This is a genomic window from Caulobacter sp. GW821-FHT10C03 (genome assembly GCF_059415485.1).
In genome coordinates this window covers 55,480-110,472 of record NZ_JBWKNI010000013.1, presented here as the reverse complement: position 1 = coordinate 110,472, position 54,993 = coordinate 55,480, and the positions used below count along the sequence as shown (strand labels likewise).

51 protein-coding genes (2 of these 51 cut by a window edge) are annotated in these 54,993 nt (G+C 69.8%); 24 read left to right on the top strand and 27 right to left on the bottom strand.

Features of this window, described 5'->3' with window-relative positions; all coding sequences use genetic code 11:
- On the bottom strand, nt 1-251 hold the 5' end (the start) of the coding sequence (locus AC07NG_RS17340) for an N-acetylmuramoyl-L-alanine amidase (protein ID WP_494595316.1). The gene continues 475 nt to the left of window position 1, outside the view; only the first 251 of its 726 coding nucleotides appear in the window; the start codon lies at nt 249-251; the stop codon falls past the left edge of the window.
- On the bottom strand, nt 248-1,141 hold the full coding sequence (locus tag AC07NG_RS17335) for a DMT family transporter (RefSeq protein ID WP_492853618.1): 894 nt from the start codon (nt 1,139-1,141) through the stop codon (nt 248-250). The genes AC07NG_RS17340 and AC07NG_RS17335 overlap by 4 nt, the downstream gene beginning before the upstream one ends.
- A 164-nt stretch (nt 1,142-1,305) precedes the next feature.
- On the opposite strand from AC07NG_RS17335, the gene AC07NG_RS17330 reads away from it, so the two are divergent.
- Complete coding sequence (locus AC07NG_RS17330; RefSeq protein ID WP_494595314.1) at nt 1,306-2,793, top strand: flavin-containing monooxygenase; 1,488 nt, start codon at nt 1,306-1,308, stop codon at nt 2,791-2,793.
- Nucleotides 2,794-2,995: 202 nt separating this feature from the next.
- The gene (locus AC07NG_RS17325; protein ID WP_492853620.1) at nt 2,996-3,571 is read left to right on the top strand and encodes a hypothetical protein; all 576 of its coding nucleotides are present in this window, start codon (nt 2,996-2,998) and stop codon (nt 3,569-3,571) included.
- Between the two features lie 167 nt (nt 3,572-3,738).
- Here AC07NG_RS17325 and AC07NG_RS17320 read toward each other — a convergent pair whose 3' ends face one another.
- The 4 genes from AC07NG_RS17320 to AC07NG_RS17305 are packed head-to-tail and all read right to left on the bottom strand — an operon-like array spanning nt 3,739 to nt 6,374.
- Complete coding sequence (locus AC07NG_RS17320; protein WP_494595312.1) at nt 3,739-4,635, bottom strand: bestrophin family protein; 897 nt, start codon at nt 4,633-4,635, stop codon at nt 3,739-3,741.
- Nucleotides 4,632-4,955, bottom strand: coding sequence for a barstar family protein (locus AC07NG_RS17315; RefSeq protein WP_494595311.1), 324 nt, complete (start codon nt 4,953-4,955; stop codon nt 4,632-4,634). Before AC07NG_RS17315 ends, AC07NG_RS17320 begins: the two co-directional genes overlap by 4 nt.
- Nucleotides 4,956-4,961: 6 nt before the next feature.
- Nucleotides 4,962-5,564 (bottom strand): DUF3052 family protein, encoded by a 603-nt coding sequence (locus AC07NG_RS17310; protein ID WP_494595309.1) that lies wholly within the window; start codon nt 5,562-5,564, stop codon nt 4,962-4,964.
- A 3-nt stretch (nt 5,565-5,567) separates the two neighbouring features.
- Complete coding sequence (locus AC07NG_RS17305) at nt 5,568-6,374, bottom strand: crotonase/enoyl-CoA hydratase family protein (RefSeq protein ID WP_494595307.1); 807 nt, start codon at nt 6,372-6,374, stop codon at nt 5,568-5,570.
- A gap of 234 nt (nt 6,375-6,608) precedes the next feature.
- On the opposite strand from AC07NG_RS17305, the gene AC07NG_RS17300 reads away from it, so the two are divergent.
- Nucleotides 6,609-6,971, top strand: a complete 363-nt coding sequence (locus AC07NG_RS17300; protein WP_233245331.1) for a response regulator — start codon at nt 6,609-6,611, stop codon at nt 6,969-6,971.
- Between the two features lie 52 nt (nt 6,972-7,023).
- Nucleotides 7,024-7,638 (top strand): pyridoxamine 5'-phosphate oxidase family protein, encoded by a 615-nt coding sequence (locus AC07NG_RS17295; RefSeq protein ID WP_494595306.1) that lies wholly within the window; start codon nt 7,024-7,026, stop codon nt 7,636-7,638.
- 175 nt (nt 7,639-7,813) lie between these two features.
- On the opposite strand, the gene AC07NG_RS17290 is transcribed toward AC07NG_RS17295, so the two are convergent.
- The 3 genes from AC07NG_RS17290 to fliX form a co-directional block, all read right to left on the bottom strand.
- Entirely contained in the window at nt 7,814-9,652 is a 1,839-nt protein-coding gene (locus AC07NG_RS17290) for a DUF885 domain-containing protein (RefSeq protein WP_494595305.1), read from the bottom strand.
- A 204-nt stretch (nt 9,653-9,856) separates the two neighbouring features.
- A complete protein-coding gene (gene dksA, locus AC07NG_RS17285) occupies nt 9,857-10,285 on the bottom strand; it encodes an RNA polymerase-binding protein DksA (protein WP_110121381.1) in 429 nt (142 codons plus the stop codon).
- Between the two features lie 214 nt (nt 10,286-10,499).
- Nucleotides 10,500-10,928 (bottom strand): flagellar assembly regulator FliX, encoded by a 429-nt coding sequence (fliX, locus tag AC07NG_RS17280; RefSeq protein ID WP_110133270.1) that lies wholly within the window; start codon nt 10,926-10,928, stop codon nt 10,500-10,502.
- 236 nt (nt 10,929-11,164) lie between these two features.
- On the opposite strand from fliX, the gene AC07NG_RS17275 reads away from it, so the two are divergent.
- From AC07NG_RS17275 to AC07NG_RS17265, 3 genes are read left to right on the top strand one after another with little or no spacing between them, the layout of a single operon-like run.
- Nucleotides 11,165-12,280, top strand: coding sequence for a flagellar basal body P-ring protein FlgI (locus AC07NG_RS17275; protein ID WP_494595303.1), 1,116 nt, complete (start codon nt 11,165-11,167; stop codon nt 12,278-12,280).
- Complete coding sequence (locus tag AC07NG_RS17270) at nt 12,280-12,615, top strand: rod-binding protein (RefSeq protein WP_487288462.1); 336 nt, start codon at nt 12,280-12,282, stop codon at nt 12,613-12,615. The genes AC07NG_RS17275 and AC07NG_RS17270 overlap by 1 nt, the downstream gene beginning before the upstream one ends.
- Nucleotides 12,615-13,064 carry a flagellar basal body protein gene (locus tag AC07NG_RS17265; protein ID WP_487288461.1) on the top strand — a complete coding sequence of 150 codons (450 nt, stop codon included), beginning with the start codon at nt 12,615-12,617 and terminating at the stop codon, nt 13,062-13,064. Before AC07NG_RS17270 ends, AC07NG_RS17265 begins: the two co-directional genes overlap by 1 nt.
- A 177-nt stretch (nt 13,065-13,241) precedes the next feature.
- Here the strand turns inward: AC07NG_RS17265 and AC07NG_RS17260 are convergent, their stop codons facing one another.
- Nucleotides 13,242-14,555 (bottom strand): M20/M25/M40 family metallo-hydrolase, encoded by a 1,314-nt coding sequence (locus tag AC07NG_RS17260; RefSeq protein WP_494595302.1) that lies wholly within the window; start codon nt 14,553-14,555, stop codon nt 13,242-13,244.
- 171 nt (nt 14,556-14,726) lie between these two features.
- Here AC07NG_RS17260 and AC07NG_RS17255 point away from each other — a divergent pair, with 171 nt between their 5' ends.
- A complete protein-coding gene (locus AC07NG_RS17255; RefSeq protein ID WP_492853627.1) occupies nt 14,727-15,236 on the top strand; it encodes a hypothetical protein in 510 nt (169 codons plus the stop codon).
- A 138-nt stretch (nt 15,237-15,374) separates the two neighbouring features.
- Here the strand turns inward: AC07NG_RS17255 and AC07NG_RS17250 are convergent, their stop codons facing one another.
- The 4 genes from AC07NG_RS17250 to AC07NG_RS17235 all read right to left on the bottom strand — a co-directional run bounded on the left by AC07NG_RS17250 (nt 15,375) and on the right by AC07NG_RS17235 (nt 22,254).
- Nucleotides 15,375-16,100, bottom strand: a complete 726-nt coding sequence (locus AC07NG_RS17250; protein ID WP_110119828.1) for a response regulator — start codon at nt 16,098-16,100, stop codon at nt 15,375-15,377.
- An 8-nt stretch (nt 16,101-16,108) separates the two neighbouring features.
- Nucleotides 16,109-19,348, bottom strand: a complete 3,240-nt coding sequence (locus AC07NG_RS17245; RefSeq protein ID WP_494595301.1) for an autotransporter domain-containing protein — start codon at nt 19,346-19,348, stop codon at nt 16,109-16,111.
- Between the two features lie 352 nt (nt 19,349-19,700).
- Entirely contained in the window at nt 19,701-21,221 is a 1,521-nt protein-coding gene (locus tag AC07NG_RS17240) for an aldehyde dehydrogenase (NADP(+)) (RefSeq protein WP_487288457.1), read from the bottom strand.
- Between the two features lie 112 nt (nt 21,222-21,333).
- A complete protein-coding gene (locus AC07NG_RS17235; protein WP_494595300.1) occupies nt 21,334-22,254 on the bottom strand; it encodes a Gfo/Idh/MocA family protein in 921 nt (306 codons plus the stop codon).
- A 1,278-nt stretch (nt 22,255-23,532) separates the two neighbouring features.
- On the opposite strand from AC07NG_RS17235, the gene AC07NG_RS17230 reads away from it, so the two are divergent.
- The 3 genes from AC07NG_RS17230 (at nt 23,533) to AC07NG_RS17220 (ending at nt 27,481) form a co-directional block, all read left to right on the top strand.
- Nucleotides 23,533-25,332, top strand: a complete 1,800-nt coding sequence (locus tag AC07NG_RS17230; RefSeq protein WP_492853631.1) for an IlvD/Edd family dehydratase — start codon at nt 23,533-23,535, stop codon at nt 25,330-25,332.
- A 262-nt stretch (nt 25,333-25,594) separates the two neighbouring features.
- Nucleotides 25,595-27,184, top strand: a complete 1,590-nt coding sequence (locus tag AC07NG_RS17225) for a methyl-accepting chemotaxis protein (RefSeq protein ID WP_494595349.1) — start codon at nt 25,595-25,597, stop codon at nt 27,182-27,184.
- 12 nt (nt 27,185-27,196) lie between these two features.
- Nucleotides 27,197-27,481 (top strand): hypothetical protein, encoded by a 285-nt coding sequence (locus AC07NG_RS17220; protein WP_494595298.1) that lies wholly within the window; start codon nt 27,197-27,199, stop codon nt 27,479-27,481.
- Nucleotides 27,482-27,623: 142 nt separating this feature from the next.
- Here the strand turns inward: AC07NG_RS17220 and AC07NG_RS17215 are convergent, their stop codons facing one another.
- On the bottom strand, nt 27,624-27,848 hold the full coding sequence (locus tag AC07NG_RS17215) for a hypothetical protein (RefSeq protein WP_494595297.1): 225 nt from the start codon (nt 27,846-27,848) through the stop codon (nt 27,624-27,626).
- A gap of 128 nt (nt 27,849-27,976) precedes the next feature.
- Between AC07NG_RS17215 and AC07NG_RS17210 the strand changes: the two genes are divergently transcribed.
- Entirely contained in the window at nt 27,977-28,348 is a 372-nt protein-coding gene (locus tag AC07NG_RS17210; RefSeq protein WP_494595296.1) for a helix-turn-helix domain-containing protein, read from the top strand.
- Here AC07NG_RS17210 and AC07NG_RS17205 read toward each other — a convergent pair.
- Nucleotides 28,320-28,781, bottom strand: a complete 462-nt coding sequence (locus tag AC07NG_RS17205; protein ID WP_110119836.1) for an Lrp/AsnC ligand binding domain-containing protein — start codon at nt 28,779-28,781, stop codon at nt 28,320-28,322. The genes AC07NG_RS17210 and AC07NG_RS17205 overlap by 29 nt on opposite strands.
- Before the next feature lie 459 nt (nt 28,782-29,240).
- On the opposite strand from AC07NG_RS17205, the gene putA reads away from it, so the two are divergent.
- The 6 genes from putA to AC07NG_RS17175 all read left to right on the top strand — a co-directional run bounded on the left by putA (nt 29,241) and on the right by AC07NG_RS17175 (nt 38,048).
- Nucleotides 29,241-32,330 (top strand): bifunctional proline dehydrogenase/L-glutamate gamma-semialdehyde dehydrogenase PutA, encoded by a 3,090-nt coding sequence (gene putA, locus AC07NG_RS17200; RefSeq protein WP_494595295.1) that lies wholly within the window; start codon nt 29,241-29,243, stop codon nt 32,328-32,330.
- Between the two features lie 37 nt (nt 32,331-32,367).
- Complete coding sequence (locus AC07NG_RS17195) at nt 32,368-32,619, top strand: antitoxin (RefSeq protein WP_492853636.1); 252 nt, start codon at nt 32,368-32,370, stop codon at nt 32,617-32,619.
- Nucleotides 32,616-32,897, top strand: coding sequence for a type II toxin-antitoxin system RelE/ParE family toxin (locus AC07NG_RS17190; protein ID WP_492853637.1), 282 nt, complete (start codon nt 32,616-32,618; stop codon nt 32,895-32,897). Before AC07NG_RS17195 ends, AC07NG_RS17190 begins: the two co-directional genes overlap by 4 nt.
- Nucleotides 32,898-32,954: 57 nt before the next feature.
- A complete protein-coding gene (locus tag AC07NG_RS17185; protein ID WP_494595294.1) occupies nt 32,955-34,346 on the top strand; it encodes an alpha/beta hydrolase family protein in 1,392 nt (463 codons plus the stop codon).
- A gap of 99 nt (nt 34,347-34,445) precedes the next feature.
- Entirely contained in the window at nt 34,446-35,786 is a 1,341-nt protein-coding gene (locus AC07NG_RS17180; RefSeq protein ID WP_494595293.1) for a glycoside hydrolase 5 family protein, read from the top strand.
- A 90-nt stretch (nt 35,787-35,876) separates the two neighbouring features.
- Nucleotides 35,877-38,048 (top strand): hybrid sensor histidine kinase/response regulator, encoded by a 2,172-nt coding sequence (locus AC07NG_RS17175; protein ID WP_494595292.1) that lies wholly within the window; start codon nt 35,877-35,879, stop codon nt 38,046-38,048.
- A gap of 149 nt (nt 38,049-38,197) precedes the next feature.
- Here AC07NG_RS17175 and cydX read toward each other — a convergent pair whose 3' ends face one another.
- The 3 genes from cydX to AC07NG_RS17160 are packed head-to-tail and all read right to left on the bottom strand — an operon-like array spanning nt 38,198 to nt 41,051.
- On the bottom strand, nt 38,198-38,317 hold the full coding sequence (gene cydX, locus AC07NG_RS17170; RefSeq protein ID WP_110119140.1) for a cytochrome bd-I oxidase subunit CydX: 120 nt from the start codon (nt 38,315-38,317) through the stop codon (nt 38,198-38,200).
- Between the two features lie 12 nt (nt 38,318-38,329).
- A complete protein-coding gene (cydB, locus tag AC07NG_RS17165; RefSeq protein WP_494595291.1) occupies nt 38,330-39,472 on the bottom strand; it encodes a cytochrome d ubiquinol oxidase subunit II in 1,143 nt (380 codons plus the stop codon).
- A gap of 13 nt (nt 39,473-39,485) precedes the next feature.
- Nucleotides 39,486-41,051, bottom strand: a complete 1,566-nt coding sequence (locus AC07NG_RS17160) for a cytochrome ubiquinol oxidase subunit I (RefSeq protein WP_494595289.1) — start codon at nt 41,049-41,051, stop codon at nt 39,486-39,488.
- A gap of 124 nt (nt 41,052-41,175) precedes the next feature.
- Here AC07NG_RS17160 and cydD point away from each other — a divergent pair, with 124 nt between their 5' ends.
- The 4 genes from cydD to fixJ are packed head-to-tail and all read left to right on the top strand — an operon-like array spanning nt 41,176 to nt 46,576.
- Nucleotides 41,176-42,819 carry a thiol reductant ABC exporter subunit CydD gene (gene cydD, locus AC07NG_RS17155; RefSeq protein ID WP_494595287.1) on the top strand — a complete coding sequence of 548 codons (1,644 nt, stop codon included), beginning with the start codon at nt 41,176-41,178 and terminating at the stop codon, nt 42,817-42,819.
- On the top strand, nt 42,816-44,465 hold the full coding sequence (locus AC07NG_RS17150) for an ATP-binding cassette domain-containing protein (protein WP_494595286.1): 1,650 nt from the start codon (nt 42,816-42,818) through the stop codon (nt 44,463-44,465). The genes cydD and AC07NG_RS17150 overlap by 4 nt, the downstream gene beginning before the upstream one ends.
- A 6-nt stretch (nt 44,466-44,471) precedes the next feature.
- On the top strand, nt 44,472-45,971 hold the full coding sequence (locus AC07NG_RS17145; RefSeq protein ID WP_494595285.1) for a PAS domain S-box protein: 1,500 nt from the start codon (nt 44,472-44,474) through the stop codon (nt 45,969-45,971).
- Nucleotides 45,968-46,576: a response regulator FixJ gene (gene fixJ / locus AC07NG_RS17140; RefSeq protein ID WP_494595283.1), complete on the top strand. Its 609-nt coding sequence runs from the start codon at nt 45,968-45,970 to the stop codon at nt 46,574-46,576. Before AC07NG_RS17145 ends, fixJ begins: the two co-directional genes overlap by 4 nt.
- A gap of 192 nt (nt 46,577-46,768) precedes the next feature.
- Here the strand turns inward: fixJ and AC07NG_RS17135 are convergent, their stop codons facing one another.
- From AC07NG_RS17135 to AC07NG_RS17120, 4 genes are all read right to left on the bottom strand, one after another.
- Nucleotides 46,769-48,484 (bottom strand): hypothetical protein, encoded by a 1,716-nt coding sequence (locus tag AC07NG_RS17135; RefSeq protein ID WP_494595281.1) that lies wholly within the window; start codon nt 48,482-48,484, stop codon nt 46,769-46,771.
- Between the two features lie 75 nt (nt 48,485-48,559).
- A complete protein-coding gene (locus tag AC07NG_RS17130) occupies nt 48,560-48,958 on the bottom strand; it encodes a VOC family protein (protein WP_494595280.1) in 399 nt (132 codons plus the stop codon).
- A gap of 2 nt (nt 48,959-48,960) precedes the next feature.
- Complete coding sequence (locus AC07NG_RS17125) at nt 48,961-49,662, bottom strand: alpha/beta fold hydrolase (protein WP_494595278.1); 702 nt, start codon at nt 49,660-49,662, stop codon at nt 48,961-48,963.
- Nucleotides 49,655-50,875 carry an MFS transporter gene (locus AC07NG_RS17120; RefSeq protein WP_494595276.1) on the bottom strand — a complete coding sequence of 407 codons (1,221 nt, stop codon included), beginning with the start codon at nt 50,873-50,875 and terminating at the stop codon, nt 49,655-49,657. The genes AC07NG_RS17125 and AC07NG_RS17120 overlap by 8 nt, the downstream gene beginning before the upstream one ends.
- A 75-nt stretch (nt 50,876-50,950) precedes the next feature.
- Here AC07NG_RS17120 and AC07NG_RS17115 point away from each other — a divergent pair, with 75 nt between their 5' ends.
- The gene (locus AC07NG_RS17115; RefSeq protein ID WP_494595275.1) at nt 50,951-51,844 is read left to right on the top strand and encodes a LysR family transcriptional regulator; all 894 of its coding nucleotides are present in this window, start codon (nt 50,951-50,953) and stop codon (nt 51,842-51,844) included.
- On the opposite strand, the gene AC07NG_RS17110 is transcribed toward AC07NG_RS17115, so the two are convergent.
- The 4 genes from AC07NG_RS17110 to AC07NG_RS17095 form a co-directional block, all read right to left on the bottom strand.
- On the bottom strand, nt 51,841-52,293 hold the full coding sequence (locus tag AC07NG_RS17110) for a hypothetical protein (RefSeq protein WP_494595274.1): 453 nt from the start codon (nt 52,291-52,293) through the stop codon (nt 51,841-51,843). The two genes, AC07NG_RS17115 and AC07NG_RS17110, sit on opposite strands and share 4 nt — an antisense overlap.
- Nucleotides 52,294-52,355: 62 nt before the next feature.
- Complete coding sequence (locus AC07NG_RS17105; RefSeq protein ID WP_110119119.1) at nt 52,356-52,775, bottom strand: response regulator transcription factor; 420 nt, start codon at nt 52,773-52,775, stop codon at nt 52,356-52,358.
- The gene (locus AC07NG_RS17100; RefSeq protein ID WP_494595272.1) at nt 52,772-53,623 is read right to left on the bottom strand and encodes an aldose 1-epimerase; all 852 of its coding nucleotides are present in this window, start codon (nt 53,621-53,623) and stop codon (nt 52,772-52,774) included. Before AC07NG_RS17100 ends, AC07NG_RS17105 begins: the two co-directional genes overlap by 4 nt.
- Nucleotides 53,624-53,735: 112 nt before the next feature.
- Entirely contained in the window at nt 53,736-54,335 is a 600-nt protein-coding gene (locus AC07NG_RS17095) for a YitT family protein (RefSeq protein WP_492853994.1), read from the bottom strand.
- Between the two features lie 249 nt (nt 54,336-54,584).
- On the opposite strand from AC07NG_RS17095, the gene infC reads away from it, so the two are divergent.
- A protein-coding gene (infC, locus tag AC07NG_RS17090; protein ID WP_110119117.1) for a translation initiation factor IF-3 crosses the window boundary here: on the top strand, nt 54,585-54,993 show its 5' portion. It continues 113 nt past the right edge of the window; only the first 409 of its 522 coding nucleotides appear in the window; it begins with the start codon at nt 54,585-54,587; its stop codon lies beyond the right edge, outside the window.

Here is a 54,993-nt window from a genome sequence, read left to right as displayed (position 1 = left end):
GACGAGTTGATGTCCTTGACGCCCTTCCAGAAGGCCGCGCCGGCGTGCCAGGCCCGCCGCTCCTCGGCCACCAGGCGAAACACCCGGCCGTCTTCTTCCACCACGTAGTGGGCGCTGACCTTGGCCTCGGGATCGCGCAGGCGCTCGATGGCCGCCTCGCCGCTCTCCATGCCGGTATAGTGCAGCACGACGGTGTCGGGCACGGCCTTGCGGGCGTCGAAATTGGGCGACGGGGCCTCGACGATGGTCATTGCGAGCGGTCCTTGAGAAGCATCAGCAGCGGCGTCACCTGGTTCCTGCGCAGGGCGACGATCAGCACGCCCGCGAGCGCCAGCGCCGCGCCGATCCCCATGCGCAGGTCGAAATGGTCGTGGGTGATGGCCACGCCCAGGCCGATGGTCATCAGCGGGGTCATCAGGGTGAGCGGAGCGATCAGGTTGGCCTCGTAGCGCTGGATCAGGCCGTAATAGCCGGTGTGGGCGATCACCGACACCACCAGGGCCGAATAGGCGACGGCGGCGACGAACGGCCAGCCGGCCTCGAAGGCCTTCGCCGAGGCGCCGGGCTCCATGGCGAAGCTGGCGGCGGCCAGGATCCACACCGAGGTGAAGCCCACCCAGGCCTGAAGCTTCAAGGGTTTGACGCCCTGGATCTGCTTCATCATCACCGCCCCCAGCGAGCCGGCCAGGGCCGAGGCCACGACCAGCCACAGCCCGACCGACAGCGAAAAGCCGTGCGGGTTCCAGATCACGATCATCGCCCCGGCCAGGGTCAGGGCGATGCCGACGCCGCGCCGCCAGTGGATCTTCTCGCCCAGCATAAGCACCGACAGCAGGGTGGTGAACGGCACGCCCGCCTGCACCACCACCGCCGCGGCCGACGGCGAGGCGGTCTTGAAGCCCATGAACAGCAGGGCGAAACCGCCCGCCCCCATCAGCACGCCCACCGCCAGCATCCGCCAGGTCGGACGCGGCGCGGGCAGCAGCCACGGCAGGGTCACCGCCGCCACCAGGCCGAACCGCACCGCCGCATAGAACAGCGGCGGCACGCCCCAGTGGGCGACCACGATCTTGGAGACGATGTTGTTGCTGGCCCAGATCAGGCAGACCAGCACCAGAAGGCCGAAGTCACGCAGGGACATGCCCTCCGCATACTTGGCGACCGGGACCATGCGCAATGAAAACCGACTCGCATTTCGACGCCCCGATTGACGCAGCGTCCAAACGGACGTTTGCTGGTGAACATCGTTCACTTGAAGACAGCGTCCGGACCAACCGGACCGCCATACGGGGACGGAGACACTAGATGACGGGCCAAAGCGTCTCGGACCATTTCGACGTCTTGATCGTGGGCGCGGGCCTGTCGGGGATCGGCGCGGCCCATCACCTGACGCGGCGCTGCCCGGGCAAGACCTACGCCATCCTCGAGGCCCGCGACGCCATCGGCGGCACCTGGGACCTGTTCCGCTATCCGGGCATCCGGTCGGACAGCGACATGTACACCCTGGGCTATTCCTTCAAGCCGTGGCGCGAGGCCAAGGCCATCGCCGACGGCCCCTCGATCCTGAACTATGTGCGCGAGACGGCGACCGAGGCGGGCGTCAACGAGCACATCCGCTTCCGCCACAAGGTGCGCCGCGCCGAGTGGAGCAGCGAGACCGCCAGCTGGACCGTCGAGGCCGAGCGGCTGGACACCGGCGAGACGGTGAAGATCACCTGCGGCTTCCTCTATATGTGCGCCGGCTACTACGCCTACGACGCCGGCTACACCCCCGACTTCGAGGGAACCGAGCGCTTCAAGGGCCGGATCGTCCACCCGCAGCACTGGCCCGAGGATCTCGACTACGCCGGCAAGCGGGTAGTGGTGATCGGCAGCGGCGCGACGGCGGTGACCATCGTGCCGGAAATGGCCAAGACGGCCGCCCAGGTGACGATGCTGCAGCGCTCGCCGACCTATGTGGTCTCGCGCCCCGCCGAGGACGGCCTCGCCAACTGGATGCGCAGGCGCCTGCCGGCCATGACCGCCTATGGGATCACGCGCTGGAAGAACGTGCTGATCACCATGCTGTTCTTCAACCTCTCGCGGAAGAAGCCAGCCAAGACCAAGGAGCGCCTGATCAACCTGGTCCGCGACCAGCTGCCCAAGGACTACGACGTCGAGACCCACTTCACGCCGCGCTACAATCCCTGGGACCAGCGGCTGTGCCTGGTGCCCGACGCCGACCTGTTCGCGGCGATCGGCAACGGTTCGGCCGAGGTGGTCACCGACCACATCGAGACCTTCACCGAAGACGGCCTGAAGCTGAAGTCGGGCAAGACCCTGCCGGCCGACATCGTCGTCACCGCCACCGGCCTGCGCATGCAGCTGATGAGCGGCATGGAGGTGGTCATCGACGGCCGCGCCGTCGATCTGGCCAAGGGCTTCAGCTACAAGGGCATGATGTTCAGCGACGTGCCGAACCTGGCCTCGGCCTTCGGCTACACCAACGCCTCCTGGACGCTGAAGGCGGATCTGACCAGCGAATATGTCTGCCGCCTGCTGGCCCACATGGATCGCGCCGGCGCCGACTGGTGCATGCCCCATCTCGACGCGCCGGACATGGAGGCCGTTCCCTGGCTCGACTTCTCGTCGGGCTACGTCCAGCGGGCCATGGACAAGTTCCCCAAGCAGGGCACCAAGACCCCCTGGAAGGTGCACCAGAACTACGCTCTGGACCTGGCCGCCCTGCGGCTGGGCAAGCTGGAGGACGGGGTGATGCGGTTTGGGCGGCGCAAGGCCAAGGCGGCGGCGTAGGCCCCCTCCGGCCCTTCGGGCCACCTCCCCCAGAGGGGGAGGATTTGGCCGGCGCGGCGACCTTTAAGATGCTTCCCCTCTGGGGGAGCTGTCGCGGAGCGACTGAGGGGGTCGCGCAGCGGTGGAACCCAAGGCCCAGCTTGCCGTTCCTGATCAGCGTTCATCGGCCTATGATGGACGATCAGCAGGATGCGGGGGTGCGATGCGCGCGACTTTGACGACGATGGCGGTCCTGGGCGCGGCGGCGTTCATGGCCACGGGCTGCGCGACGGCCCAGCCGAGCTATCCGGCCAAGGCGCCCGCGACCACGACGGCGAGCAAGCCGCCGCCTCCGCCCGCCAAGGACTCGGACGGCGACGGCCGGCCCGACGGCTGGCGCGAGAAGTCGATGGAGATCGGCACCCAGCCGGTCCGCGACGTCGGCCTGTCGAAGAAGAAGATCCCGCCGGTGCTGGAGGAGGCCCTGGCCGACCCTTACAGCCTCAAAGGGCTGAAGAGCTGCGCCAAACTGACGGTCGAGATCGAGCGCCTGAACGAGGTGCTGGGTCCCGACTACAAGACCGACAACGAGTACACGGAAAACCGCGCCGGCAAGCTGGCCGAGGCCGGCGGCAAGACGCTGATCAACTCGATCATCCCGTTCCGCAGCCTGGTGCGCGAGATCTCCGGCGCGGCTCCGGCCGACCGCCACCTCGAAGCCCTCGGCGACGCGGGCCTGGCCCGCCGCGGCTTCCTGCGCGGCGTGCACCAGAAGCAGGGCTGCAAGCAGCGGTTCTAAATCCCTCTCCCCTTGCGGGAGAGGGTGGCCTCCGAAGGAGGTCGGATGAGGGGTCTCTCAGAAATCAAACGCCGCGACAGCTGATCGGCCGTCGCGGCGTTTTCGTTCGTGCAACCCCTCATCCGTCGGTCTTCGACCGCCACCTTCTCCCGCAAGGGGAGAAGGATTTAGGTCAGCCGATAGCCCTTGGCCTCCAGCACCGGCGGCAGGTCTTCCCGCCCCAGCGAAAACAGCAGGTCCCGCTCCACCGTGCGGACCATGGCGTCCAGCGGCAGGTCGTTGTCCTCCAGGCCGAACGGATCCTCCAGCTGGTCGCCCAGGGCGTCGAGGCCGAAGAAGGTGTAGCCGGTCAGCAGCACCAGGACCGGCGTCCACCAGCCCAGGGCATGGGCCAGGGCGAACGGCAGCAGCAGGCAGAAGACGTGCGCCGTTCGGTGCAGCATGAGCGAGTAGGAGAACGGCGGCGGCGTGGTCTTTATCCGCTCGCAGCCGCCCTGCACGTGACCCAGTTCGGTCAGCTGGATCTCCAGAACCGAAAGGTGGACCGGCGTCAGCAGCCCCTCGCCTTGCAGCCGGACGCAGTCGGCGCCGACGGCGGCCAGGATCGCATCGGTCGGATTGGGGGCGGCCGCCAGGGACGGCAGGTCCCGCCAGCGCGCGATCGCCGCCCGCTCGTCCCCGTCCCTCAGGCGCGCGACCAGTCCGCCGGCGAAGGCGGCCAGACCCAGGAGCAGCGGCTCGCGCGCCGGCTCCGGCAGGCCTTGCGTCTGCCGGGCGAAGCTGCGGGCGGCGATGATCAGCTGCCCCCAGAGCTTTCGCGCCTCCCACCAGCGGTCGTAGCAGGCGTTGTTCCGGAAGCTCATGAAGATCGACAACGACAGGCCGATCAGGGTGAACGGCACGGCGCTCAACCGCTCCAGCGCGACCGGCCAACGCTGGGCGACCAGCACAGCCGCGACCGACACCGCCAGCAGAACCACCAGCCGTCCGGCGATCCTGGGCAGGATCGAGCCGCGCAGGGCGAAGGCGATTTCGAAAAGACCCGCGCGCCGGCCGACGATCATGATCCCGCTCCGTCTGACGTCGCCAGCCGCAGCCTCACCTCGGAGGCGCTTCCCTCGTGCTTGAGCCGCCATTGCTGGGCTTCGCTGAGCGCATCGGCCAGGTCCTGGACGTCCTTGCGGACCTCTTCGGAGCCCAGGTTCTCGACCACCACCTCATAGGGCGGTTCGATCGGCAGCATGCCGCCATAGACCATCGAGTCGATGAAGGCGTCGATACTTGCGCCATGCCAGGCCAGGGAAGAGCCCAGCGCGAGCAACAGGTCGCGATAGAAGTCGAGGCCGGTTTCCCAGCCTTCGCCGTCGATGGTGATGGTCTTCACGACCCTTCAGCCCTTCCGCACCACGAACCGCAGCGCCGTGTGCGTGGCCGAGAACCCGCAGACCTTGGTGTCCGACAGGCCCACGCCGCGGGCCGCGCCCAGGACGTCGGTGTCTTTCAGCGGCGCGCCCTTGCCCTTCTGGGAGACGATCCAGATCGCGCCCTTGTCGGCCAGCACGCCCTTGAGGTCCTCCAGGCGATCCAGCTCGGCCAGATCGTCGGCGGCCAGGAACAGCAGGTCGACCTCTTCGAAATCTTCCGCCGTTCCCTGCTCGACCTCGACGCGGCCGGCCAGTTCTTCGAGGAACGCCTCATCGTCGACGCCGTCGACCACCACCGTCATGCCCGGCTTGACGCCCAGCTTGTCCAGTCGCGAGGGCGGGTTGAGGATGGCGTGGACCCATTTCTCGGCCTGGCCCGGATCCAGCGTGAAGCGCGTGCCGTCGCTGAGCACGATGTCGTCGCCCTCGACGCGGATCCCGCGCAGGGCGTGGCCCTGGTAGATGCCGCGTACCGCCCCGCGGAAGATCAGCTTCGGCGGCTCCCACAGGAGCTTGCCGTCGCTTTCGCCGTCGCTGAGCTGGCCCCAGGCCTTGGCTTCCTTGCCCATGCCTCAGGCGCCCCGGAACGTGGGCTGGCGCTTTTCGAGAATGGCGTCGACGCCTTCCATGTGGTCCTCGGTGTGGTGGGCGATGGCCTGAGCGGCGGCGCTCATCTCCATCAGGGTGTCGTAGCTCGCCGTCTGGCCGTGCTTGAGCAGACTCTTGGCCATGCGCAAGGCGTGAGGCGGCTGCTGGGCGATCCGCTCGGCCAGGGCGAGAGCCTCGCCCATCAGGTCGGCCGACGGCACGGCGCGGCTGATCAGGCCCCACTCGGCCGCCTTGGCCGCGTCGATGACGTCGCCGGTGAACAGCAGTTCGGCCGCGCGGCTCATGCCCACGGTGCGCGGCATCAGCCAGGCGCCGCCGTCGCCGGGGATCAAACCGAGCTTCAGAAAGGTCACGCCGAACTTGGCCGTGTCGGCCGCGATGCGGATGTCGGTCATGCAGGCCACGTCGCAGCCCAGGCCGATGGCCGCGCCGTTCACGGCCGCGATCGACGGGACCTCCAGGCCGTAGATGGCCCGCACGATCCGGTGGATGTTCTTGCGGTAGCCGTCGCGCACGGCCACGCCGTTGCCGCCGAAGGCGCCCTCGCGGGCCTTCATCGCCTTGACGTCGCCGCCGGCCGAGAAGGCCTTGCCCGCGCCGGTCAGGATAACGCAGCGGATCTGCTGGTCGTCATTGATCGCCTCGCAGGCGGCCGCCACCTGGTCGCCGTCGCCCGGCGCGCCCAGGGCGTTCAGCGCCTCGGGGCGGTTGAGGGTGAGAATGGCGACGTGGCCGCGCTTTTCGGTGAGGACGAGGGGCTGGGACGACATGGGGTTTGGGCGCTCCTGCGGTGTTTTCTGTTTTCCGTTTGAATAGAGGCTTTCGGCTCGCGAGGGAAACCGACCCTGGCGGCTCTCGCGGGACGGGCGGCGCCATCACGCCGCCGTGAGGGTTCGTGCGTGCAGGGACACATTTCTGAAAACCCAAGCGCGAATTCGATTGGCGCAGCCTGAAAGTTCGGGTTGTAGTCTTGTAAGGGACGACAGCGGATTGGCGTAAGTGCAGTGACAAGGTCCCAAGGCCACGCGCTCATCATCGAGGACGAGATCCTCATCGCCCTCGAAGTCGAGGCGCTTCTCGCCGCCCAAGGCTATTCAAGCTTCGACATCGCCGACAGTCCACAGGAAGCGCTCAGTTGCGCCCTGGCCCGCGCGCCCGATCTGATCACCGCCGATTTCCGCATCATCGGCGGCACGGGACTGGAAGCGGTCGAGGCCATCGAGGCCAAGCTGGGCCGCATCCCCACGGTGTTCGTCACCGGCAACGCCGACCAGCTGGCCAACGCCCGCCGGGCCATCGTCGACAAGCCGATCTCCCCCCGGCGTCTCGCCGAAGCCTGCCAGCAGGCGCTCGACAGCCGGGCCTGACGCGCCGGACTACGCCTGCTAGTTTCCCTCTCGGATACGGGGAGGACGGCGGATGGCGATCATCGACACGCTCGAGGCGTTGGAGGCGATCTACAGCCCCGCCCCTGTTCCGGCCTCGACGGTCAAGGTCAGCGACCGGCTTACCCCGCACTACCGCGCGCTCGTCGAAGCCTCGCCGTTCCTGGCCCTGGCCACGGTCGGCCCCGAGGGCCTCGACTGCAGCCCGCGCGGCGACGCCCACGGCCTGGTGACCATCGCCGACGACCGCACGCTGATCCTGCCCGACCGCCGCGGCAACAACCGCATCGACAGCCTGCGCAACATCGTCCGCGACCCGCGCGTGGCCCTGCTGTTCCTGATCCCAGGTTCGGGCACCACCTTCCGCGTCAACGGCCGGGCGGTGATCAGCGTAGAGCCCGGGTTGCTCGACAGCCTGGCCGTCGAGGGCAAGGCCCCGCGCACGGCTCTGATCGTCACCATCGAGGAGTGCTACTTCCAGTGCGCCCGGGCGGTGGTTAGGGCGGGGCTGTGGAAGGCTGAAAACCAGGTCGATCCGAAGTCGCTGCCCACCGCCGGGGCCATGCTGGCGGCGGTGACCGCCGGGGAGGTCGGCGGCGCGGCCTATGACGAGGCCTGGCCGGCGCGGGCGGCCGCGACGTTGTGGTGAAAATCCTTCTCCCCTTGCGGGAGAAGGTGTCGGCGATAGCCGACGGATGAGGGGTCTCTCAAAAATCGAACGCCGCGACAGCTGATCAGCCGTCGCGGCGTTTCTGTTCGTGCAACCCCTCACCCGACCTCGCTCCGCGAGGCCACCCTCTCCCGCAAGGGGAGAGGGATCGTGATTACCCCTTCGCCGTCTTCACATAGCGATCCACCACCTCGCCCAGCACGGTCAGCGGCGTGCCGCCGGTCGAGACCACGGCGTCGTTGAAGTCGCGCAGGTCGAAGCGCGGGCCCAGGGCCGCCTTGGCCTTTTCGCGCAGGCGCAGGATCTCGGTGTGACCGATCTTGTAGGCGCAGGCCTGGCCGGGGCTGGCGCAGTAGCGGTCGACCTCGCTGACCATGGCCGGCTTGGCGCGGCCGGTGGTCGAGGTCATGAACTCCACCGCCTGGTCGCGGGTCCAGCGCTTGTGATGCAGGCCGGTGTCGACCACCAGGCGGGCGGCGCGGAACTGCTGGGCCTGCAGGTAGCCCAGCTGCCCCAGCGGATCGCCCTCGTAGTAGCCGGCCTCGTCGGCGATCTGCTCGGCATAGAGCGCCCAGCCCTCGACGAAGGCGCCGAAGCCCATCAGCGAGCTGATCGTCGGGATCTGGCTGGCCCGCTCGGCCAGGTACGCGCCCTGCCAGGCGTGACCCGGAATGGCCTCGTGGGTGGTCAGGGTCGGCAGGCTGAACTTGGGCCAATTGCCCATGTTTTTCAGGTTGATGTAGTAGATCGCCGGGCGCGAGCCGTCGAGCGAGGCGAAGTTCATATAGCCCTGCGGCGCGCCGTCCTGGATCTCCTTCGGCACGGCCTTGACCATGACGTCGGCCTTCAGGCCCAGGCGCGACAGCTTGGGCATCAGCAGGCGGATCGCGGCGATGCGGTCGTTGAGATAGGCCAGGAGCTCGGCCCGGCCCGCGTCGCTGTCGGCGTAGAGGTAGCGCGGGTCCTTGGTCAGGGCGGTGACGCGCTCGCCGACCGAGCCTTGCGTCAGGCCCTGGCCCTTCAGCAGCACGTCCATGCGGGCGGCGATCTCGTGGCCCTGCTCCAGGCCCAGGGCGTGGATCTCCTCGGCGCCCATCGTGGTGGTGGTGTTGTAGCGCAGGCCCCAGCCGTAATAGGCCTCGCCCTGCGGCAGCTTCCAGACGCCGGCCTTGTCGTCGGCCTTGGCGCGCGCGGCCTTGAGGGCGGCGATCTGGCGGTCGAGGGCCGGATAGACCTCGCCTTCGATGATCTTCGTCGCATCGCCGGCGCGGTCGGCCAGGCCCTTGGCCTTGGCGCGCTCGGCCAGCGAGCCGACCATGCGGCTCTCGACGGCCTTCTGGGCGCGCATCTCGGTCAGCTGGCCGATGGCGTTGTCGAGGATGAAGCTCGGCGGGATGACGCCGGCGCCGACGTCCTCGGCGATGCGGCCGTTCTCCTGGTCGACCACCTTGGCGAAGGCGGCCAGGCGCGAGACATAGGCGTCGACGTCGGCGGCGGTCTCGATGCTGTGCTGCGAGTTCAGGAACTCCGGCACGAACGAATAGGCCCCGCCCTGCTGGCTGACGACATAGGGGTTGGCGTAGTCGCCGCCGTAGCTGAAGGCCGCGCCCTCGGCGCCGATCTTCTGGGCCGCCAGCACCGTGTCGCGGATCGTCAGGTCGTGCGGGTTGAGGGTCTTGGGATCGATGGCGGCGATACGCTTGGCGCGGTCGGCATAGGCGGCGACCTGGGCGCGGCGGCCGGCGGCCGAGCTGTCCGACAGCTTGGCCTTCAGCCCCGCGCGGGCGCCCTTGTCGAGGCCCAGGCCCGTGGCGGCCTCGGGCTGGTCGATCAGCATCTCGTCGACGAAGGCGTCGAGCAGCTTGGCCAGCTTCGGGTCGGCGATCGGGCCCTTGGCGGGCGTCGCGGCGAAGGCTGGCAGGCCCGAGGCGGCCCCCGAAGCCGCAGTGGCGGCGGCGGCCGAGAGAAGAAGATGACGACGGGACAGGCGCATGGACGCGGCTCGCTGAAAGGGGCTTTCGAGCGGCCGTAGGCGCGGACCTCTCCCCGCTCAACGACCCTCGACGGGCGGGAGAAGATCATTCCCCCGTCGCCGTGAAAAGCAGCAAGCTTGGACTTAATTCGGGCAGAAACGCAGACGGCCTCGCCCAATGGGCGAGGCCGTCGCAAAACACATCAGGATAAGACCTGCGAGACCTCAGTCGTCGCGGTGAACCCGCTCGCGACGCTCGTGACGCTCCTGGGCCTCGAGGCTCAGGGTGGCGGTCGGACGCGCGTCCAGACGGGCCAGGCCGATGGGCTCGCCGGTCTCTTCGCAGTAGCCGTAGCTGCCGTCTTCGACCCGGCGCAACGCCTGGTCGATCTTGGAGATCAGCTTCCGCTGCCGGTCGCGGGTCCGAAGTTCCAGCGCCCGGTCGGTTTCCGACGACGCCCGGTCGGCGAGGTCGGCATGGTTCTCAGTTTCGGTCTGGAGGTGGGAGACCGTTTCGCGAGATTCGCGAAGGATTTCCTCTTTCCAGGTCAGCAGCTTCTGTTTGAAATACTCGAGCTGCCGCTCATTCATGAACGGCTCGTCCTCGGAAGGACGATACGTATTCGGTTCCTTAAGAACAGTGGCCGTCTGCATCAACGCCTCACGCCCCGATGAACTCCGCCCTCAGCGGGCGGTGTGCTTATACCAAAACGATAGCCCCGTTCAATGAACGTCGCATGAGCGGTGCATTCAGGCGCGCGCGCCTGCCTGACACGGCGGCGACGCTGCACGGGGGCGACGAGCTTCGCCGCGCCGGCCGGGGCAATAAAATCGCGGGAATGGGTTCGAGGTTCCATCCCGCCGCTCCTCACGCGCCTTGCGCCACGGAGAGCTTGGCCTCTTCGACGGCCGCGCGGGTCTCGATCTCGTTGAGCAGGCTCTGCAGCTTCGGATCGTCGACGCTCTCGCGGTGCTCGCGGACGGCGCGCTTGAGCTTGTCGATGGTGCTGGAGGAGACCTCCCCGTCCAGCACGGCGATCTTCAGACCGTCGAGGATGTCCAGAATGTCGTCGGCCCGGCGGATGGCGCGACGCTTGCGCTCCATCGGGTCCATGTTGGCCTGCAGAGCCAGAAGAGCGTCCAGCGAGCCCACCCCGGCCAGGCCGCCGGCCGCGGCCGTCCCGGCCACGCCGCTGGCGCCGCCGACGCTGGGCAGGGCGAAGTTCGATCCGCCGCCCGCCGGCCGCGCGCGTGATGCGCCAGCCGCGCCCACGCCTCCCGAGCTCGAAACCTTCATGACGACCGTCGCTCCAAAGCTGGTCTTGAACGCCTACATATAGGGAGTCGGCCTCCCCGATGAGAACTCATATTCGAGATCGGCGCTTGCGGTATGGTTAATGCCGGGCAGAATCTGCCGGACAGGATTGTCGCAGGCGTTTTTGGCCGCCCTTTTCATTGATTTTCCTCACCTTTTCCGTTGGCCCGGTTCTGGCATGGGCCGCGACGGAATTGCGTCCTTCGGTGTGGAAATCCATGCGTCGTTCATTTTTCAGCTCCGTTCTCGCCGGCCTGGCCCTCGCGGCCATGACCGTCGTCGCCGGTCCGGCCGCCGCCAAGTCGCGGATCAAGGACATCGTCTCGTTCGAGGGCGTGCGTGAGAACCACCTGATCGGCTACGGCATCGTCGTCGGCCTCAACGGCACGGGCGACAGCCTGCGCAACGCGCCGATGACCAAGCAGAGCATGGAATCGCTGCTCGAGCGCCAGGGCGTCAACGTCCGCGACGCCAACCTCAACGCCAAGAACGCGGCGGCCGTCATGGTCACCGCCAAGCTGCCCGCCTTCGCCGGCGCCGGCTCGAAGATCGACGTCTCGGTCTCGGCCATGGGCGACGCCAAGAGCCTGCAGGGCGGCACGCTGATGGTCACCGCGCTGCAAGGCGCCGACGGCCAGACCTATGCCGTGGCCCAGGGCCAGGTGCAGACCGGCGCCGTCTCGGCCGGCGGCGCTTCTGGCAGCTCGATCAGCCGCGGCGTCCCGACCGCCGGCCGCATCGCCGCCGGCGCCGACGTCGAGCGCGAGACCGGCTTCCAGATGGTGGCCATGAGCGAGCTGCGCATGACCCTGCGCAACCCCGACTTCACCACCGCCCGCCGCATCGCCGACGCCATCAACATCAAGTTCCCCAGCTGCGCCCAGGCCCAGAACCCCACCGTCGTGGCGATCCGCTCGCCCAACGGCATGGACATGATCAGCTTCATCACCGCCATCGAGAACCTGGAAGTCGAGCCCGACGGCCCGGCCAAGGTGATCATCGACGAGGTCAACGGCGTGGTGGTGATGGGCGACGACGTCCGCATCAGCCAGGTGGCGATCGCCCAGGGCAACCTGACCATCTCGGTCCAGGAGACCCCGGCCGTCAGCCAGCCGGCCCCGTTCAGCCAGGGCCAGACCAAGGTGGTCCCGCAGTCGACGATCAACATCGACGAGGAAAAGGGCAAGAAGCTGATCACCCTGGGCGGCGGCGCGTCGCTGAAGAGCCTGGTCGGCGGCCTCAACGCCCTGGGCGTCACCCCGCGCGACATGATCACCATCCTGCAGGCCGTGAAGGCCGCGGGCGCCCTGCAAGCCGACATCGAGGTGATGTGATGAGCGCCCTCTCCTCCGCAGCCAGCGCCGTCGACGCCTACTCGGCCATCTCCGGAACCGGCGCGACCTCGGCCGCCGAACTGGCCAAGCGCGGCAAGATCAAGGAAACGGCCCAGAAGTTCGAGGCCTCGTTCCTGTCGTCGATGATGCAGTCGATGTTCGAGGGCGTGAAGACCCCCGAACCGTTCGGCGGCGGCCAGGGCGAGGAGATGTTCCGCTCGCTGCTGACCGACGCCATGGCCAAGGAAGTGTCCAAGGCCGGCGGCGTCGGCATCGCCGCCTCGGTCCAGCGCGAGATGCTCAAGATGCAAGGCCTGCAGGAGGTCGCCCAATGATGAGCTCCGCCCCCCTCTCGCCCTCCGACGAGCGCGTCGAACAGCTGATCATCCTGACCGAGCGCCTGACCGACCTGATCGCCAAGCAGGCCACCGCCTTCGAGGCCCGCCGCCCGCACGAGGCCGCCCGCCACGTCGAGGAAACGGCCAAGCTCGCCAACATCTACCGCCACGAGTCGGCGCGGGTGCGCGGCAACGTCGCCGTCGTCCAGGCCGCCACGCCCGAGCGCCGCATGCGCCTGGTGCGCGCCACCGAGGCCTTCGACGCCGTGCTGGCCCGCCAGTCGCGCGCCATCGCCGCCGCCAAGACCGTCACCGAGGGCCTGGTCCGCGCCGTCGCCAACGAGATCGCCGCCCAACGCCCGCAAGCCGCCGGCTACGGCCCCAGCGCCCAGGGCTCGGCCTACCGCAACAGCGCCACGGCCATCACGCTGAACCAGCGGGCCTGATCTTGCGGGAGGCCGGAGCGGAAAGCATCCACCGCTCCCACCCGTAAAATCCCCGCGAAAGCGGGGACCCAGGCGTTTTATCGTCGAGCGCGGCGGGTTTCAGAAAAAGCCTGGGTCCCCGCTTTCGCGGGGATTTGGCGGATTTAGGAATGCGACGGCGGACGATCGCCGATCCCCCTATTCCACCCCCGCCACGGCCAGCAGGGCGGCCAGGCCCACCTGCATGCCCTTGAGGGTCTCGCCCTTCTCGACGTCGATCCATTCGTCCAGGGCGTGGGCGCGGCCGCCCTTGCCGCCGGAGCCGATGGTGACGGCCGGGATCCCCAGGCTCATCGGCAGGTTGGCGTCGGTCGAGGAGGCCTCGTGGGTGGGGGTGAAGCCCAGGGCCGAAGCCGCCGCGGCGGTGGCCGTGACGATCGCGGCCTTGGGGTCCGTGCCGCCGGCCGGACGCTCGCCGATCACCTTGGCCTCATAGGAGACCTCGCCAGGCTTGGTCGAGCGGGCCGCGTTTTCGCCGGCCACGGCCTTGTCGAGGATGGCCAACAGAGTCCTGTCCAGCTTGGCTAGTTCGTCGGCGCTCTCCGAGCGCATGTCGAACTCCATGAAGATCGAGTTGGGGATCGAGTTCACCGAGGTGCCGCCGCCGACCACGCTGGCCGAATAGGTGGTCTTGGGATCGGCCGGCGGCTTGACCGCATAGAGATCGACCACCGACTGGGCCATGGCCGTCATCGGGTTGACCACGCCGAACGCGCCGTAGCTGTGGCCGCCCGGTCCCTTGAAGGTGACGCGATAGCGCTTGGAGCCGACGCCGCGATCGACGATGCGCGAGGGGTCCGAGCCGTCCATCGAGAAGAAGGCGCCGATCCGGCCCTGGTACTTGCCCTTGGTGAAGAGGTGGCGCACGCCGCGCAGGTCGCCTGGCCCCTCTTCGCCGACATTGCCGACGAACAGGATGTCGGACTTGGTCTTGATCTTGGCCGCCTCCAGCGCCCGCACATAGGCCAGCAGGACGGCCAGCGAGCGGGTGTCGTCGCCGATGCCCGGGGCCGACAACTTCGTGCCCTCGCGCTTGACCTTCACCTCGGTGCCTTCGGGGAAGACGGTGTCGAGGTGGGCGGCGATGACCACGAACGGCCCCTTGCCCTTGGTGGCCGTCCCGGGCCGCACGCCCATGACATTGCCCTCGGCGTCCATCTCGACATCGGTCAGACCCACGGCCTTGAGCATCTCCAGATAGGCCTTGGCGCGCTTTTCCTCCTTGAAGGGGGGCGCGGGGATCTCGGTCAGGGTGACGATGTCAGCGACGGTGCGCTCGTAGTCGGCGTCGAGTTGCTGGACGGCCGCCTTGAAGCCGGCCCCGCCGACGATCTTCTGCACGGCCTTGACCGAGGTGTCGGCCTTCTCGGCGGCGTCGGCCTCGGGGCCGTAGAGCGCGCCGGCGGCGAACAGCGAGGCGGCGAACAACAGCGAACGCGACAGGCGGCGCATGGGCGGGCTCCGATTCTTGCAGTCCGCCGACCAGAGCGACCGCGCCCGCCGATTGGCAATCCACAATTGGAAGAACGGCGGCTCCCAAAAACACCGGGCTCCAAAAACGCCGGACCTCTGGACGAACCGATCGCGCCACCCGACATTGACCTATCGTCAAGGAGATCGGTCATGGCCAAAGCTAAAGTCGCATCCGCGCTCGCGGGCCTGGGCCTCCTGCTGCTCGCCGCCCCGGCCCTCGCCCAGGCGCCGGCCGCTCAGGGGACGGGTCCCTTGGGCGTCGGCGGCAAGTGGATGCTCGACCTGCCGCGCTCGCACTTCAACGAGGCCCTGACCGGCGCCGCGCCGCTGAGCGGCGAGCTCGACATCACCAAGGACGACGGCAAGTTCATCGCCTGGACCCTGGTCGAGGAGGACGACGAGGGCGTGGCCGCCATCCAGTTCGCCGACGCCGGCCTCGACGGCTCGCCGACGCGGGCCGTGGTCAACTTCAACTTCGTGACCCTGAGCGTCGATCGCACGGGCCAGTCCAGCGTGGCGGTGATGACCCACGGCGAGACCGGCCGCCGCCAGACCATGCGCGTGGCCCTCTCGGCCCCCGACACCCTGCTGGTCGAGCAGGACGTCGACGGCAAGCCCGGCCCGCCGGACCAGACGCTGATCTTCGTGCGGAAGAAGTAGGACCTCCCCCTCTGGGGGAGGCGGCCGAAGGCCGGTGGGGGGCCGCTTTCAGCTTCCGGGAAGCTGGCCGCTCAGCAGCCACTCCCCCCACCGATCGCTTCGCGATCACCTCCCCCACAGGGGGAGGTTTCTCGATCATCAGTCCGCGTGAACGCGGTCCACGCGCGGGGCGAACATGTAGCCGGCGTGGCGGACCGTCCGCACCATCTGGGCGCCGCCCTCGGCACGGCGCAGCTTGCTGCGCAGGCGGCTGATGGTGACGTTGATCTGCTGCGGCGGGGCCTTGCTGCGCGCCTCGGGCGGACCCTGCTGCAGCTGATCGCGGGTCAGAATCTGCTGGGGTTTGGAGACCAGGGTCCACAGCACCAGGAACTCGGCCGACGACAGGTTCACCGACTCGCCGCGCGGATCGAACAGCTCGTGGGTGGCGACGTTCAGGCGCCAGCCGCTGAACTGATAGACCGGCGGGGCCGCGATCGGCTCGGGAGCGCGATAGGCCTGGCGGCGACGGACCGCGGCGCGGATGCGGGCGGCCGTCTCGCGCGGGCGGAACGGCTTGGCGATGTAGTCGTCGACGCCCATCTCCAGGCCGACCACCACGTCGCTCTCGTCGTCGACCGCGCTGACCACCACCACGCCCGGAGCCGGGTTGAGGCGGCGCAGCCGGGCGCAGACCGAGAGGCCGGCCTCGTCGGGCAGCAGGATGTCCATCACGACCAGTTCGATCTGGGTGCGGCCGAGGATCTGGTCCATCTCGCGGGCCGAACCGGCCTCGAGCACTTCCAGGTCGAAGCGGCCCAGAAGGGCGGTAATGGCGGCGCGGGAGTCGATATCGGGATCGACGATGAGCAGGCGGGGTCTCACGGGCGTTCTCAGAACATCGCCCGGCCGACAAGCCGGGCAGAATAGCGGGTCTGGCGGCGGGACGCTTCGGCCCCGCCCTCCAGGGCGAAATAGGAAAGATCCGAACCGGCGCGCAGGGCGACGTTCAGGGTCACCGCGCCGTTGCGGGCGTTGTCGGCCAGGATCGTGAACGGCGTGCCGCCCGCGAACGAGGCCGTGGTGTCGGCGAACTTGCCGGCCAGGGTCTTGCGATAGCCGACGCGGACTTCCGGCTTGAACCAGACTTCCTTGCCGAACTGGCGGCCGAAGACCACGCCGATGTCGCTCGACAGGTTGCTGTACTTGCGCGAGGCGACCGTCAGGTCGAAGCCCTCGCCGCCGCCGTGCTCCTTGCGCTCGCCTTCCCACATGTAGACGTAGTCGAGGCGGGTCTCGGGACGGATGTAGTTGGCGCCGAAAGTGACCTCGTAGCCGACGCCGGCGAAGGCGTTGGCGGTGAAGCCGTTCCAGGAGGCGGTGTTGCGGAGGATCTCGTCGGCCGCGCCGTCGCTATCGGCGTCCTCGCTGATGAAGCTGCGGTCGCCGTTGAAGCGGATGTAGCCCGCGCCGCCGCCCAGGTTCAGGCGCCAGCCGCCGACCGAACGGCGCCAGTAGGTTCCGGCCTGGAACACCGAGGCGGTCGTCTCCTCGCCGACCTTGGCGGCGGTGTCCTTTTCCTCGAGGCTGACGAAGGACAGGGTCACGCCCAGCGCGCCGCCGGCGTCGCCCATGGCCTCGTAGCCCGCGACCAGGCCCACGGCCTTGGTGTCCGAGCCCTGGACCGCGCCGTCCTCGATGCGGACCAGGCTGTTGATCTCCTGCACCCAGACGCTGTCGGGACCGTAGCGGTCGGCGCCGTCGGGACGCACCGACGTGGCCGACGACAGCTGCTGCTGCACGGCCTGCAGGCTGGTGAACATCCCCTGCCCGGTGCTGGGCAGCATCTGGTCGTAGAGATTGTAGAAGCCGTCGGCGGTCGACTGGCTGAGAAAGGCGCCGGCGATGCCGTCGTCGTTGCTCAGAGCGGCGAACACCGCCTCGTAGGCCGAGGCCTGGCTGCGGGTCATGCCGGCTTCGGCGGCCGTGCGGCGACGCACGTCGATCAGCACGTCGTTGCCTTCCGTATAGGCGCTGGCGACGTAGAGGTAGGGCGCGTCGCCCAGCAGGTCCTGGTCGATATCCCCGGCGGTCAGGGTTCCGGCCGAGATCACCTTGAAGGTGCTGGCCGTGGTCAGCAGGTTGTTGAAGACCAGGCCGAGGTTTGCGCCGCTGGCGATGGTGGCGGTGTCGACCACCAGCTGGGTCGCCGTGCCCGCGGAGGGATCGACGGTGAACACCAGCTTGGCGTCGGCGCCGAGGGTCAGGCTGGTGGCGTTGATCGTGTTGGTGTTGGTCAGCATCAGGCCGCCGTCGCCGATGTTGATCGACAGCTTGCCGTCGCTGTCGCTCAGCTTGGTGACCGCGTAGGCGCCGCCGTCGATGTTGAAGACGTCGGCGCCGTCGCCGAACGAGATCTCGCCGTACAGCGTGCCGTTCAGCAGGTTGATGGTGTCGGCGCCCGAGCCCAGCAGGATCTGGCCGATGATCGTCGGCTCGTCGGCGTCGTCCACGCCGTCGCCGTCGGTATCGGTGTCGGCCACGTCGTCGTCGCCATCGTCGCCGTCGTTGACGCCGGTCTGGGTGATGGTGACGCCGGTGGTGTTGGCCTGCAGGTTGATGGCCACGGCCTTGCCGGTGACCACTTCGTCGTCGGCGTCGTCGTTGTCGTCGTCGAGGTCGTAGTCGTCGTCGGTGGCCGTCAGGTAGGCGGCGATCGTGCCGGTGTTGTTGATCGTGGTCAGCGTGCCCGAGCGATCGACGATGGCGTTGGCGGTTCCGGTCTCGCCGTAGAGGGTGGCCAGGATCGTGCCGCTGTTGTTGACCGTGGTCATGGTCGCGCCGGCGTCGATCAGCAGGGCGTAGGCGGCGGAGTCGCCCTCGGCCGTGACCGAACCGGTCAGCCCGCCGCTGTTGTCGAGGATCCGGGCGATGGCGCCCGAGGTCAGGTGCAGGCCCACGGCGTCGGCCTCGTAGGCGCTGGCCGTGATCGAGCCTTCCAGGTTGATCCCGTTGGTGACCAGGGTCTCGTAGCCGGCCGAGCCGCCGATCTGCACGCCGGTGGCGGCCACGCCCGGGTGGATGCCGTAGGCGGCGACCGAGCCGCGGATCACCAGGCCGTAGTCGTAGATGCCGTCGCCGGCCGAGCCGAGGGTGACGGTCTGAGTGTCGGAACCGATCTGGATCGCCGGCGCGCCGCCATAGACCGCGACCGAGGCGGTGCCTTCCTCGTCGTCTTCGACGCCGTCGCCGTCTTCGTCGTCTGTGGTGTCGTCGTTGGTGTCCTCGGGCGGGGCGTCGAGCACCAGGCCCTTGGTGACGTTGCTGGTCACCTGGATGGCCGAGCCGCCCTGCAGCAGGTCGTCGGCGTCGAGCAGGGCCTCGTCGTCGGGATCGGTGTAGCGGCTGGTGTAGCGATAGCCGGTGGCGGTGATCGAGCCCTGCACGATCACCGAGCCGTCGACCTCGCCGTTGACCGCCAGGCCGACGCTGTTGGCGCCCAGCACGCTGATCGAGCCGTCGCTGACGATGTCGCCGGTGACGCTGGCGGTGTTGCGGACGCCGTAGCCGTCGTCGCCGGTGACCGCGATCGAGCCGGAGTTGAGAATGTCGCCGATCACCGACGATTCCAGGATGATGCCGATCGAGTCGTTGCCCTCGATGGTGATCGAACCCGAGTTCTCGATCGTGCCGGTGAAGTCGCCCGAACCGGTCAGGTGGATGCCGTAGCGATTGGTCCCCAGCGCGAACTGGCCGTCGTAGTCGCCGTCGCTGTCGGTGTCCTCGTAGTCGTAGTCCTCGGTCAGCGAGATCGTGCCGCCGTTGGCCACCGTCGAGGTGAGGCCGCCGCTGATCAGGATCCCGGTCGAGTTCGAGAGGTCGGTGCTTTGCAGCGTGCCGTTGTTGGTCAGGGTGTTGCTGCTGTCGACGGTGGCGATCGCGCCTTCGGACGCGTAGGTGATCACGCCGTCGCTGGTGATCTTGACGTCGTCGGCCGCGCCGTCGTTGGCGGTCGAGGTCGCGACCGCCTTGGTGCGGCTGCTGCTGGTGATCTCGGTCTCGGCGACGGCGCCGCCGGCGTGCAGCAGCATCGGCAGAGCTGCGGCCGACAAGATCAGAAGCTTACGCGACATGGAGGACCCGCCTGATGGAACCTCCGAGCCTTAGGGGCCGTGCATGGCCCAGGCGTGTCTATGAAATTTCCGTCATGCTACGGCGACGCTCACGCCGATACACTTCCGTTTCAAACGGCCCGGAAGGTTGTCGCCAGGGCGCCGGCTCGCCTCCGAAGTGTTGCCGTTCGCGGCCCAAAGCCGCCGTTATTCCGACGCCCGCGCAAGAAAAGGCGACCTTGGCCCACCCGGCGATTCCAGAGCCGTTGCAGACGGTTCACGCCCTGAAACGGCAAAGAAAAAGCGCGCGGGGCCAAAGCCGTCGCGCGCTTTCACTTATTAGAGCCTTGAGGTCCGAGCGGACCCGCCGGGCTTAGAGCACGCCGTCGACGGCGCGCTTGACGCCCCAGGGGTTGGCTTCCTTCAGGGCCGCCGGCAGCAGCACGTCGGGCAGGTCCTGGTAGCAGACCGGGCGCAGGAAGCGCTCGACGGCGCGGGTGCCGACCGAGGTCGAGCGGCCGTCCGAGGTGGCCGGGAACGGGCCGCCGTGGACCATGGCCGGGGCCACTTCCACGCCGGTCGGCCAGCCGTTGGCCAGGATGCGGCCGGCCTTGCGCTCGAGGATCGGCAGCAGGCCGCGGGCGGCCTCGGCGTCTTCGGCGTCCAGGTGCAGGGTGGCGGTCAGCTGGCCTTCCAGGCCTTCCAGCAGCTTGGCGAGGGTGGCCAGGTCCGGGGCGCGGACGACGACCGACGACGAGCCGAACACTTCGTGGCTGAGGGCCGGATCGGCGGCGAAGGTCGCCGCGTCGACCACGAACAGGGCGCCCTGGCCCTGGTTGCAGCCTTCGCCGACCAGGCCGCGCGCCGCGACGGTGACGCCCGGACGCGAACCCAGCTTCTCGACGCCCTGCTCATAGGCGCCGAAGATGCCCGGGGTCAGCATGACCTGCGGGTGAGCGGCGGCCAGGGCGGCCGAGGCCGAGGCGATGAAGGTGTCGAGGTCCGGACCTTCCAGCGCCAGGACAAGGCCGGGGTTGGTGCAGAACTGGCCCGACCCCATGGTCAGCGAGCCGACGAACGCCGCGCCCAGGGCCTCGGCGCGGGCGGCCAGGGCGTGCGGGAACAGCACCACCGGGTTGACGCTGCTCATCTCGGCATAGACCGGGATCGGCTCGGGACGGGCGTTGGCGATCTTCATCAGCGCCACGCCGCCGGCGCGCGAACCGGTGAAGCCGACGGCCTTGATCCGCGAGTCGCTGACCAGGGCGCCGCCCAGCTCGTGGGTCTGACCCGTCAGCAGGGCGAACACGCCGGCCGGCAGGCCCGCCTTCTCGACGGCCTTGCTGATGGCCGCGCCGACCAGGGCGGCGGTGCCGGGGTGGGCCGGGTGGCCCTTGAAGACGACCGGGCAGCCGGCGGCCAGGGCCGCGGCGGTGTCGCCGCCGGCGGTCGAGAAGGCCAGCGGGAAGTTGCTGGCGCCGAACACGGCGACGGGGCCCAGGCCGATGAAGCGCTGGCGCAGGTCGGCGCGCGGCAGCGGCTTGCGCTCGGGCAGGGCCGGGTCGACGCGGGCGCCGAGGAAGTCGCCCTGGCGGACGGTCTTGGCGAACAGGCGCAGCTGGCCGGTGGTGCGGCCGCGTTCACCTTCCAGGCGGCCGCGCGGCAGGCCGGTTTCGGCGATGGCGCGCTCGATCAGTTCGTCGCCGATGGCCTCGATCTCGGCGGCGACGCCTTCGAGGAAGGCCGCGCGGGTCTCGAGGTCGGTCTCGCGATAGACGTCGAACGCCGCGTCGGCGGCGGCCAGGGCCGCCTCGATCTGGGCCGCGGTCGGCTCGGGGAAGACGTCACCGAAGTGCTCGCCCGTGGCGGGGTTCAGGCTGCGGAGTTCGGTCATGACGGCGCTCGCGGTTTTGGCGGACGGGAATGGGCCCGCATATAGGCCCTTCCCCCGCATTTTGTCAGGTCAATGTTAGCGCAACCATCGCTTATTCGATGGCCCGCCGAGACTATTCGATGAAGGCCGGCGCGATGACCCGTTCGCCCAGCAGGAAGGCGTCGGCCACATGGCGCAGCGGGCTGACGTCGACGTCCGAGGCGCCGGCTTCGATCAGTTCGGCGAAGGCGGCGTAGAGGCCCGGATATTCCTCGTCCGGCCCTTCGTGCTTCAGTTCGCCGTCGACCCACAGGCGCGAACCGCCGTGCGACAGCTTCAGTTCGCCGCCGTCGGTCTGGACGATGATGTCCCAGCTCTGCGGGCCCGTCTGCAGGAAGTCGAACTCGGCCCGCACCGGCGCGCCGGTCACGGTCACGAAGCTCAGTTGCGCCTCGACCGGCGACTGGCAGTTCTCCGGCACGTGCAGCACAGCCTTTTCCAGGAAGAAGGCCGGCAGGATGACGGTGGCGATCGACAGGGCGTTGATGCCGGGATCGAAGACGCCGAGGCCGCCGGCCTGCCAGATCCAGGTCTGGCCGGGGTGCCAGACGCGCACGTCCTCCTTCCAGTTGATCTGCACCGACTGGAGGGTCTTGCCCGCCAGCCAGGCCTGGGCCGGAGCGACGGCGGTGGCGTAGCGCGAATGCCAGGTGGTCTGCAGGGTGACGCCCTTGGCGGCGGCGGCGGCCTTGAGGTCCTCGACCTCGCTCAGCGTCGCCCCCGGGGGCTTTTCCAGCATCACGTGCTTGCCGGCGTCGATAGCCAGGCGTGCGATCGTGTGGCGCACCTGCGGCGGGGTGCAGAGGGCGACGGCGTCGAAGGCGACGTCCGAGGCCAGCAGCTCGGCCAGGTCGGTGAAGTGCGGCACGCCGTCGACGCCGGCGCTGCGGCTGGCCACGGCGGCCAGTTCGAAGCGCGGATCCTTGGCGATCGCGGGCAGGTGCTGGTCGCGGGCGATCTTGCCCAGGCCGACGATGGCGATGCGGATGGTCATCTGGACGAAACACCTGGCGATGGAGAGGACCGCGTCGGCGGCCCGGTCATTAGTCAGACAAATAGCGTGACGGGCGTGGGTGTCAAACGGCGAGCGGGGGACCGGTATCGAATGATCCTTCTCCCCTTGCGGGAGAAGGTGGCGGCCGAAGGCCGTCGGATGAGGGGTTTCTCAAACATGAGACGCCTCCGCCCTGCCTGACCGCCGCACGCGGTTTAGAGTTCTGAGAGACCCCTCACCCGACCTGCTTCGCAGGCCACCCTCTCCCGCAAGGGGAGAGGGAACGGGTTTTCGACCCCGCGCTTTCGCTGCGAGTGGATGAAGGAGAGCGGAGCGCCCGGGCTACGCCCGGAGGTGCTGTTGTGTGTACCGTTTCGACGAAGCCTAGACGCTCCGCGCGGTCGTTTGGCTGCCGGCTTCCCGGGCGGCGGCGCTCTTAACGCCTTACCAGGACCATCCGCCGGGTTTCCCGTTTGGACGGCGACGAGGAGAGGGTTGCTCTGTAATCCTCGCCCAAGCCGACGACGGGCGGGCCTGGCCAGCGCCAGGTCCCCGGACGCGACGGATCTTCCCAATCCGCCCCAGTCCCGCTCAATCGCATCCCGCCGCCGCATGGTCGCTGGCCTTGCGCCCCTTCGGTGCGGCGAGACCCAGTGATTATGCGGGTGGTTTGAGCGCGTCTGATCCAGAGCGGTGAGAAAGTTGTAAGGGGCTGGATTGGTTGGGGTTTGAGGCGGGCTTTCCGGGGATCCAGCTTCGTCTGTCCCCTTAAGCGGTCCTTCTCCCCTTGCGGGAGAAGGTGGCGGCCGAAGGCCGACGGATGAGGGGTCTCTCAGATGGGAGACGCCTCACCTAGCCCGACCGCTGCACGAGGTGTTCAGTTCTGAGAGACCCCTCACCCGACCCCGCTCCGCGGGGCCACCCTCTCCCGCAAGGGGAGAGGGATCAGTTGTCCCGCTTTCGCGGGGATTTTACGGAAAGGGGGATGCCCCCGATTGCTCAGACATTTGCCACGGCGTAGATTGATCGAACAGCGTCGTCAGTGACAAAATACCCGTCGGCGCTATACAATGTGACCGCTATCATCGGCGCGCCGGCGCCATTCGGGCACTTGCGAGCCGCTCGCAAGGCCTTGAAGCCACGCGACCTTCCGTCACCTTGGCCACCACCACGGCGGTCGTTGACGACCCCAGCCCGGCGGTATAGTCAGACAAATAGTATAAACCTCGCCCGGCGAGGCGATCCAGATTGGATCGACCGAGGAAAAACAGGACCGTCATGACCACCAAGTCCGCGCCCCGCACCCTTCGTTCGCGGGCCTGGTTCGACAATCCCGACAACGTGGACATGACCGCGCTCTATCTGGAGCGCTACCTGAACTACGGCCTGACCCTGGAAGAACTGCAGTCGGGCAAGCCGATCATCGGCATCGCCCAGACCGGCTCGGACCTGTCGCCGTGCAACCGCCACCACCTGGTGCTGGCCGAACGCGTGCGTGAAGGCATCCGCACCGCCGGCGGCATCGCCATCGAATTCCCGGTCCACCCGATCCAGGAAACCGGCAAGCGCCCGACCGCGGGCCTGGACCGCAACCTGGCCTATCTGGGCCTGGTCGAGACCCTGTACGGCTATCCGATCGACGGCGTCGTGCTGACCATCGGCTGCGACAAGACCACCCCGGCCTGCCTGATGGCCGCCGCCACCGTCAACATCCCGGCCATCGCCCTGTCGGTCGGCCCGATGCTGAACGGCTGGTACAAGGGCGAGCGCACCGGTTCGGGCACCATCGTCTGGAAGGCCCGCGAGATGCTGGCCGCCGGCGAGATCGACAACGCCGGCTTCATCAAGCTGGTCGCCAGCTCGGCCCCGTCGACCGGCTTCTGCAACACCATGGGCACGGCCACGACGATGAACTCGCTGACCGAGGCGCTGGGCATGTCGCTCACCGGCTCGGCCGCCATCCCGGCCCCCTATCGCGACCGCCAGGAAAACGCCTACCACACCGGCCTGCGGATCGTGGACATGGTCAACGAGGACCTCAAGCCCTCGGACATCCTGACCCGCGAAGCCTTCCTGAACGCCATCGTCGTCAACTCGGCGATCGGCGGCTCGACCAACGCCCCGATCCACCTCAACGCCCTGGCCCGCCACGTCGGCGTCGAGCTGACGGTCGACGACTGGCAGGAGAAGGGCGAGAACGTGCCGCTGCTGGTCAACCTGCAGCCGGCCGGCAAGTATCTGGGCGAGGACTACTACCACGCCGGCGGGGTGCCCGCCGTCACCGCCCAGCTGATCAAGCAGGGCCTGATCCACGAAGACGCCCTGACCGTCTCGGGCCAGACCATGGGCGACGCCTGCCGCGACGCCGTGATCGAGGACGCCGACGTCATCCGCACCTTCGACAACCCGCTGGTCGAGCGCGCCGGCTTCGTCGTGATGCGCGGCAACCTGTTCAACTCGGCGGTCATGAAGACCAGCGTCATCTCGGGCGAGTTCCGCGACCGCTATCTGTCCAACCCCGACGACCTGGACGCTTTCGAGGGCGACGCCATCGTCTTCGACGGTCCGGAAGACTATCACCACCGCATCGACGACCCGTCGGTGGGCATCACCGAGAACTCGATCCTGTTCATGCGCGGCGCGGGGCCCATCGGCTATCCGGGCTCGGCCGAGGTCGTGAACATGCGCGCGCCCGACTACCTGATCAAACGCGGCGTCAAGCAGCTGCCCTGCATCGGCGACGGCCGCCAGTCGGGCACCTCGGGCTCGCCCTCGATCCTCAACGCCTCGCCCGAAGCCGCCGCCGGCGGCGGCCTGGCCCTGCTGAAGAGCGGCGACCGCGTGCGCTTCGACCTGCGCAAGTCGCGCGTCGACGTGCTGATCACGCCGGAGGAAGTCGCCCAGCGCCGCAAGGCCCTGGAAGCGGCCGGCGGCTACAAGTATCCGGAAAGCCAGACCCCGTGGCAGGAGATCCAGCGCGCCATCGTCGGCCAGATGGACACCGGCGCGGTGCTGGAGCCGGCCGTGAAGTACCAGCGCATCGCCCAGACCAAGGGCCTGCCGCGCGACAGCCACTAAGGGCCGTCACGCACCGCTGAACGAACGAGCCGCCCAGGCCTTGGCCCGGGCGGCTTTTTCACGCCTGCCGCCCAGAAGAAACGACGCCGCTTTCAGCAAAATAACTCGGCATCGTTGCTTTCTCATTTTGAGAATATGCGACCTCAAAAGCGGGATACGTATTGGTACGTATCTGCGAAACGCCAGATTTACATGACTCGATTACTGTCGATTAACGCCGATGATCGACTTTGCGGTCAGAATATCGGAGGCGGGCGTGCGTTTGATCGAGTTTGACAGCATCCAATCGCAGCGTCGGGTCGGCGGCCAGCTGGTCGTCGCCTGCGTGGCGGCCATGGCGGCGGTCGTGCCGGCCGCGGGCTTCGTCGCCGGGACGGCGACCCTGGCGCCCTTCGCCTGCGCCGCCGTACTGGCGGTGCTGGCCCTGGCCGCCTTCGGCCTGTGGCGCGACACCCTGCTGCAGCGGACCTGCGCGGCCCTGGCCCTGGTCGGGCAGGTGACGCTGTTCGTGCTGGCCTTCCAGGGAAGCGCCCAGCAGGACGTCGCCCGCATGGCCTTCCTGGCGGCGCTGGCGCTGCTGGTGGCCTATGGCGACTGGCGGATCGTGGCCCTGGCGGCGACCGCCTTCGTCGGCCTCGACGTCCTGGCCCCGCTGCTCGCCCCGCACCGCCTGGCCGCCGACGAGAGCCTGCTGGCGATCGTGCTGCGGGTGGGCATGACCGCCGCCACCGCCTGGTCGCTGATCTGGCTGACGGCCGGGGTCTCGCGCCTGTTCGTCACCGTCACGGCCCGCACCGAGGCGGTCGAGACCGCCGCCCGCGCCGCCGACGAGGCCAACGCCGCCGCCCAGGCCGAACGCGCCGAGCGCGACCGCGCCAACGCCGAACGCGCCAAGCTCAAGCAGGTGATGGAGGCCGAGCAGACGCAAGTCGTCGAAGCCCTGGCCCGCGCCCTGCGCCAGGTGGCCGCAGGCGACCTGACCTGGCGGCTCGATACCCGCTTCGCCGCCCAGTACGAGCCCCTGCGCCAGGACTTCAACGACGCGCTCGCCAAGCTGCGCGCCGCCCTGGGCGAGATCTCGGGCAACGCCGCCAGCATGAGCGACGGGGTGGCCGAGATGAGCCGCGCCTCCGACGAACTGGCCAACCGCACCGAGGACCAGGCCGCCAGCCTGGTGCAGACCACCACGGCGCTGGGCCAGATCACCACCACGGTCAACGAGACCGCGCAGAACGCCCGCCAGGCCAACGCCGCCGCCGCCCGCGCCCGCGAGGAGGCCGAGCTGTCCGACCCGGTGGTCACCGAGGCCGTCGACGCCATGACCCGGATCGAGACCTCGTCGGGCCAGATCGGCCAGATCATCTCGGTGATCGACGAGATCGCCTTCCAGACCAACCTTCTGGCCCTGAACGCCGGTGTGGAAGCCGCGCGGGCGGGCGAGGCCGGCAAGGGCTTCGCCGTGGTGGCGCAGGAGGTGCGGGCCCTGGCCCAGCGCTCGGCCGACGCGGCGCGCGAGATCAAGGCCCTGATCGACGTCTCCAGCCGCCAGGTCAGCGCCGGCGTCGAACGCGTCGGCAAGACCCGCGAGGCCCTGCGCCGGATCGTGGCCCGGGTAGCCGAGATCGACCTGCAGATCGACGCCATCGCCCGCTCGGCCAACGACCAGGCCCAGAACCTGGGCGAGGTGAACACCACCATGGGGGCGATGGACCGGGTGGTGCAGCAGAACGCGGCCATGGTGCAGCAGACCACCGCCGCCGCCCACGCCCTGAAGGCCGAGGCCGCCGAACTGGCCCAGCGCATCGGCCTCTTCCGCACCCGCGACGACGACGCCGACCTTCGGGCCGCTTAGGGGGGCGCGGCGATGGCGGGGGGGCAGACTTCGGACGAGGCGGTGCGGTTCACCGGCGCGGACCTCATCAAGCTGTTCGCCGCCACCTACCTGCCGCTGTGCGAACGCCTGGAGGCCTCGGGCGTGATCGACCGGGCGCGACTCGCCGACGTCATGTCGCTCTATGTACGGCCGGGCGAGGACAGCCCCAGCGCGGCGACGGTCGAGGCGTTGCAGATCGTGCTGCGCCGGGCGCGGGTTGCTGCGGATGCGCGACCGAAGCCCGCCCTGCGGCTGATCCCGGGCGGGCGGGGGTAGCTTCAAAGAAACCTGTCATCCCGGCCGGAGGAGCGCGTAGCGGTCCGTAGAGCCGGGACCTCCCACGTCGGCGGGATCTGAGCGGTGGGAGGTCCCGGCGCTCCGCTTCGCTGCGGCCGGGATGACAACACTGGAAGAGCGGCTACCGCCCCTCCCCGTCCAGCACCTTGCACAAAGCCGCGGCCAGCATGGCCCAGGGCTCGTCGTGGTCGGGTCCGATCCGCGCGGCGATGTCGCGCGACAGGGCCTTGGGGTCCAGCGCCCCGGCCTCCTGAAGCGTCCGGCACAGCGGCAGGTAGGTGGCGGCGAACAGGCGGACGATGTCCTCGCCGGAGAAGGACGGCGCGTCTTCGGTGGGCGCGCTCATCGCGGCGATTCTGCTGAACTCGGTGACATCGCCTCCGGATGCCTGAAGAACGCTGGTTGCGCCTTGATCGCGATCAAAGTAGCGGCGGCCGCGCCGTGGGACGTCGTCTCCTCCAAAGGGGGGACGCGATGTCCAATCAGACGGCGCACGCGCGCCGCGATCTCGAGGCGGGGGCCGACTATCTGCTGAGCAGCGCGGGTCTCTTATGGTCGGTGTTCGACGGCGACGTCCTGCGCGGGCTGGTGTTCCTGGCCGTGCTGCGGCTGGCGGGCGATGAGGGCGGCCCCGTGCGGCTGACCGCCGTCGCCCGCTCGCTGCGGATGCCGATCGAGACCACCCGCCGCCACCTCTTGAAACTGGAAGCCGGCGGCTTCGTGGTCCGCGCGGCCAACGGCGCCGTCGAGGCCCGCCTGCCCGACCGGCCGGACCTGCGCGAGGCCCTGGCCGCCAACAGCGCCAATCTCGACCTGCTCAGAGCGGCAGCTGAACCGTGCTCTTGACCTCTTCCAGCACCGCATAGGTGCGGGTCTCGCGCACGCCCGGCATCTTGACCAGGATGTCGCCCAGGAAGCTGCGATAGGCGTCCATGTCGCGCACCCGGGCCTTGATCAGATAGTCGAAGCCGCCGGCCACCATGTGGCACTCCAGCACCTCGGGGGCGCGGCGCACGGCGGCGGCGAAGTCCTCGAACACCTCGCCGGTCGTGCGGTCCAGCACCACCTCGACGAAGATCAGCAGCGCCCGGTCGACCTTGGCCGGATCGAGCAGGGCGGCGTAGCCGGTGATGAAGCCGCGCTCGCGCAGGCGACGCACCCGGTCGAAGGTGGCGGCCGGCGACAGGTTGCAGCGCTTGGCCAGCTCGGCGTTGGTGATCCGGCCGTCGGCCTGCAGCACGCGCAACAGTCGGCGATCGGTGTCATCTAGAGCGGACATGGAATTTCGTCACTTTCAGCGAAGATTGTTTTGAAAATACCGATAACAAACAAAGCACCTTCGGAACGAAGAGGCTTACACCCTCAATCGTCCTAGCGAAGCTTCCCCTCGCCGCTTCCCCCAGTCGGCGCGCTTCGCATTGGACCTCCCGCTCGGCGGGAAACCATCGCCGCGCATCCCCCAGCGCCGGCGACGAGCGGAAGGGACGCGCGAGTCCCCCCGAGACGCGTCCCTTCCAGTGCTCCCCTTCCCTCTTTCCCAGACCCCTCCTAACCTGCGTTCGCCGACCCGCGTCCACGCCGGTCGCGACGCCCTGTCGCGGAGGTTTTCGGCCCTTTGGAGCGGAAGACGTTTTTCGTCGTTTACGCCGAACAGGATACGGAAGCCAGAACCAACAAACGAAGCACCTTCGATCAGACCCAGGTTACAGCGACGATAAATCATCTCTGAGGAAGCGTCATGACTGGTTGGGACTCCCTGGACGACGGCAAGTACCGTGACGAGAAGGCGGTGATCGCCGACCTGCTGGCCGCCAAGGCCCTGTCGAGCGAAGACCGCGCCGCCGTGCGCGCCGAGGCCGAGGCCCTGGTGCGCGGCGCCCGCCGCAGCGTCCGCAAGCAGGGGGTGGTCGAAAGCTTCCTGCAGGAGTTCAGCCTGGGCACCCGCGAGGGCCTGGCCCTGATGTGCCTGGCCGAGGCCCTGCTGCGCACCCCCGACGACGACACCCGCGACAAGCTGATCGCCGAGAAGATCGGCTCGGCCGACTGGGCCAGCCACCTGGGCGGCAGCGACAGCCTGTTCGTCAACGCCTCGACCTGGGGCCTGATGCTGACCGGCAAGATCGTCGAGCCCGACGACGAGGCCAAGAAGGACCTGCCGGGCTTCATCAAGAAGCTGGCGGGCCGCGTTGGCGAGCCGGTGATCCGCGCCGCCGTCGGCCAGGCCATCCGCATCATGGGCGAGCAGTTCGTGCTGGGCCGCACCATCGAGGCGGCCATCAAGCGCGCCGCCGGTGAAGACACCATGTGCTCGTTCGACATGCTGGGCGAAGGCGCCCGCACCGCCGCCGACGCCGAACGCTACGAAAAGTCCTACGCCGCCGCCATCGAGACGGTCGGCAAGCTGTCGAACAAGGCCGGCCCGGAAAAGGGCCACGGCGTCTCGGTGAAGCTGTCGGCCCTGTGCCCCCGCTACGAAGCCACGCACGAAGACCGCGTCTGGGAAGAGCTCTATCCCCGCACCCTGCGCCTGGCCTTGATCGCGGCGAAGTACGACATCAACTTCACCATCGACGCCGAAGAGGCCGACCGCCTGGCCCTGTCGCTGAAGCTGCTCGACAAGCTGTGCCGCGAGCCGGCCCTGGGCGAGTGGAAGGGCCTCGGTTTGGCCGTGCAGGCCTATCAGAAGCGCTGCGGCGAGGTGATCGCCCGCCTGTCGGCCCTGTCGCAGGAAACCGGCCGCCGCCTGATGGTGCGCCTCGTGAAAGGCGCCTACTGGGACAGCGAGATCAAGCGCGCCCAGGTCGCCGGCCGCCCGGACTATCCGGTCTACACCACCAAGCCCGCCACAGACCTTTCGTACCTGGTCAACGCCAAGGCCCTGATCGAGGCCGCGCCGCACCTCTACGCCCAGTTCGCCACCCACAACGCCCACACCCTGGCGGCCGTGGTGCGCATGGCCAAGAACGCCGGCGTGAAGATCGAGCACCAGCGCCTGCACGGCATGGGCGAGGCTCTGTATAAGGCCGCAGACGACCTCTATGACGGCATCGTCCTGCGCGCCTACGCCCCCGTCGGCGGGCACGAGGACCTGCTGCCCTATCTGGTGCGCCGCCTGCTGGAGAACGGCGCCAACACCAGCTTCGTGCACGCCCTGCTCGACGAGCGGGTGCCGGTCGAGAAGGTGGTGGTCGACCCGATCACCACGGTCGAAGCCCACCCCGACCGCCACGCCAAGATCCCGACCCCGATCGAGGTCTATGGCGAAGGCCGCAAGAACAGCACGGGCCTGGACCTGTCGGTGAAGGCCGACCGCGACCGCCTGGCCGCCGCCGTCACCGCCGTCGACGCCGCCCCGCTGCAATCGGGTCCGCTGATCGGCGGCAAGCTGGAAGCCGGCGGCCCGCCGCTGCCGGTGGTCTCGCCGGTCGACGCCTGCCGCGTGGTCGGCGCGGTGTCGGAAGCCCAGATCCCGCAGATCGACAAGGCCTTCAAGCTGGCCCGCGCCGCCCAGGGCGAGTGGGACCGCGCCGGCGGCTTTGCTCGCGCCAAGGTGCTGCGCGCCATGGGCGACGCCCTGGAAGCCAATATCGAGCGCCTTATCGCCATCCTGTCGCGCGAGGCCGGCAAGACCCTGGCCGACGGCATTGCGGAAGTGCGCGAAGCCGTGGACTTCTGCCGCTACTACGCCGTGCTGGCCGAGAAGCAGTTCGGCGAGCCCGAGGTGCTGAAGGGTCCGGTCGGCGAGACCAACACCCTGGCTCTCGCGGGTCGCGGCGTCTTCGTCTGCATCAGCCCGTGGAACTTCCCGCTGGCCATCTTCACCGGCCAGATCGCCGCCGCCCTGGCCGCCGGCAACGCCGTGCTGGCCAAGCCGGCCGAGCAGACCCCGGTCATCGCCTACGAGGCCGTGAAGCTCTATCACGCCGCAGGCCTGGACCCGCGCCTGCTGGCGCTGCTGCCGGGGCGCGGCGAGACCGTCGGCGCGGCCCTGACCGCGCACGAGGGCCTCGACGGCGTGGCCTTCACCGGCGGCACCGACACGGCCTGGCGGATCAACCAGACGCTCGCGCAACGGCAAGGTCCGATCGTGCCGTTCATCGCCGAGACCGGCGGCCTCAACGGCATGTTCGTCGACACGACGGCCCAACGCGAGCAGGTGATCGACGACGTCATCGTCAGCGCCTTCGGTTCGGCCGGCCAGCGCTGCTCGGCCCTGCGCCTGCTGTTCCTGCCCACCGACACCGCCGACCACATCATCGAGGGGCTGAAGGGCGCCATGGACGCCCTGGTCGTGGCCGATCCGGCCGATGCGACCACCGACGTCGGCCCGGTGATCGACGCCGAGGCCAAGGAGGCGCTCGAAAAGCACCTGGTCCGCCTCAAGCGCGAAGCCAAGGTCCTGCACGCCCTGGAAGCGCCGACCAGCGGCACGTTCTTCGCCCCGGTGCTGGCCGAGATCCCGGCCGCCGACTTCCTCGAGCGCGAGGTGTTCGGCCCGATCCTGCACGTGGTGCGCTACAAGCCCGAAGACCTGGAGCAGGTGGCCGGCGCCCTGGCGGCCCGCCGCTACGGCCTGACGCTGGGCGTGCACTCGCGCATCCAGGCCTTCGCCGACGAGGTGGTGCGCCTGGTCCCGGCCGGCAACGCCTATGTGAACCGCAGCATGACCGGCGCGGTCGTCGGCGTGCAGCCGTTCGGCGGCGAGGGCCTGTCGGGCACCGGCCCCAAGGCCGGCGGTCCCCACGCCCTGCTGCGCTTCGCCGTCGAGCGCGCGCTCAGCGTCAACATCACCGCCCAGGGCGGGGATCCGACGCTGCTCAATCTCTGACCTTGACGACCCCGGCCATGGGCGAGACCCTTCGCCCATGGCCGACGGCTTCGACATCCACATCGACGAAGAGCAAGCCGCCCGGTTGACGGCGGTCGCCGAGCGGCTGGGCGTTTCGCCGGCCGAGTACGCGCTCGAACTGATCGAAGCCGGGCTGGACGACCTGCCGCCCCGGACGATCGATCCCGATCCGGCCATCGACGAGGCCATCGCCGACGCCGTCGAAGCCGGCGAGGAGCCCACCATCTCGCTGGAAGAATTCCGCGCCCAACTTCTCGGCCGTCGTTGACCTACACGGTCGCGGTCACGCTTCGAGCGAGCCGGGACGCCGCCCGCCTGGACGCCAGGCTAAGAGAACAAAGTCCGCGCGCAGCCGACAGACTGAGCGCGCAAATCGCCCAAGCCGCGACAAGCCTAGAGGAAAGCCCTCTTCGCGGCCGTGCCGTCGGCCCGACCACCCGCGAGATCAACATCCCCTTCGGCCGCAGCGCCTACATCGTTCGCTATCGCGTCAAAGGCCAGCATGTGACCATCACCCGAATCTGGCACGGGCTGGAGCAACGCTAGACGGCGCGACGCCTGCATGCACAATCTTCGGGAGAGTTTTCCGGAGACCTTCCAGCCATGCGTTTCCTGCGATCCGCGGCCCTCGCCGCCGCCCTGCTGGTCGCGCCCGCGGTCGCCAGCGCCCAGGTCGAGCCGATCGTCGGCGACTGGTACGGCACGCTGGCGGTGGGGCCGACCAAGCTGCCGCTGGTGTTCCATGTCCGCTCCGACGGCTCGGCCAGCGTCGACAGCCCGGCCCAGAGCGCGCTCGGGCTGAAGGCGACGGCCAGCTTCGCCGACGGCAAGGCCCGGCTGGTGCTGACCATGCCGGCCGCGGCCTTCGAGGGCCAGTTGTCGGCCGACGGCAAGAGCCTGGCCGGGAACTGGCTGCAGGGCGGCGCCAGCCTGCCCCTGAGCATGGGCCGCACCCCGCCGGCGGTCGCGCCGGTCAGGCGGCCGCAGACGCCCAAGCCGCCCTACCCCTACCGCGCCGATGAGGTGTCCTACGTCAATCCAGCCTCGGGCCTGAAGCTGGCCGGGACCCTGACCCTGCCGCCGGGCCAGGGTCCCTTTCCGGTCGCCGTGCTGATCACCGGCTCGGGGCCGCAGGACCGCGACGAGACCCTGTTCGAGCACAAGCCGTTCCTGGTGCTGGCCGACGCCTTGACCCGCAAGGGCGTGGCGGTGCTGCGGGTCGACGACCGCGGGGTCGGCGGCTCTCAGGCCGGCGACATCAAGACTGTAACGAGCCTGGACTTCGCCACCGACGTGGCGGCGGGCGTGGCCTTCCTGCGCGAGCGCAAGGACATCGATCCCGACCGGGTGGGCCTGATCGGCCACAGCGAGGGCGGGCTGATCGCGCCGATCGTGGCCGCCAAAGACCCCCGGATCGCCTTCGTCGTGCTGATGGCCGGCACCGGCGTGCCGGGCGCCCAGGTGATGCGCACCCAGAGCCACGACATCGCCGTGGCCAGCGGCGCCCCGCCGGCCGCCGCCGAGCAGCAGGCCCAGCTGATCCAGACGGCGTCCGACACCGTCATCGCCGAGCCCGACCCGGCCAGGATCAAGCCCCGACTGATCGCGGTGCTGGGCGAAAAAGGCATGCCGCCGGAAGCCGTCGAGGCCGCGTTCGGCCGGTTCGCCTCGCCCTGGTTCAAGACCTTCCTCACCCTGGATCCCGCCGTCTACCTGCGCCAGGTCCGCGCGCCCGTCCTGGCCATCAACGGCGACAAGGACACCCAGGTCTCGGCCGCCCAGAACCTGCCGGCGATCAAGGCCGCCCTGGCGGACAACAAGGACGCCACGACGCTGGTGCTGCCGGGACTCAACCACCTCTTCCAGACGGCGACCACCGGCGCGCCGTCCGAATATCTCGAGATCGAGGAGACCCTCGCCCCCACGGCCATCGCCGCCATCGTCGACTGGACCGTGGCCCACGCCGCCAAGGCGCCCCACAAGCACGCCGACTAGGATGCGCCGATTAACTTCATCAAATTTGTTTAATCGCTGGACCGGCCCCGAGGGCCTCCGCTAACGTCCCGGCAAATCAAAAGTGGGGAGACACCGGGAATGCTTTCGCGACGCGCGATCCTGGCCGCCGGCGCGGCGAGCCTGACGGCCGGTTCGGCCGCCGTTCCGACCCTGGCCGCGGCGCGCCCGGGCTTTGTGAAGGTCGAAAAGGGCCGCCTTTCGCTGGGCGGCAAGCCCTATCGCTTCGTCGGGGCCAATCTCTGGTACGGCGCCTGGCTGGGGGCTCCGGCCGCCTTCGGCGACCGCGCGCGCCTGACCCGCGAACTCGACAAGCTGCAATCGCTGGGCGTCACCAACCTGCGTGTCCTGGGCGCGGGCGAGCGCTCGCCGGCCAAGGTGGCGCTGGATCCGACCTTCCGCGGCCCCGGCGAGGACTACGACCAGGACCTGCTGAAGGGCCTGGACGTGCTGCTGGCCGAGATGGGCAAGCGCGGCATGAAGGCCGTCATCTACGTCAACAACTTCTGGGACTGGTCGGGCGGCATGCCGGCCTATCTGAACTGGACCGGCAACGGGACCTGGTTCCAGCAGGGCGACCCGGCCCACCCCTGGCCGCAGTTCGCCGACTATTCGGCCCGCTTCTATGCCGACGGCAAGGCCAACACCCTCTTCCGCCACTATGTGAAGGCCCTGGTCGGCCGCACCAGCACCGTCACCGGCAAGCCCTATCGCGACGACCCGACGATCATGGCCTGGCAGCTGGCCAACGAGCCGCGCCCGGCCGGCAGCGAGGCGTTCGGCAAGGTCAACCGCCCCGCCTACGACGCCTGGATCGACGGCACGGCCCGCTTCATCAAGAGCCTGGACGCCAACCATCTGGTCTCCAGCGGCAGCGAGGGCGACATGGGGTGCCTGGGCAGCGAGGCCTGCGTGGCCGAGAGCCACAAGACCCCGGCCATCGACTACCTGACCCTGCACGTCTGGCCCAACAACTGGGGCTGGATCTCGATGACCGACCAGCCCTCGACCTACGAGGCCGGCGAGGCCAAGTCGCGCGACTACATCCGCCGCCACATCGCGCTGGCCAAGCGGATGGGCAAGCCGCTGACCATCGAGGAGTTCGGCCTGATCCGCGACGAGCGCGCCTTCGCGCCCGGCTCGCCGGTCACCTTCCGCGACCGCTTCTACAAGATGGTGTTCAGCGAGGTCGAAGCCGACATCAAGGCCGGCGGCCCGATCGCCGGCGTCAACTTCTGGGCCTGGAACGGCGAAGGCCGCGCCCAGCACCCCGACGCCTGGTTCAAGAAGGGCGACCGCTCCTATGTCGGCGATCCGCCGCAGGAGGAGCAGGGCCTGTTCGGCATCTTCGACGCCGACGCCTCGACGGTCGCGCTCATCCGCGACCACGCCAAGGCGGTGAAGGCGATCAAGCGCGCCTAGACACGCTGAGGAAGCGGTAAGCGGATGCTCAACCCTTCCTTCAAAGCTTGGCCTGTAGGGTTCCCGACATAGCGAGCGTCGGGAACCCGAATGAGCACGGTCAATCCGAAGGACCACGACGACCGGGCGAGGCGACGCCGTCGCCTGGCGGCGCTGTGCGACACGCTGCTGGCCTCGCCCTCGCGGGTGAACGGCCTGGCCGCGCGGCTGGCCTTCTGCCTGGCCGTCTGCGTCGCCACCCTGCCCTATTCGCCCTGGATCCCGCCCCTGGCCTGGCTGGCGGTGATGGCCGGCCTGGCGATCGCCGAACACCGGAACCTGCCGCCGGGCCGGACCCTGTTTTCCTGGCTGCAGAGCGCCGGCTACGCCGCGGCGGCCTTCTACCTCACCTTCTTCGAGACCGGCGCGGCCCAGACCTTCGGCGTCACCCTGTTCGGGGTGGTGATGTTCGAGATCGTGGTCCGCGACTACGCCCGCCCCCGGCGCCTGGCGATCAACATGTCGCCGATGGTGGCGGCGATGCTGCTGGTGCAGACCGTGGCCGCCATCTTCCTGATCCGCGCCGACCAGCCCTGGCGGCTGGCCACGGTGCTGGCCACCTCCTACGTCGTGTTCCGCGCCCTGCGCACCGTGCAGGTCGACCTGGCCCGCGCCCGCGCCGAGCTTGCCGACGCCTCAAGCCGCGCCCAGGCCGACGCCCGCACCATTCGCGAAGCCCACCGCATCGCCCTGATGGCCGAGGCCATGGCCGGGGTCGGCCACTGGCGCGCCGACATCGCCAGCGGCGCCATCACCTGGTCGGAAGGCGTCTTCCGGATCTTCGGCCTGCCGCCGGCGCCCGTCGCCCCGGGCCTGACCGAGCAGCTGACCTTCTTCGACCTGTCCGAGCGCGACGCCCTGGAGACCCAGTTCCGCTCGGCCGCCATCACCGGCGAGCCGTTCGAGACGAGCCTGCGGCTGACCCGCACCGACGGCGCGCTGCGCCACGTGGTCTGCCACGGCGCGGCCGAGCTTGGCCCCGACGGCCAGGTCGAGACCCTGTTCGGCGCGGTGATGGACGTCACCGAGGCCCACGTCCGCGAAGCCGCCCTGCTGGACGCCAAGCTGCAGGCCGAGGCCGCCGCCGAGGCCAAGGCCGAGTTCCTGGCCAATATGAGCCACGAGATCCGCACGCCGCTGACGGCCATCAACGGCTTCACCGCCCTGCTGGGCGAACTGGACGACCTGCCGCCGACGGCCGACGCCTATGTCCGGCGGGTCGACACCGCCGGCCAGGCCCTGCTGGCCGTGGTCAACGACATCCTCGACTTCTCCAAGCTGGAGGCCGGCCACGTCGCCCTCTCGCCCGCCCCTTTCGCCCTGGAGCCGTTCCTCGACGACCTGGCGGCGATGTTCGCCGAGCAGGCCAGGGCCAAGGGCCTGGCGCTGGTCGTCGAGATCGATCCCGACGCGCCGGCCGTGCTCAGCGCCGACGCCGGCCGCCTGAGCCAGATCGCCGTCAACCTGCTGGGCAACGCGGTGAAGTTCACCGAGGCCGGCGAGGTGCGGATCAGCGCCGCCTTCCGCGACGGCCTGCTGCACGTGGCGGTGTCCGACACCGGCTGCGGCGTGCCGGCCGACAAGCGCGAGCGCCTGTTCCAACGCTTCTCGCAGGTGGACGGCTCGATCAGCCGCCGGCACGGCGGCACGGGCCTTGGCCTGTCGATCTGCAAGGGCCTGGTCGAGCTGATGGGCGGCGACATCGAGATGGTCCCCGCCGACGGCGGCGGCTCGGTGTTCCGCTTCCACGTTCGCGCCACGCCGGCCGACCTGGCCGCGAGCGCCGCGCCGGCGCGGACGGCTTCGGTGGAGGGTCCGGCCGCCCAGGTGCTGGTGGTCGACGACGTGGACGCCAACCGCGAGCTGGTGCGGGCCATGCTGCAGGCGATCGGCCACGAGGTGATCGAGGCGGCCAGCGGCGCCGAGGCCGTGCTGATGGCGTCGGACCGGCCGTTCGACCTGATCCTGATGGACCTGCAGATGCCCGGTATGGACGGCTTCGCAGCCGCCCGGGCGATCCGCGGACCGATCTCGGCCAACCGCCAGACGCCGATCATCGCGCTCAGCGCCGACGTCCTGCCCGAACATGTCGGGGCCACGGCGGCGGCGGGGATGAACGGTCACATCGGCAAGCCGATCTCGGCCATGGAGCTGATCGGGGCGGTCGAGCGCTGGTCGGGCGTGCGCCTCGACGCGGCGGAGCCGACGCTGGCCGAGGCCTGAAATTACTCCTCCCCCGTGAAACGGGGGAGGTGGCGCGGCGCTATCAGCGCCGTGACGGAGGGGGCGAGTGACAGAGCGCGGTGCGCGCCGCCGCCCCCTCCACCGCTTCGCGGTCCCCCTCCCCCGCACGCGGGGGAGGAGATAGAGGCTCAGGGCTCCGAAAGCCCCGTGTCGCCCTCGTCGGTGAGGTTGAACTCGTACCAGACGCCGTTGAGGACGCCGAAGGCCAGGGCCAGGCCGAGGCCGAGGATCCAGGTGAAGTACCACATAGGTCGATCTCCTCAGTACAGGGCCGGGTCGGTCTTCAGGGCGGCGCTGCTCGTGCGGCCCCAGAGCACCCGATAGACGAAGGCGGTGTAGGCCAGCACCACCGGCAGCAGCACCACCACCACGATCAGCATGGTGAACAGGGTCGAGTGGCTGGACGAGGCGTTCCAGACCAGGAAGCTGGAATGGGCGTCGACGGTGCTCGGCAGGATGAACGGGAACATCGACAGGCCGCTGGTGGCGATGATGCCGGCGGCCGAGGCCGAGGATCCGCCGAAGGCCAGGCCTTCCTGGCGCTTCAGCAGGCCGAAGGTCGCGAAGGCCGCGCCGACGAAGCCCAGCACCGGGGCGATGACCATCCACGGATAGCGGACGTAGTTGTCGAACCAGGCGCCCGGGGCCGCCACGGCCGTGGCGCGCAGCGGGTTGGAGGGCCCGGCCGGATCAACCACGCCCTCGACGCGGAAGCCGAGCTTGCTGGCCAGCATACCGCCGACGGCGAACAGCACGATGCTGGCGACGCCCGCGACCAGGCCGAACTTTCGGGCGCGGTCGACGATCGGCCCCCGCTCGGCCTTCACCGACAGCCAGGCCGCGCCGTGCAGCACCAGCATGCTGGTCGACAGCAGGCCGCAGACCAGGGTGAAGGGCGTGAAGAGTTCGAAGAACGAGCCGTGATAGGTGCTGCGCAGGTCGCTATCGAGCTTGATCGGCGCGCCTTGCAGCACGTTGCCGACGGCCACGCCGAACACCAGGGCCGGCACGAAGCCGCCGATGAACAGCGACCAGTCCCAGAACGAGCGCCACTTGGCCTCCGGCCGTTTGGACCGGTACTTGAAGCCGACGGGTCGCAGGATCATCGCCGACAGCACCAGGAACATGGCCAGGTAGAAGCCCGAGAAGGTGGCGCCGTAGACCATCGGCCAGGCGGCGAAGATCGCCGCCCCGCCGGTGATGAACCACACCTGGTTGCCTTCCCAGGTGGCGCCGATGGTGTTGATCACCGTGCGCCGCTCGTCGTCGTTGCGGCCGACGAAGGGCAGCAGGGCGGCGACGCCCATGTCGAAGCCGTCGGTCAGGGCGAAGGCGATCAGCAGCACGCCCAGCAGGCCCCACCAGATCAGGCGGAGGGTCGGATAGTCGAGGGGGAGTTCCATGATCTGGTCTCCTTTAGGCGACGGCTTCGGCGACGGGCGCGCCGGAGTCTGTGGGGAAGGCTTCCTGTTCGGCGAACGGACCCTTCTTGATGGTCTTCAGGATCAGCCCGACCTCGACCACCGCCAGGGCGCCGTAGAGCAGGGTGAAGCCGACGATGCTGGCCAGCAGCTGCGGCACGCTGAGGCTGGAGGGCGACAGGAAGGTGGGCAGCACCCCGTCCACGGCCCAGGGCTGACGCCCGACCTCGGCCAGAACCCAGCCCAGCTCCGTGGCGATCCAGGGCAGCGGGATGGCCAGCACCGCCAGGCGCAGGAACCACTTGGTGTGATGCTTGCGCAGGGTGACCAGCACGAAGGCGGTGGCGAAGAGGGCGATCATCAGCAGGCCCGTGCCGGCCATGATGCGGAAGGCCCAGAACATCACCGGCACGTTGGGCACGGTGTCCCAGGCGGTCTTGGCGATCAGCTCCTTGGAGGCCGTGCGCGGGTCGGCGACATGGCGCTTGAGCAGCAGGGCGTAGCCGAGGTCGCGGCGGTTCAGCTCGAAGACGGCGCGAGCCTCGATGTCCTTCGGATTGGCCTTCAGCTTCTCCAGCGCGTCATAGGCGACGACGCCGTGCTCTATGCGGTCCTGCGCCGAGGCCACCAGTTCGAAGATGCCTTCGACGGGCTTGTCGATGCTGCGCGTGGCGATCAGGCCCAGCACGTAGGGGATCTTGACCTCGGCGTGGGTCTTGCGGTCGGCGAGGCTGGGGATGCCGAAGGCGGTCAGGCCGGCCGGGGCGGGCTCGGTCTCCCACATGGCCTCGAGGGCCGCGAGCTTCATTTTCTGGTTGTCGGTGAGGGCGTAGCCGCTCTCGTCGCCGAGCACGACGACCGACAGGGCGGACGCCAGGCCGAAGGCGGCGGCGACGGTCATCGACCGCTTGGCCACGCCCGTCCAGCGGCCCTTCAGCAGGTAGAAGGCCGAGACGCCGAGCACGAAGACGGCGGCGATGGTGTAGCCGGCGCTGACGGTGTGCACGAACTTGGCCTGGGCCACCGGGTTGAAGATCACGGCCTTGAAGTCGGTCACCTCCATCCGCATCGTATCGGGATTGAAGGCCGCGCCGACCGGGTTCTGCATCCAGCCGTTGGCGATCAGGATCCACAGGGCCGACAGGTTGGTGCCCAGCGCCACCAGGAAGGTGACGAGCAGGTGGGTCACCGGCTTCAGCTTGTCCCAGCCGAAGAACATCAGCCCCACGAAGGTGGCTTCGAGGAAGAAGGCCATCAGGCCCTCGATGGCCAGCGGGGCGCCGAAGATGTCGCCCACATAGTGCGAGTAGTAGGCCCAGTTCATGCCGAACTGGAATTCCATGGTGACGCCGGTGGCGACCCCAAGGACGAAGTTGATGCCGAACAGCGTGCCCCAGAACTTGGTGACCGTGCGCCAGATCGGGCGCTTGGTCATGACGTAGACCGCCTCCATGATGAACAGCATGAAGGACAGCCCCAATGTCAGGGGCACGAAAAGGAAGTGGTACAGGGCCGTGAGGGCGAACTGCAGGCGGGATAAATCGACGACGGCGGGATCCATGGGTAGCTCCGGGGTCGAACGGCGATCGGTCGCGCCGGACGAGCATCTCGCCTTAGGCGTGTCGGCGGAAGGGGTCTTTGATCCCGATCAAGGCCGCTCTCCGATGGAGCGCTAGACCCCGCTCATGACCGCCCGCTCCCCCGTCGAGACCGAGATCCTCACGCTCGCGCGCCCGTGGCTGCGCGGCTTGAACAAGATGACCGCAAACGCGGGGCGATCGGCGGTGCTGTGGCGGCTGGCCGACGTGGCCGGGGCGGCGGGTTTCGCCGCGGGCCTGGCCTTCGGCATCGACGCCCTGACGCGCAGCCTTTCGGAAGCCCTGCCCTTCCTGGCGCTGGCCCTCGGCTCGGCCCTGGCGCGCGGGGCGATGGCGGCGCAGGCCGGCAAGGCGGGCGCGCAGGCCGCCGCCCAGGCCAAGGCCCACGCCCGGCGCGAAGCCGCCGCTTCGCTGCTGGCGCCCGGCGCGCCGCGCGGCGGGGCCGCCGTCACCGCCGTGATGGAAGGCGTCGAGGCGCTGGACGGCTATGTCTCGCGTTTCGCGCCCGCCCGCAGCGCCTCGGCGATCGCGCCGCTGCTGCTGATCGCCCTGACCGCCGTCGCCAGCCCGGTCTGCGCCGGCATCCAGCTCTTCACCCTGCTGCCCTTCATCGCCGCCATGGCCCTGGCCGGCATGGCCGCCGCCGACGCCTCGCGCCGGCAGTTCCTGGCCCTGGAGCGGCTGTCCAGTCTGTTCCTCGACCGGGTGCGGACCCTGCCCGTGGTGCTGGCCTTCCAGGCCGAGGGGCGGGTGACGACCGGCCTGGCCGGCGCGGCGCTGAACCTTTCCAAGCGCACCCAGGCGGTGCTGCGGGTGGCGTTCTTCTCGTCGGCGGCGCTGGAGTTCTTCGCCGCCCTGTCGGTGGCGCTGGTGGCGGTCTATTGCGGCTTCAACCTGCTGCGGCTGCTGCCCTTCCCGGTTCCCGAGGCGCTGGACCTCAAGCGGGCCTTCTTCGCCCTGGCCCTGGCGCCGGAGGTCTACGCCCCGATGCGCAGGCTGGCCGCCGCCTATCACGACCGCCAGGCCGCCGAGGCCGCCGCCCTGACCCTGGCCCGCCTGCCCAAGTCCGCCCCCGCCGCCGCTCCGCTGGCCCTGACGAAGGCGCCGAACATCCGCTTCCAGGGCGTCGGCGTGACCTATGCCGGCGGCGAGGCGGCGGTGTTCGAAGGCCTCGACCTGATCGCCGCCGGTGGGACGATCACCGCCCTGCTCGGCCCCAGCGGCTGTGGCAAGACCACCGTGCTGAACCTGCTGACGGGTCTCGCCCCGCTCACCGCCGGCGAGGTGCGGGTCGGCGACGCGAAGCTGTCGGCCGCCGGATCCTTCGCCGCCGACCTGGCCTGGGCCGGGCAGTCGCCGCTGCTGCTGGCCGGCTCGCTGGCTGACAACCTGGCGCTTGCCCGCCCGGGCGCCTCCCGCGACGAGCTCGAAGCCGCCGCTCGCCGCGCCGGCCTGTCCGACCTGCTCGACCGCCGGGGCGGCCTGGATGCGCCGCTCGACGAGCGCGGCGGCGGGTTGTCGGGCGGCGAGCGCCGGCGCTTAGGGATCGCCCGCGCCCTGCTGAAGCCCGCCCCGATCCTGCTGCTGGACGAGCCCACCGCCGATCTCGACGCCGCCGCTGAGGCCGCGATGATCGCCGCGATCAGAGAGGCCGCCGCCGGCCGCACGACCCTGATCGCCACCCATTCGGAGGCCCTGGCCGCCGTCGCCGACCAGGTGGTGCGCCTGTGAAGACCGCCAGCGCCCTTTCCAGGCTCGTCGCCGAGCAGCGCCGCCGCCAGGCTAAACCCTTGATCCTGGCCGCCGCCTGCGCCGCCGTGGTCGGCGCGGCCTCGACCACCTTGCTCGGTCTCTCGGGCTGGTTCATCACCGGCGCGGCCCTGGCCGGCGTCGCGGGCCTTGCGACCGCGCAGGCGTTCAACGTGCTGCTGCCCAGCGCCATGATCCGCTTGCTGGCGATCCTGCGCACCGGCGCCCGCTACGGCGAGCGGCTGCAAGGCCACGCCGCGGCGCTGGACGCCCTGGCCGCCATCCGCCCGCGCCTGTTCGCCGCCCTCGCCGCCGCCCCGCCGCGCGAGGCCCTGGCCGTCTCGCGCGGCGAGGCCGCCGCCCGCCTGGTGCAGGACGTCGACGCCGTCGAGACCCGCTTCGTGCGCCTGTCCGCCCCCTGGGGCGCGGCCGCCGGGGTCGGGCTGGCGGTGGCGCTGTCGGCGATCGCCGGGGTCGGGCCCGCCGTCGCCATCGCCCTGGCCGTCGCCCTGCACCTGATCCTCGCCCGCCTGCTGACCCGCAGGCTCAGCGCCCCGGCCGGCGCGGCGATCCAGGCGGCGGCGGGCAAACTGAAGGAGGCCCTGGCCGCCTTCGCCGCCGCAGCGCCCGAGCTGAAGGTCTATGGCGCGCAAGGTCCCGCCCTCGACCGCATCGCGCAGCTCGGCGGCAGGCTCGACGCCCTGAAGGTGCGCGCCGTGCGGGCGCAGGGCGTGCTGGCCCTGTCGGAAGGCGCGCTCACGGGCCTCGCCGTCGCCGCCGTCCTGGCCCTGGCCGCGCCGGCCGGCGCCCCGCTGGCGGCGCTGGCGGCCCTGGCCGCGGTGATGGCCATCGAGGCCGTCGGCCCCATCGCGCGGGCCTTCGAGCAGGACGGCGCCGCCGAGGCCGCCGGCGAGCGGCTGGACGCCATCCTGCGGCACACGTCCGTGACCGCAACGCCAGTCGCCGTCGGCCGTCCCGCCCTGCGCCTGCTGGGCCAGGACCTCGCGTCCGGCGCGCGGCTGGCGATCGTCGGCCCCACCGGCTGCGGCAAGACTACCCGTATGGAGCAGTTGCTGGGCCTGCGCGACGCCCCCGCTGGCGCCTTCGCGCTCGATGGCGTGGACGGCGCGACCCTGTCGCCCGTCGAACTGCGCCAAGCCTTCGCCTACGCCCCGCAGGACGCCGCCCTGCTGGCCGGCACGGTGCGCGAGAACCTCAAGCTCGCCGCGCCCAAGGCCGACGACGAGACGCTGTGGGCCGCGCTCGACGACGCCGCCCTGGCCGACCGTGTCCGCGCCTTGCCGCAAGGGCTCGACACCTGGCTGGGCGAGGCCGGCGAGCGGCTGTCGGGCGGCGAGCGCCGTCGCCTGTCGCTGGCCCGCGCCCTGCTGCGCGACGCGCCCTGGCTGCTGCTGGACGAGCCGACCGAGGGCCTGGACGCGGCGACCGAGGCCCGCGTCGTCGCGCGCCTCGACGCCCGCCTGCGCGCCACGGGGCAGGGCCTGGTGCTGGTCAGCCATCGCCAAGCGCCGCTGGCGCTCTGTGAACGGAGCGTCTCGCCAGAGACGGTGTCCCCGGCCGCCGGACCGGCTATAAGCGCGCCCATGACCACGACGGCGACGCTCTAGACGATCATGGCCGCGCCCCAGCGCCCGCCCGCGCCGCTGTACAGCGAGCTTCGCCTCGGCGTCTTCATGGCCGCCGCCGGCCTGGTGGCCGGCTGCGCACTGCTCTATTTCGCCCTGCCCAGCCGCTACGCCGCCCCGGCGACCTTCCTGCTGTTCGTGCCCTCGGTGCTGATCAGCGCCGCGCTCGGCGGCCTGATCCCCGGCCTGGTGGCCACCATCCTGGCCTCGGCCATGGTCTGGTTCCTGACCTTCTCGCCCCAGCCCGACCAGGCCACGGCGGTCTCCAGCCTGGTGTTCCTGATGATCGGCGTGGGCATGTCGATCGGCGGCGGCTGGTTCCACGCAGCCCGTCGGCGGATGGCCGACATCACCGACCACCTGCGCTCGGTGCTCGACACCGTGCCCGACGCCGTGGTGGTGATCGATCCGCGCGGGATCATGACCTCGTTCAGCCCGGCGGCCGAGCGACTGTTCGGCTGGAACGCCCCGGAGGTGATCGGCAGGAACGTCAGCATGCTGATGCCCGAGCCGCACCAGACCGCCCACGACGCCTATCTCGAGCGCTATGAGCGCACCGGCGACAAGCGGGTGATCGGCATCGGCCGCATCGTCACCGGCCTGCGCCGCGACGGCACGACCTTTCCGATGGAGCTGGCGGTCGGCGAGACCAAGGGTCCCACCCGCGCCTATACCGGCTTCATCCGCGACCTGACCGAGCGCCACGCCACCGAGAGCCGGCTGCAGGAGCTGCAGGGCGAGCTGGTCCACGTCTCGCGGCTGACGGCCATGGGCGAGATGGCCACCACACTGGCCCACGAACTGAACCAGCCGCTGTCGGCCATCGCCAACCTGCTGACCGGCTCGCGCCGGCTGATGGACCGCGGCCGCCCCGAGGACCAGGCCAAGGTGCGCGACGCCATCGACCGCGCCTCGGACCAGGCGCTGCGGGCCGGCGACGTCATCCACCGCATGCGCGAGTTCGTCCGCCGCGGGGCCACCGAGCGCGACGTCGAGAGCCTGTCGGAACTGGTCGACGACGCCCGCGCCCTGGCCCTGATCGGCGTGCGCGAGGGCCAGGCCGAGGTCAGCATCGCCCTGGATCCGGCCTGCGACGCCGTCTTCGCCGACCGGGTGCAGATCCAGCAGGTGCTGGTCAACCTGATCCGCAACGCCGTCGAGGCCATGGACGGCCGGCCGGTCCGCCGCCTTTCGGTGACCAGCCGCCGGCAGGACGACGGGGTCGTCGAGGTCGCCGTGGCCGACACCGGCTCGGGCGTCGACGACGCGTTCCGCGCGCGGCTGTTCGAGCCGTTCATGACCACCAAGGCCGAAGGCATGGGGGTGGGGCTGTCGATCTCGCGCTCGATCATCGAGGCCCACGGCGGCCGCATCTGGGCTGACGCCAATCCGGGCGGCGGCACGGTGTTCCGCTTCACTCTGCCGCCCGCCCCCGCCCGTGCGACCGACACCACCGCCGAAGAGACCGACCAGGAGACCACCCGATGAGCGACGCCGTTGTGCACGTGGTCGACGACGACGCCGACGCCCGCGACTCCCTGGCCTTCCTGCTGGAGACGGCCGATTTCCGGGTGCGCACCTATCCCGACGCCCAGGCCTTCCTGGCCGCCCTGCCCCAGGCCGAGCCCGGCTGCGTGATCACCGACGTGCGTATGCCCGGCATGTCGGGCCAGGAACTGGTCAAGCGCCTGCGCACCGAGGCCTCGGCCCTGCCGGTGGTGATGATCACCGGCCACGGCGACATCCCCATGGCCGTCGAGGCCATGCGCGACGGCGTGGTCGACTTCATCGAAAAACCGTTCTCGGAAGCCCGCATCCTGGCGGCGCTTGAGCGCGCCCTGGCCAGCGCCGCCCCCGCCCAGCCGGCGGTCAGCGACGACCAGGCCCAGGTGCTGGCCCGCATCGAGACCCTCTCGGAGCGCGAGCGCCAGGTGCTCGACGGCGTGGTGGCCGGCCAGCCCAACAAGATCATCGCCCGCGACCTGGGCATCAGCCCGCGCACGGTCGAGATCTACCGCGCCAAGCTGATGAGCAAGATGCACGCCGACAACCTGGCCGCCCTGGTGCGGATGACGCTGTCGGTACGGGGCTGATGTCGACCTAGGGCGGATCGACATTTACCGGCCTGAGCTCATTTTTCACCGAGCATCCCCGCGAAGGCGGGGATCCAAGCCGAGGTCGGAATCGATCCACGGCCGCGCCTCATCCTGAAATCCAGCTTGGATCCCCGCCTTCGCGGGTAGACACGGATTTGAAGGTCGCGAACGGCTGAATGTCGAAACGCCCTAGGCCGCCGGGCAGCGGATCGGCTTCAGCGGCTTGACCTCTTTGGCGCTCGGAACCTCGGCCTTCAGCAGCTTGCTCAGCACTGGATCGTCGGGCAGGTCGCCGATCGCCTCCTTGGCCTCGCGGCGCTTCCACGCCTCGGCGGCTTGCGCCAGCAGGGTCCGATCGCCGGCGTCGAGCGCGGGCGAGACCGCCATCCGCTTGGCCAGGCCGATGCTGAAGGAGCCGCCAGACCGCCCCCAGGCCCGGATCATCGCCGCGCGCGGGCCTGGACCGGCGCAGAACACCCGCGTCGCCGCCGCTTCATCCGCCTCGTCTCGACCGACGCCGTACCAGCGCAGGGCGACGTCCAGCGGCAGCGTCAGGGGATCGCCGGGCCCGCCGACGGCCGGCGAGGCCAGCACCTCGGGCCGGATCAGCTCGGCGTTGGCCCAATCGGTGATCTCGTTGTAGTGGCCCGACAGCATCAGGGTCAGGGCCGGATCGGCGCGATAGTCGGCGGTCAGCAAGGCCTTGGGTCCTTGGGCGAAATCGGCTTCGACGTCGAACCGGGCCTTGGCCTCGTTCGCCAGCGCCAGGGAGAAGCGCGGCCAGCGGGAGGCGACCGACGGATCCGAACGCCAGCGCGGCGGCTCGGAACCGTAGGGGTCCTCCTGCACCCGCGCCACCATGGCCAGCAGGGCCTTGGCCTCGTCGGCCGAGGCGGCCGCCGCCAGCCGGGCGGGAACGCGCGCCTCGATCAGGTCGTAGGCCCGTCTGTACTGGCCGTTGACGGCCAGGAAGCGCAGGCCGATGTCGAGGTCGGCGAGCGAGGCGTCGTCGCGCAGAAACGGCTCGAAGACCGGCGCGGCGTCGGCGTGCCCCTCCTCGATCAGCGCTTCCAGTATGGCGGTTTCACGCGGGTCGCGCGCAGGCTTGACCGGCGGCCAGCCGCCGGTCAACTCGGCCATGATCAGGTCGGTGAAAGCCGCTGCCTCAGACTGTTCGGCGTCGAAGGCCGCATCGCGCGGCGCGTAACGCGGCGGTCGGCCGGCCTTGAGGTCGTCATAGGCGGCCAGCAGGAACGGCGTCGGCTTCCACGGCGAGATCGAGCCCAGGTGGCCGCCGATGTCGCGGGCCAGCGCCGTCTCGTAGGGCGTCTTGCCCGGCTTGGCGTCGAGCTGCGCCTTCAGCGCCTCCAGCCGTGCGAGCCGGGCCATGGTGTCGGGATCGCGCTGGATGTCGAGATAGGTCCGCACCATCCGCGACCACGGACTGTCCGGTCCAGCATAGTCCTCGTTCACACGCGAGAACGCGAAGGGCAGCACGCCCAGGCGCTCGCCCCGATGCCCGAGCAGCAGCAGGTAGCTGCCGCCCTTGGCCAGGGTCATGCGGTTGCAGGGACCGTTGTGGCCTTCCGGGTGCGAGAAGGTGACGTCGTCGGGGTCGCTGCGCACGGTGCGCCCCATCAGCAGTCCCCGAACCTCGATCTCGCCCGCCAGATCGCCCTTCAGGGTCTCGCTCACCCGCAGACGCATCGGAGCGTCCCAGGGCGAGGCCTCCGGCGCCAACGGCGGCGCGGACACCGGCGTGGCGACGACGATGGCGTCGGCGACCTGCACGAGCTCGAAATTGCTGGGCCGGACATAGCCGTAGGCCGGGGAGCAGGCCCGCGCCGCCGGCGCCGCGCCCAGCGCCAAGGCCGCCGCCAGGCCGATCAACCAAGACTGTCGCATCACGCCTCCTCCCGTTTCGGAGGAGCTTACGAAGCGGCCTTTAAATCTACAAGCGTAATCCAGTTACCTGAACGCCTAGCGGGCGGCCACGTCGTGATAGCGGCTGACCTCGATCAGGTTGCCGTCCGGATCGCGGAAATAGACCGAGGCCATCGGCCCCAGCGCGCCGTTGCGTTCGACCGGTCCCAGTTCCACCGGCGCGGCGCAGGCGGCCAGATGCGCGATCACCGCCTCGATCGGCTGCTCGGTGATCAGGCAGAAGTCCGCCGCGCCGGCAACGGGGGCCGCGGCCTTGGGGGTGAACGGGGCGTCGGCGGTGTGCAGGTTGATCTTCCAGCGGCCGAAGCGAACCGCCGTCGGCTTGCCGGGCGTCACCACCCGCTCGGCGCCCAGCACCCGCTCGTAGAAGGCGGCGCTGGCCTCGATCGAGGCGACGACCAGCACGAAGTGGTCCAGGCGGTCGACGGCGATCATCCTCAGGCCTCCGTCAGCCAGGCGCGCAGCAGGGCCGTGGTCTCGTCCGGCCGCTCCATGGCCGGCAGGTGGCCGCAGTCGGCGAAGACGTGCAGGGTCGAGCCGGCGACGCCCTCGTGGATCGCCTGGGCCTCGGCCGGGGGCGTCAGGCGGTCGAGATCGCCCACCGCCACCAGGGTCGGCACGCGGATGTCGGCAAGACCGGGACGCGAGTCCGGCCGGCCCAGGATCGCCTGCTGCTGGCGCAGGAAGGCCTCGCCGCCGACCCGGCTGGCCATGGCCTTGACCTCGCCGGCCAGGGGATCGTTCAGCCGCGACGGGGGCAGCAGTTGCGGCATCATCTGCTGGGTGACGCCCAGGAACCGCCCGACCGACAGGGCCGCCATGGCCCGGCGGCGCTGCTCGGCGCGCTGGGGGCTGTCGGGCGCGGCGCTGGTCGAGAACAAGGCCAGGCGCGTCACCCGCTCCGGCGCCTGGCGCAGGATCTCGAAGGCGACATAGCCGCCCATCGAGAGGCCGCCGAGGGCGAAGCGCTCGGGCGCGGCGGCCAGCACGCGAGCGGCCATGGCCGAAACGCTGTCGTCGAGGGTCAGGTCGGCGATCTGGATATCGGCGACGTCGTGCAGGGCCAGCGCCTGCTCGCGCCACAGACGGGCGTCGCACAGCAGGCCGGGCAGGAGAACGAGCGGGGCGAGATCAGCCATGGCGGGTCTCCTTCAAACGCAGGGCCAGGACGCCGGCGATCACGGCCAGCACGACGGTGAAGGCCGCCACCGCCGGCCAGCCGCCCACGCGCCAGAAGCCGCCGCCGGCCGAGCCGGCCAGGCTGGAGCCGACATAGTAGAACAGCAGGTACAACGCCGCCGCCTGGCCTTTGGCCTTGCCGGCCAGCGCGCCGACCCAGCCGCTGGCCACCGCGTGGGCGATGAAGAAGCCGATGGTGACCAAGGCCACGCCCGCCACGATCCACGGCAGACCGGCCGGCAGGGTCAGGGCCACGCCCGCCAGCATGATGGCCAGGCCGATGGCCAGCAGGGTGCGACGCCCCCAGCGGTCGGCCAGCTTGCCCGCCGTCGACGAGGCTACCACCCCGAAGGCGTAGACCAGGAAGATCAGGCTGGTCTGGCCCTGGCTGAGGCCATAGGGCGGGTCCTCCAGGCGGAAGCCGGCGTAGTTGAAGATCGTCACGAAGACGCCGGTCAGGCAGAAGCCCACGGCGAACAGGGCCAGCAGGCGCCGGTCGGCCAAGGCCTGGCCCCAGGCGGCGGCCTGGGCGGCGCGGTCGCGAGCCGGGGTCGGCTGGAAGTGGCGCGAGCGCGGCAGCAGCAGGAAGAAGGCGGCGGCGGCCAGCAAGTCCAGCGCCCCGATCGTCGCCATGGCCGAGCGCCACGAACCGACCTCGACCAGCAGGCCCATGCCGACCCGTCCGGCCATGCCGCCGAAAGCCGTGCCGGCGACGTACAGACCCATGGCCGCGCCCAGGTCGCGCGGCTCCATCTCCTCGCCGACATAGGCCATGGCCACGGCCGGCACCCCGCCCAGCAGGAAGCCCTCGGCCGCCCGCGCCAGCAGCAGCATCGGCCAGTTCGGCGCGAAGGCGGCGGCGAGGTTCAGCAGGGCCGCCAGACTCATCGAGGCGAACATCAGCCCCTTGCGCCCCAGGCTCTGCGACGCCGCCCCCGCCAACAGGATCGCCACGGCCAGGGCGGCGGTGGTCAGCGACAGGGCCAGCGAGCTCTGGGCCGGGGTCAGGCCGAAATCACGGGCGAAGGTCGGCAGCAGGGGCTGCACGCAGTAGAGCAGGCTGAAGGTCGAGAAGCCGCCCAGGAACAGGGCCAGCGACATGCGCCGAAACCGCGCGGTGCCGGCGGCGATGCGCGGCGGCGAAAGATCGGTCGTGGGGGCCAGGGCGGTCATGGCGTCGATCTAGAAGTCGGCCGCCCCATAGTCCAATATATGGCGAAGGCTTTCTTGATCGCTTTTGGAGATGGCATGGAGCTGCGCCACATCCGCTACTTCCTGGCCGTCGCCGAGGAGCGCAACTTCACGCGCGCCGCCGCCAAGGTCGGCATCGGCCAGCCGCCGCTGAGCCAGCAGATCAAGGACCTTGAGACGGAGCTTGGCGTGCAGCTCTTCCGCCGCATCCCCAGCGGGGCCGAGCTGACCGAGGCCGGCAAGGCCTTCCACGCCGCCGTGCGCACCCTGCCCGACCAGGCCGGCGCGGCCGCCGTGCTGGCCCGGCGGGCGGCGCGGGGCGAGACCGGCTCGCTGCGGCTGGGCTTCACCGGCTCGGCCAGCCTGCATCCGGTGGTCTCCACGGCCGTGCGGGCCTATCGCCGGCTCTATCCGGAGGTCGAGCTGTCGCTGACCGAGAGCAACAGCACCCACCTTTCCGACCACCTGGCCGACGGGGCGCTGGACGCGGCCTTCCTGCGGCCGGGCTCGGTGAGCCTCGAGGGCCTTTCCGTGTACGACCTGGTCGACGAGCCGATGATCGCCGTGCTGCCGGCGGGCCATCCGGCGGCGGCCTCCGATCCGGTGGACCTGTCGCTGCTGAAGGGCGAGCCGCTGATCATGACGCCGCGCCACCTGGGCCCCACGGTGCACGACGCGGCGGTGGAGGCCTTCCGCGCCGCCGGCGTCGAGCCGGTGATGGGCCAGCCGGCGCCGCAGATGGCCTCGGTGATCGTACTGGTCGCGGCCGAGCTGGGCGTCTCGATCGTGCCCGTCTCGATGCGCCAGCTGGCCGTCGAGGGCGTGGCCTATCGCGACATCGCCGGCCAGACCCCCGTGGCGCGCCTCAGCCTGGCGGCCACGAAGACGCCGAGCCCGGCTCTGCGGAATTTCCTGAAGGTGGCCACGCCGCTTTTCCTGGCGACGCCCTAGCCGGCCTTTCCCGAGAGCGCCTTCAGGCGGGTCGCAAGATCCGGCGCGGCGCGAGCCGTCGAGGTCGAGTTGCCGCAGGTGTCCACAAGATAGCTTCCATCGGTATCGCGTTGGACGAACAGGATCTTGCGCTCCTGCTTCGACACCGGCAGCCGCGCCGAGGTGTTCGGGCTTCGGATCACGATACGTCGGCCGGGCGCGCCCTTGTAGGCGTGCAGCACGTCGAAGGTGATCTCCTGGAAGTCGTCCGCGTCGCCCACGCCCCGGATCATTGGGCCGATGGCCGCCACCCGCACCTCCGCCACCACGGCCACGTCCCGATACTCCTCCGCGACGGAAGGTCTTGGATCCGTGCAGAAGGCGGCCTGCGCAGCTCCACTCGCGCCGAGCAACGCCGCGAACAGGACGAGACCCAGGCCGACGCGGCCGGATTTGGAAGAGAAAGCCATCAGGGAGCTCGGTGAAGACGCCGGTATCTTGGCGATCCGGCGCGGGGCGTCAAACGGCGAACCTACGCCCCGACCGCCTTTTTCACCTGCAGGCTCAGGGCGTCGGTGATCAGGGGCTTGTGGGCGACGCCGGCCCACAGGGCGTCGGCGGCCGAGAGGTCGACGGGGCCGTCGGCCAGCAGCACGGCCGGCGTGCGCACGCCCTTGCCGCGCAGGGCCGCCAGGGCCAGGAAATCGACGTCCAGCACCAGGCAGTCGGCGGCGATCATCTCCGACAGCGACGCCTCGTCCACCCCGGCGAAGGCGCGGATCCAGTAGCCCTCGGTCTCCAGGGCGAAGGCCAGGGCCTCACGCAGGGCCGCGTCGGCTTCGACGACGACCACCAGTGGACGGGCGGGCGAAGGGGCGCTCATCGCGCCATTCAAGCCAGCGTCGGCCCAGCGCGCCTTGATCTGACGCAAATCCAGCAGGTCGGCGATCATGCGACTTTCAGGGTCATCCAGACCGACGTCGTCTCGCCCGGGGCCAGGGCGACGATCCCGGTTTCGCCTTCACCGAAGGGATCCGGACGGCTGGCGGTGGGCTCGACGCAGACGAAGTCGGCGCCCAGCGGCGAATAGACGTGCACCCAGCGGCAGTTTTCGGAGGCCTCGATGATCGTCGAGGCGCCGCCCGGGGCCGAGAGCACGGCCTTGCCGGAAAAACCGGTCCAGCAGTTGTCGATCAGGCTGTCGGTGGCGGTCGGCGCGCCGGCGTTCCAGTCGCGCCTCCAGACGCCGTCGTGGTGGGTGGTGGGCAGGACGTCGGCGTCGACCATCCAGACGCCGTCGACGCCGGCCTGCAGGCTCTCGCCCGGGCGGGCCGCGAAATAGGGGTGCAGGCCCAGGCCCGCCGGCATGACCTCAGTTCCGGTGTTGGTCACCGACAGTTCGATGCGCAGGCCCTCGTCGGACAGCACCAGGATCTGCTCGGCGCGATAGGCCCAGGGCCAGTCGGACGGGGCGTGGTCGTAGGTCAGGACGGCGCGGGTGTCCGACAGGCCGGTGACGGTCCAGGCCGCGCGCCAGCCCTGGCCGTGCAGCGGGTGGGGATGGCCGGCCAGGTTCGGGGCCAGGGTCACCTCGCGCCCCTCGAACGCGAAGCGGCCACCCGGGATGCGGTTGCAGAACGGGACCAGCGGGAAGCAGCCGACGTCGAGCGCGTCGGTCGCGCCCTCCGGCGTCGGGCGCAGCACGTCGCGGCCGTCGAACACGAAGCGGCCGATCGAACCGCCCACCTGCGGCAGCAGTTCGACGCGGGCGCGGGCGGTCGCCAGGACGGGACGTGTCATCGGGAACCCATTGTTATGTTAGCGCTAACTTGAGCTTTACGGTGCGTCATATGCCAGTTCCGGCCGCTCTCGAACAGAGGGCCTGTCGACATCGTAGTCAGTAGTCGCAGCATCAGTAGCCGGCGTAGCGCCCCGGCCTGTGGTTGGCGATGATCACGATGCTCAGCGCCACGGCCGACAGGATCGACAGCAGCAGCTTGTCGAAGCTGACCACCATGAAGGCCGCGCCGACCACCAGCACATCGGTGGCCATCTGCACCTTGCCGGCGCTGATCCCGTGCTTTTCCTGCAGCCACAGGCCCAGCACCCCGACGCCGCCGACCGACGAGCGGTGGCGGGCCAGCGCCAGTATGCCCATGCCGATGATGGTGCCGCCGAACACCGCCGCGAACACCGGATTGACGCCCACAAGCTTCAGCCAGTGCGGCAGGGCGAGGCTCAGCGCCGCCAGCAGCACGTTGGTGGCCAGGGTCTTGGCCGTGAACACCCAGCCCAGCGCCCGCTGGGCGAAGATGTAGAACGGCAGGTTCAGCACGAAGAACACGATCCCGACCGGCCAGTCGGTCAGGTAGGAGACGATCAGGGCGATCCCGGCGATGCCGCCGGTCACCAGGCCGGCGGCCTTCAGCAGGATCAGGCCCACGGAAATGAAGCTCGTGCCGATCAGCAGAGCGTGGACGTCTTCGATCAGCGTGTGGCGTGTGGCGGGCATGTCGGGGGCGGCGGCGGTCAAGGCAGGGTCGAGTCGCGTCTGGAGGAAGGGAAAAGGGCGTCCCGTCCCGATCGCGTTCCCGTCCCGCCGTCCCTTTCGCCACTTATCCGCGGTCGAGGAACGGTCTTGTCGCGGCGAGCGCTTGATAGCGCCCGTGTCTGGCGTCATATATCATCTGAACGCGACGCCCCATGGGCGCCGCGCGAAATCCTCTACAACAATTCCGGAGCCGCCCCTATTCGCCGTCCCATGCAAGCGCCGCCCGTCAAGGATGGACCGCGTATCAACGATGAAATCCGCGTCCCCCGAGTCCTGCTGATCGACCAGAACGGCGAGAAGCAGGGCGAGATGCCGACCGCCTCCGCCATGGAAGCGGCCGAAGAGGCTGGCCTGGACCTGGTCGAAATCGTTCCGAACGCGAACCCGCCGGTCTGCAAGATCCTGGACTATGGCAAGTTCAAGTTCCAGGAGCAGAAGAAGAAGAACGAGGCCCGCAAGCGTCAGAAGGTGGTCGAGCTCAAGGAGATCAAACTCCGCCCGAACATCGACATCCACGACTACGAGGTGAAGGCCAAGGCCATGCACCGCTTCTTCGAGGAAGGCGATAAGGTCAAGGTCACCCTGCGCTTCCGCGGTCGTGAAATGGCTCACCCGGAAC

What these genes read in the sequence shown, in the direction of transcription:
- AC07NG_RS17135 (WP_494595281.1), bottom strand. Translation starts at nt 48,484, where the DNA reads ATGCGACAGTCTTGGTTGATCGGCCTGGCGGCGGCCTTGGCGCTGGGC.
- AC07NG_RS17205 (WP_110119836.1), bottom strand. Translation starts at nt 28,781, where the DNA reads ATGTCCGCTCTAGATGACACCGATCGCCGACTGTTGCGCGTGCTGCAG.
- AC07NG_RS17320 (WP_494595312.1), bottom strand. Translation starts at nt 4,635, where the DNA reads ATGATCGTCGGCCGGCGCGCGGGTCTTTTCGAAATCGCCTTCGCCCTG.
- dksA (WP_110121381.1), bottom strand. Translation starts at nt 10,285, where the DNA reads ATGCAGACGGCCACTGTTCTTAAGGAACCGAATACGTATCGTCCTTCC.
- AC07NG_RS17245 (WP_494595301.1), bottom strand. Translation starts at nt 19,348, where the DNA reads ATGTCGCGTAAGCTTCTGATCTTGTCGGCCGCAGCTCTGCCGATGCTG.
- AC07NG_RS17275 (WP_494595303.1), top strand. Translation starts at nt 11,165, where the DNA reads ATGCGTCGTTCATTTTTCAGCTCCGTTCTCGCCGGCCTGGCCCTCGCG.
- AC07NG_RS17180 (WP_494595293.1), top strand. Translation starts at nt 34,446, where the DNA reads ATGCTTTCGCGACGCGCGATCCTGGCCGCCGGCGCGGCGAGCCTGACG.
- AC07NG_RS17255 (WP_492853627.1), top strand. Translation starts at nt 14,727, where the DNA reads ATGGCCAAAGCTAAAGTCGCATCCGCGCTCGCGGGCCTGGGCCTCCTG.
- cydB (WP_494595291.1), bottom strand. Translation starts at nt 39,472, where the DNA reads ATGGAACTCCCCCTCGACTATCCGACCCTCCGCCTGATCTGGTGGGGC.
- AC07NG_RS17210 (WP_494595296.1), top strand. Translation starts at nt 27,977, where the DNA reads ATGTCCAATCAGACGGCGCACGCGCGCCGCGATCTCGAGGCGGGGGCC.
- AC07NG_RS17125 (WP_494595278.1), bottom strand. Translation starts at nt 49,662, where the DNA reads ATGGCTGATCTCGCCCCGCTCGTTCTCCTGCCCGGCCTGCTGTGCGAC.
- AC07NG_RS17335 (WP_492853618.1), bottom strand. Translation starts at nt 1,141, where the DNA reads ATGTCCCTGCGTGACTTCGGCCTTCTGGTGCTGGTCTGCCTGATCTGG.
- putA (WP_494595295.1), top strand. Translation starts at nt 29,241, where the DNA reads ATGACTGGTTGGGACTCCCTGGACGACGGCAAGTACCGTGACGAGAAG.
- cydD (WP_494595287.1), top strand. Translation starts at nt 41,176, where the DNA reads ATGACCGCCCGCTCCCCCGTCGAGACCGAGATCCTCACGCTCGCGCGC.
- fliX (WP_110133270.1), bottom strand. Translation starts at nt 10,928, where the DNA reads ATGAAGGTTTCGAGCTCGGGAGGCGTGGGCGCGGCTGGCGCATCACGC.
- AC07NG_RS17110 (WP_494595274.1), bottom strand. Translation starts at nt 52,293, where the DNA reads ATGGCTTTCTCTTCCAAATCCGGCCGCGTCGGCCTGGGTCTCGTCCTG.
- AC07NG_RS17325 (WP_492853620.1), top strand. Translation starts at nt 2,996, where the DNA reads ATGCGCGCGACTTTGACGACGATGGCGGTCCTGGGCGCGGCGGCGTTC.
- AC07NG_RS17215 (WP_494595297.1), bottom strand. Translation starts at nt 27,848, where the DNA reads ATGAGCGCGCCCACCGAAGACGCGCCGTCCTTCTCCGGCGAGGACATC.
- AC07NG_RS17220 (WP_494595298.1), top strand. Translation starts at nt 27,197, where the DNA reads ATGGCGGGGGGGCAGACTTCGGACGAGGCGGTGCGGTTCACCGGCGCG.
- AC07NG_RS17290 (WP_494595305.1), bottom strand. Translation starts at nt 9,652, where the DNA reads ATGCGCCTGTCCCGTCGTCATCTTCTTCTCTCGGCCGCCGCCGCCACT.
- AC07NG_RS17310 (WP_494595309.1), bottom strand. Translation starts at nt 5,564, where the DNA reads ATGGGCAAGGAAGCCAAGGCCTGGGGCCAGCTCAGCGACGGCGAAAGC.
- AC07NG_RS17130 (WP_494595280.1), bottom strand. Translation starts at nt 48,958, where the DNA reads ATGATCGCCGTCGACCGCCTGGACCACTTCGTGCTGGTCGTCGCCTCG.
- AC07NG_RS17260 (WP_494595302.1), bottom strand. Translation starts at nt 14,555, where the DNA reads ATGCGCCGCCTGTCGCGTTCGCTGTTGTTCGCCGCCTCGCTGTTCGCC.
- AC07NG_RS17105 (WP_110119119.1), bottom strand. Translation starts at nt 52,775, where the DNA reads ATGATCGCCGACCTGCTGGATTTGCGTCAGATCAAGGCGCGCTGGGCC.
- cydX (WP_110119140.1), bottom strand. Translation starts at nt 38,317, where the DNA reads ATGTGGTACTTCACCTGGATCCTCGGCCTCGGCCTGGCCCTGGCCTTC.
- AC07NG_RS17295 (WP_494595306.1), top strand. Translation starts at nt 7,024, where the DNA reads ATGGCGATCATCGACACGCTCGAGGCGTTGGAGGCGATCTACAGCCCC.
- fixJ (WP_494595283.1), top strand. Translation starts at nt 45,968, where the DNA reads ATGAGCGACGCCGTTGTGCACGTGGTCGACGACGACGCCGACGCCCGC.
- AC07NG_RS17330 (WP_494595314.1), top strand. Translation starts at nt 1,306, where the DNA reads ATGACGGGCCAAAGCGTCTCGGACCATTTCGACGTCTTGATCGTGGGC.
- AC07NG_RS17095 (WP_492853994.1), bottom strand. Translation starts at nt 54,335, where the DNA reads ATGCCCGCCACACGCCACACGCTGATCGAAGACGTCCACGCTCTGCTG.
- AC07NG_RS17115 (WP_494595275.1), top strand. Translation starts at nt 50,951, where the DNA reads ATGGAGCTGCGCCACATCCGCTACTTCCTGGCCGTCGCCGAGGAGCGC.
- AC07NG_RS17230 (WP_492853631.1), top strand. Translation starts at nt 23,533, where the DNA reads ATGACCACCAAGTCCGCGCCCCGCACCCTTCGTTCGCGGGCCTGGTTC.
- AC07NG_RS17160 (WP_494595289.1), bottom strand. Translation starts at nt 41,051, where the DNA reads ATGGATCCCGCCGTCGTCGATTTATCCCGCCTGCAGTTCGCCCTCACG.
- AC07NG_RS17175 (WP_494595292.1), top strand. Translation starts at nt 35,877, where the DNA reads ATGAGCACGGTCAATCCGAAGGACCACGACGACCGGGCGAGGCGACGC.
- AC07NG_RS17145 (WP_494595285.1), top strand. Translation starts at nt 44,472, where the DNA reads ATGGCCGCGCCCCAGCGCCCGCCCGCGCCGCTGTACAGCGAGCTTCGC.
- AC07NG_RS17235 (WP_494595300.1), bottom strand. Translation starts at nt 22,254, where the DNA reads ATGACCATCCGCATCGCCATCGTCGGCCTGGGCAAGATCGCCCGCGAC.
- AC07NG_RS17305 (WP_494595307.1), bottom strand. Translation starts at nt 6,374, where the DNA reads ATGTCGTCCCAGCCCCTCGTCCTCACCGAAAAGCGCGGCCACGTCGCC.
- AC07NG_RS17120 (WP_494595276.1), bottom strand. Translation starts at nt 50,875, where the DNA reads ATGACCGCCCTGGCCCCCACGACCGATCTTTCGCCGCCGCGCATCGCC.
- AC07NG_RS17100 (WP_494595272.1), bottom strand. Translation starts at nt 53,623, where the DNA reads ATGACACGTCCCGTCCTGGCGACCGCCCGCGCCCGCGTCGAACTGCTG.
- AC07NG_RS17185 (WP_494595294.1), top strand. Translation starts at nt 32,955, where the DNA reads ATGCGTTTCCTGCGATCCGCGGCCCTCGCCGCCGCCCTGCTGGTCGCG.
- AC07NG_RS17195 (WP_492853636.1), top strand. Translation starts at nt 32,368, where the DNA reads ATGGCCGACGGCTTCGACATCCACATCGACGAAGAGCAAGCCGCCCGG.
- AC07NG_RS17240 (WP_487288457.1), bottom strand. Translation starts at nt 21,221, where the DNA reads ATGACCGAACTCCGCAGCCTGAACCCCGCCACGGGCGAGCACTTCGGT.
- AC07NG_RS17270 (WP_487288462.1), top strand. Translation starts at nt 12,280, where the DNA reads ATGAGCGCCCTCTCCTCCGCAGCCAGCGCCGTCGACGCCTACTCGGCC.
- AC07NG_RS17265 (WP_487288461.1), top strand. Translation starts at nt 12,615, where the DNA reads ATGAGCTCCGCCCCCCTCTCGCCCTCCGACGAGCGCGTCGAACAGCTG.